Here is a 56342-nt window from a genome sequence, read left to right as displayed (position 1 = left end):
GGTAGTCGGTTTCGTTCATTTTAACTATTTTGTTCCTAAACGACTTTTAACGCTTGTTATGGAGCAAATAACGAACTCCATGTCCTATAACCAGTCTCTTGCAGCCTTTTTAGGAGAAATAACGCATCGTATGTCCGCTCAATCGAACGGAACCGGGGTCATATTACATTGACATGCATTCCCTAAAATTTTCAAGGAAAGGAGGAATCCTCCGTTTTATTGTCGAAAGAAAAAGAACAGAAAAGAAAGAGAGGCGAACGATCATGAAGAAGTGCTTGTTTTTTGTTTTGCCCCTTGCTCTTTCCCTGGTGCTCTCAGCCTGTGGGAATGACGATACGGCGTCGAAGACCGAACCGGAACCACCGCAAGTAGAGCAACCGCAGCAACCGGAACAGACAGAGCCTGCTGCCGAACCGGAGGAGCAGAAGGAGACCTTTAAATACACAACCCCTTTAACTGGGATGGGTACGAATGATGAACTCCCTAAGCGTGTTATCATGGTTATGGTTAATAATGACCCGAAGGCACGACCGCAATCCGGTCTAGATAAAGCTGACATTGTTTATGAAGTACTGGCTGAAGGCTCAATCACTCGTTTTGTTGGGATTTATCACAGTGATAAGCCTAAGGTCATCGGTCCTGTTCGCAGTATAAGGTCTTATTATATTGATATCGGAAGTGGATTCGATGCGATCATGGTTCATGCCGGAGGAAGCCCGGCGGCATTGGCGACCCTAGGAACTAAGGGGATGGCTAGTTTTAATGAGATCGGAAGAGCAGGTCCTTACTTTTGGCGTGAAAGCTTTAGGAAGGCCCCACATAATCTGTACACCGATCTAGACAAGATCTGGGATGGTTCACAGAAGCTAGGGTTTCGTATGGAAGCAGAGGTCCCGCAGTTAACTTTCAAGGATCCGGAGGAAGAAGCTAAGGGGACGGAAGCGAAGAATGTGGAGATCAGCTATACTAGCCAGTATGTAGTCGGCTACGAGTATGATAGCGAACAGAAGCTTTACAAGAGAATTACATCTGGTCAGGCTCATAAGGATCTAACAACAGATGAACAGTTAACTGCTGTGAACGTAATGGTTCTTGCTACGCCACATAAGATTCTTGACCAGGCAGGGAGACGAGATGTAAACGTCTTTGGTCCAGGGAAGGGATACTTATTCCAGCAAGGGAAGGCTCAAGAGATCACTTGGGAGCGTAAGGGCGGTCTGATCCGGGCCTATATCGATGGTAAGGAGGTCCAGATGTACCCAGGAAATACATGGGTTAACATTATTCCTTCTGTACCGTCTTTAAGTGAGGCTGTGAAGTTTCAATAGACCGAGTGTTTAGGCTCGGTTTTTTTTATTAATTTTTGTGGATTATTCTAGTAAAAAAGTTTATTATTCAATTAGCATTCTAGTAAATAGCCGAATTCCTCTAGCTGAAAGCGATTACTTATTGCAAAAAACTACATTATGAAATAATATAATATTATAGGGGCTTTAACTCGTAAAAATTTTAAAGTGGCAAATCACTGCAGTATTCCATAAGCATGAGAGGTGAATTATTAATGCAGTTAGATAAACTTAAAGGCAAGGAATTAGATCAGCTTTTCCATGCTATACTGTCGTTAAAGAATATTGAAGAGTGCTATACCTTCTTTGATGATCTATGTACTATTAATGAAATGAAATCTATGGCTCAAAGACTAGAAGTGGCCCGCATGCTTTCAGAGGGATTTACTTATAACCAGATAGAAGATGAAACCGGTGCCAGTACGGCAACAATCTCCAGAGTGAAGCGTTGTTTGAATTACGGTAATGACGGCTATCAGCTTGCTCTAGATAGAGTTCAACAAATTGGAAAATAAGGAATATAATAAGAAGAGGGCATTCCGCTTATGGAGGCCCTTTTTCTTTTGTTCCTGCCTCTAGAATTCGGTATAATAAACCCAGTTAATGAGGAGGGTACCGCAATGATCAATATGAAAGAGTGGCGGCACGTGTTCAAGCTAGATCCAGAAAAAGAAATATCTGATGAAAATCTAGAAAAAATATGTGAATCGGGTACGGATGCGATTATTGTTGGCGGAACGCAAGGCGTTTCATATGACAATACAATCGATCTGTTAGCAAGGGTAAGGCGTTACCTTATTCCTTGTATTTTGGAAGTATCCAATGTGGAAGCGGTCGTTCCAGGGTTTGATTATTATCTTCTTCCCTTGGTTCTTAATGCGGATAAGAAAGAGTGGATCTTTGGGAAGCATATAGAAGGCCTGATGGAGTATGGAGCATTAGTGAAATGGTCAGAAGTGGCTGTTGAGGGGTATATTATATTAAATCCACAGGCGGAAGCTGCTCGACTGACAGGAGCCATTACAGACCTTGATAAAGATGAAATTAAGGCATATGCCCGTTTAGCCGATCAAATGTTAAAATTGCCTGTCTTATATCTAGAGTACAGTGGAGCATATGGAGACCCTGAAGTAGTAAAAGAAGTAAAATCTGTTACTCATGACGCACAGTTATTTTATGGTGGGGGAATAAGGACATTAGAACAGGCTAAAGAAATGGCAGACTGGGCAGACACTGTCGTGATAGGTAACATCCTATATGAAGATATAAAACTGGCGTTACAAACTGTTGCATCAGTGAAAGACGTGATAAAATAGAAACGAGTGTTCTTGTTTTAAGTGATAGAGGAAGGATTGAAGAACAGATGAGTATATTTTCGGGAGAGCAGGATGTTTTGAAGGGCCTCAATCCTGAGCAACGCAAAGCGGTAGAGACAACCGAAGGGCCTCTACTCATTGTTGCTGGTGCAGGAAGTGGTAAAACAAGAGTGTTAACCCAGAGAATTGGATATTTATTAAGACAGAAGCGTGTGGCGCCTTGGAGCATCTTGGCGATCACCTTTACGAATAAAGCGGCCCGCGAGATGAGAGAGAGAATAACTGGCATAGCCGGACCAGTTGCAGAGGATATCTGGATTTCTACATTCCACTCCATGTGTGTGCGAATTTTACGCAGAGATATTGATCGGTTAGGCTATAACCGCAACTTTACGATTCTAGACTCGGGTGATCAGTTATCTGTGATAAAGCAATGTCAAAAGGAGCTGAACATTGACCCGAAGAAGTTCGATCCTCGAGCGATTCTTTCCGCCATTAGTTCAGCGAAGAATGAGCTGAAAGGCCCTAAAGAATACGGTAACCTGATTGGAGATCTGTTCCAAGATGTTGCTCATAGGGTCTATGAGCTCTACCAAAAGAAGCTAAAGAGCAATTCAGCTCTGGATTTCGATGATTTGATTATGATTACGATTAGATTGTTTAAGGAAGTACCTGATGTGTTAGGATTCTATCAAAAGAAGTTTCAATACATTCACGTTGATGAATACCAGGATACAAATCGTGCTCAGTACATGCTTGTCAGAATGTTAGCGGACAAGCATCATAATATTTGTGTGGTGGGTGACGGCGATCAATCCATCTATGGTTGGAGAGGAGCCGACATCACCAATATCTTGAACTTTGAAGAAGATTATCCAAATGCAACAGTCGTTAAGCTGGAGCAGAATTATCGCTCTACGAAACGGATATTACAAGCGGCCAATATGGTGATTAGGAATAATGCCAGCAGGAAGGCCAAGAACCTCTGGACGGATAACGACGAGGGGCAAAAGATTCATGTCTTTAATGCGGATGCGGAGCATTCAGAGGCTTTCTTTATTGTGGATCGGATTAAGCATGCACTATCAAACGGAAAGCGATATAGGGACTTTGCTGTCCTCTATCGTACGAATGCTCAGTCTCGTGTGATCGAGGAAGTTTTCCTGAAGTCAAATATACCATACGGAATCGTCGGAGGAACGAAGTTCTACGATCGCAAAGAGGTAAAGGATGTACTAGCGTATTTGCGTCTGATCAGCAATCCGGACGATGACATCAGTTTACAGCGTATTATTAATGTTCCGAAGCGGGGTATCGGACAAACTTCCATAGATAAGATTGCCGCCTATGCTGCACAGCATGGAATATCCATGTATAAGGCGATTTTGGACAGTGACCAGATGGGACTATCAGGCAAGGCCGCGAAAACCATCGTAGACTTTGCCCAGATGATTCAAGACTTAGAGCAAATGAATGAGTACTTAAGTGTTACGGAGTTAACGGAAGAAGTCCTTAAGCGTACAGAGTACAGAGAAATGTATCAATTAGAGGGAACTCTAGAAGCAAAGGCGCGTTTAGAGAATATTGATGAATTCCTATCTGTGACCCTTGATTTTGAAAATAAAAATGAAGATAAAAGTTTAACTTCCTTCTTGACCGAGTTAGCCCTTGTTGCTGATATTGACTCGATGGATGACGAGGATACGGATAATAAAGTGATCCTGATGACCCTGCATAGCGCGAAGGGATTAGAATTCCCTGTGGTGTTCTTAGTGGGCTTGGAAGAAGGGGTATTCCCTCACTCTCGTGCTCTGTTCGAGGACTCGGAGATGGAAGAAGAACGAAGATTAGCCTACGTGGGAATTACGAGGGCTGAAGAGGAACTTTACCTGACACGGGCTAAGATGAGGACCTTATACGGAAGAACGACAATGAACCCGGCTTCTCGTTTCTTAAGTGAGATACCGGAGGAACTGCTAGAGGGAGAAGAACGCAAGCAAGCTGTGAAAGCAGCGGCGCCACGGACCTTCCAAAGGCCTGCAAGTATTGGTACAGCTCATGCGGCAGCCCAACAAGGAGCCGATGTCAACGCAGATTGGAAGCTTGGTGACAAGGTAGAGCACGGGAAATGGGGACAGGGAACCGTAGTCAGCATGAAAGGTCAAGGGGATGGATTAGAGCTAGATATTGCTTTCTCCGCTCCGACGGGAATTAAGAAGCTACTAGCTAAATTTGCCCCAATCAAGAAGTTAACGTAGGTATTCAAGGCAATAACCGGAAGTTTTTCCTCTATTCTTCTTAAGTAGCCCAACATGGCCAAAATAGCGGAACGAATTCCGCTTATTGGCCTCTTAAACCCAAGAATCAGCTGCTTTTGGACAATTAACAGGAAATTCTCTGCTTATTTGGGTCCAAAATGGACGATCGAGCTGCTTAACGGAAAAAATTCCGGTTAAAGGTTCAGGCGATCCGCCAGGCGGCCTAGTGACCTGAAAAATAACCGGACTTTTCTTCTCTATTCGGTTATGTGACTGAAAACAAGAAATTTTTCTCGGGTTTTTTCTCGTTTTGTTAACTTCATACCACCTGCAAAAAAAGGAGAACGATATGGATTTAATGGCCGCTCAAACAAGGGTTGAAGAATTGCGGGAAGTTATAAATAATCATAACTACTTTTACTATGTAAAAGATAATCCTCAAATTACGGACCAGGAATATGACCAATTAATGAGAGAGCTCATGGACTTGGAATCGAAGTTTCCAGCTTTGAAGACAGCCGATTCCCCAAGTGTAAGGGTTGGAGGGGAGCCGCTTCCTTTCTTTGAAAAGGTAGAGCACCGTATTCCGATGCTCAGTCTTGGAAACAGCTTCGGTGCGGATGATCTAAGGGATTTTGACCGCCGGGTAAGACAAAATGTAACGACGGATGAGGTCCGCTATGTGTGCGAACTAAAGATTGACGGATTAGCGGTGTCTTTACGTTATGAGAACGGAGTGTTCATTCAAGGAGCCACACGTGGGGATGGGTCTATCGGAGAAGATATCACTCAGAATCTTAAGACGATCCGATCGCTTCCTTTGCGCCTTTCTGAGCGAAGAACGATAGAGGTGCGTGGCGAAGCGTTTATGCCGCGTAAGGCTTTCGATAAACTGAATAAAGCAAGAGCAGAGCGAGAGGAGCAGCTGTTTGCCAATCCGCGTAATGTAGCAGCGGGATCCCTTCGTCAATTAGACCCAAAGCTGGCAGCAGAAAGGGAGTTGGATCTTTTCCTTTATGGAATCGGCATGCTTGAAGGTGAGCAAGTGGATTCTCATAGCGAAGGTTTGGACTACTTAGAAGCCCTAGGATTTAAAGTAAACCAAGAACGCCGAGTGTTTTCATCTATTGAGGATGTGATCGAGTTTGTAGAAGGTTGGACGGAGAAGCGAAGTCAGCTTCCTTATGATATTGACGGGATGGTCATCAAGGTAGATAGTTATGCACAGCAACGGGAATTAGGCTTCACTGCAAAGAGTCCGCGTTGGGCTACGGCCTACAAGTTTCCGGCAGAGGAAGTCGTGACGATTCTAGAAGATATTGAAGTAAGTGTGGGACGAACAGGAGCGGTCACTCCTACAGCCATCCTCAAGCCCGTAAGTCTTGCAGGGACTACGGTTAAACGAGCGTCTCTTCATAATGAAGATATCATTCGAGAAAAAGGGCTTATGATCGGCGATCACGTAATTGTGAAGAAAGCGGGAGATATTATCCCAGAAGTAGTCGGGGTCTTAGCCGAAAGAAGAACAGGTGAGGAACGTCCCTATTCCATGCCTACCCATTGTCCGGAGTGCGAGAGTGAGTTAGTACGACTAGAAGAGGAAGTAGCCCTTCGCTGTGTCAATCCTTCTTGTTCAGCTCATATCCGTGAAGGGTTAATCCACTATGTATCACGTAACGCTATGAATATTGACGGATTGGGTGAAAAGGTGATTACGCAGCTTTTTAACCATGAGCTTATTCGAGATGTGGCGGATCTCTACTTCCTTGAAAGAGAGTCGCTTCTTGCCTTGGAGCGGATGGGAGAGAAGTCAGTTGATAACCTTCTTGCTGGAATTGAATTAAGTAAGCAAAACTCGATGGAAAAGCTAGTATTCGGGTTGGGGATTCGTCTTGTGGGAGCGAAAGCTGCGAAAACTCTTAGCCAAACCTTCCTTACTTTAGATCGCTTAATGGAGACTACGGAGGAAGAGCTTATTGCCATTGATGAGATTGGACCTAAAATGGCTCATAGCGTAGCGGCGTATTTTGCTATTCCGCAGGTGAGGGAAACGATTGATCGTTTAAGACAAGCCGGTGTCAATTTTGAGTATAAGGGACCTCGTTTAGAGGAAATAAGCAGTGACTCTCCTTTTGCAGGGAAGACAGTGGTGTTAACAGGAACGCTAGAGCAGATGAGCCGAAAAGAAGCGCAGGCTGCTGTGGAAGAGAGAGGCGGAAAAGTATCCGGAAGTGTTAGTGCGAAGACGGATTACGTCGTAGCTGGTGAGGCGGCAGGATCTAAGCTGAAGAAGGCTCAGGACTTAAATATTGCGATTTTAACAGAAGAAGAGTTTATGAAGTTGTTGTAAACAGGATAAGTGGCGTAATGATTCCGCCTATTGAGACTAATAGGGCTAAACCGAGTGAAATAAGGAGAAGTTTTTTCTTCTGTTTGTCCAGGTTTAGCCCTAATTCAAGATATCAGTACAAAAGTACCACTTTTGATGAAAAAATAGTACAAAAGCACTAATCATGTGTTATCATGATTAGAAGTAGTTCAGTATCTTAAGCAACAAGGGGGAGAAGATATGGAACGCAAAACGCTGGAAAAAGAATGGATGGAGCTTGTAGTAGAAGCTATGAATGCAAATGTAAGCAAGGAAGAGTTTAGAGCATTTTTAGAGCGTAAGAAGATGCAAAAGGAGGAAGATCAAAGGGCAGCTTGTCTAGATAAAATGTAAAACGTGGGAAGAAAGCTTCTTCTTAAGGTCTTGTTGTTTATGAGAGAGCCTCGAAGAAGCTTTTTCTAGGTCTACCAGTCAACCCTACCCATGATCTTTATTCCTTCCCTGATTTCCTCGAACGTTGGATGAGAAAAGCCAAGGCAAGCCGCAGGTGGGCTGGCACCATAGAAGTAAGGCGAGGCATCCGTCCAGGTCACCCCATTTTCCGAACAGCTTTGTTTAAACGAAAGATACTCCTCAAGCTTTCCCTTCCACCAACCATAAACATGCAGTCCTCCATCAGAAGGTACCCATTCAAAGAGATCACCTAGCTGTTCCTCAAGTAGGACAGACATAACTTCATATTTTCGACTGTAAATTCTTTTCATTCTTCGAAGATGGCGCTCGTATTGGCCGCTGTTCATAAAGGCAGCTACGGTTCTCTGTTCCACAATAGAGGAAGGGTGAGGATCGAACAGCTGTCTTGCCTTCATAAAAGGAACAATTAGGGAGGAAGGCAGTACAGCATATCCGATTCTAAGATCCGGAAGCAATGTCTTTGAAAATGTACCAATGTAAAGAACTCGATCCTCACGATCCAAGACCTTAAGGGGCTCAATGGGCCTTCCCTCGCGTCTGAACTCACTATCGTAATCATCTTCTACGATAAGAGCATTCTGCTTGTTTGCCCATGCAAGGAGTTCTAGCCTTCTTTCTAAAGTCGAAACAACTCCTGTTGGAAATTGCCGACTCGGAGTCACGAACACGAGATGGCTCTTCCAGTCCTGTGGGACAATACCTTGATCATCTACATCTGCTGGGAGAGGAATTCCTCCTGTTGCCATGATGGCATGATGGATACCGGTATAACTCGGATTTTCGATCACCACTTGGTCCCCTGGGTTAATTAATAATTGAGCGATAAGGGCAATGGCTTGCATGGAGCCGCCCACGATGACAATATTTTCGGGATTCGTGTTGATTCCCCGTGCGCGTCGGAGATAATACGCAATAGCTTCTCGAAGTGGATAATGACCGGCGGACTGGAATGCTTCCTTGCGGGATTGGCTAGTTAACTCTCTGACCATCGAATACATCACCCGGTTCCACTCTTCTGAAGGAAAGGCGGAGAGATCAGGATAACCAATGGAAAAGTCTATTGTTGCGTGTTTCTCGATTCTTTGTCTAAGGGGGATGGCTTCTAATCGCTTCGCCCACTCGGAGATGGCCACAACGCGCAATGGCTGATGATGGTTGGAGTGATTCACGAATGGATAACAGACATAGGTGCCACTTCCTACGGTACCTGATATATACCCTTCTGCAGCGAGCATATCGTAGACTTGACCCACGACTCCACGCGAAAAAGAATAAACCTTCCCGAACTCTCGACTAGACGGAAGCTTCGTTCCTTTAACAAGAGTCCCAGAATGAATAGCATCCTTTAAAGCATGATAAAGGGCTAGATATTTATACTTATACTTCTTTTCATAATCGCTAAGAGGGAATAGGAAGTCCATCTATTAAACTCCTTCACCATAATTGGTCTATAAAAACAAGGATAAAATGGACCTTTTTATCTGTCAATAATTCTTCTAACATGATGAAAGTAGAAGTCTTTTTGGATAGAGGGAGAGTGTTAGATATGAAAGTTGAACCTATTACCTTAGAAGGAAGGCGAGTCAAGCTAGTACCCATTAGTCCTATCCATATCGAGGGATTAATAAAGGCTGGCCAAGCACCAGAGATTTGGCCTTACATGCCTTATCCTGTGAACTCGAGGGAGAGTGCAGAGATTTTCATTCGGGAAGCGATAGCGGAACAAGAGGCAGGTCAATCCGTCGTTTTCACAATTATAGATAAGGAGTCGGATCAAATCGCAGGCAGTACTCGTTATCTAGAAATTGTATCTGCCAACCGAGGGCTCGAGATTGGGTGGACATGGATCAATCCTTCTTTCTGGAGGACTAGAGTGAATTCGGAGTGTAAGTATCTTCTTCTACGTCATGCCTTTGAGGAGTGTGGTGCGATTCGAGTTCAGTTAAAGGCCGATTCTCGGAATGAGCGTTCTTGTACAGCGATAGCCCGTTTGGGAGCTCAGTATGAAGGAAAGCTGCGCAATCATCGTATTCTGCGTGATGGGTACTTTCGAGATACAGTCTACTTTAGCATTCTTGACCGTGAATGGTCGGGAGTGAAAGATAAATTAGAGAGGGTGTTAAAGGAGGTTTAGGCCCTTTACACATTTCTCTCCTTCATTGGGCAATCTATGAGTAACTGATTGAAGGAGGGAATGACCCGTGTTAATTGATTATCGTCCTGAACCGTTTACGGATTTTACGGATGAAAGAAATCGTAAAGAATTTGAGCAAGCTTTGCAAAAGGTGGAGGGTGAGCTTGGTCAACATTATGACTTAATTATTGGTGGAGAAAGAATAAAAACAGAGACTAAAATGACATCCATCAACCCGGCGAACAAAAGCCAAGTTATAGGAACCGCTTCCAAAGCTGACCGTGATTTAGCGGAGAAGGCCATTCAGACGGCTGCCCACACCTTCGAAAGCTGGAAAGCCGTTCCCCCTGATCATCGAGCGAGATACTTGTTTAAAGCGGCTGCGATTATGAGGAGACGTAAGCATGAGTTCTCAGCATGGCTGGTAAAAGAAGCGGGTAAAACCTGGCCGGAAGCAGATGGAGATACGGCGGAAGCAATCGATTTTATGGAGTACTACGCTAGGCAAATGGTGAAGCTTGGCGAGCGTCACCCGCTTACCAGACTGCCGGGTGAAGATAACGAGTTGTACTATATCCCACTTGGTGTCGGGGTTGTAATTCCGCCTTGGAACTTCCCTCTGGCGATTATGGTGGGGATGACCACAGCAGCCATCGTCGCAGGGAATACAGTCGTTCTTAAGCCTGCAAGCACCACCCCTGTTATCGCTGCGAAATTCTTTGAAATCTTAGAGGATGCAGGATTACCGGAGGGCGTTGTGAACTATACTCCTGGAAGCGGAGCAGAGGTAGGGGACTATTTGGTGGATCATCCTCTTACTCGTTTTATTAGCTTTACGGGGTCGAGAGAAGTAGGACTTCGAATAAATGAGCGGGCGGCGAAGTTTGCTCCTGGCCAGAAGTGGATCAAGCGATTGGTTGCTGAGATGGGCGGTAAGGATACCATTGTTGTGGATCGGGATGCTGATCTTGAGCTAGCTGCTCACGGGATTACGGTTTCCGCCTTCGGGTTCTCTGGCCAGAAGTGTTCCGCTTGCTCTCGAGCGGTAATCCATGAAGAGGTTTATGATGAAGTCTTGTCTAGAGTGGTTGAGCTCACGAAGGGCCTTAAGATGGGAGATCCAGCGGAAATGCATAACTTCATGGGACCTGTTGTAGACGAGGGGGCCTATAATAAAATTCTGGAGTATATTGAGATTGGCAAGCAAGAAGGGCGTTTAATGACCGGAGGGGCAAAAGGGGATGAAACTGGATATTTTATTCAGCCCACAGTCTTTGCAGATGTAGACCCGAAGGCGCGAATTATGCAAGAGGAGATCTTCGGGCCGGTTGTTGCTTTTACTAAAGCTCGGGATTTTGATCATGCCTTGGAGATCGCAAACAATACTGAATATGGTCTCACAGGTTCCGTTTATTCTCGGAATCGTGCTCATCTTGAAAAAGCGCGGACAGAATTCCACGTTGGAAACTTGTACTTTAACCGCAAGTGTACAGGTGCAATTGTAGGGGTACATCCCTTCGGAGGCTTTAATATGTCAGGAACGGATTCTAAAGCGGGAGGACCAGACTATCTATTATTGTTCACGCAAGCGAAGTTGACTTCAGAGCTTCTTTAAAATCAAAGAAGAATCGCTTTTGTCTCCAAAAAGAGGCACGGCGATTCTTTTTTCATTTTTAGGTCAAACTAACGTAACATAGCAAATTTAAAAGGGCGGTAAGATATGGTTTATTTTCTTGTAGTAGGCCTGTTTGCTTTTTTCGTTGTTTACCTGTTAATTCCGGTAACCAAGCGGATAGCGATCCAACTAGGGGTTGTGGACCAGCCGAACGCACGTAAGATTCACCGCGCACCCATTCCTTTATCAGGTGGACTTGCTATTTACATAGGTGCGATGCTCACTTTATTTCTCTTCTTTGAGACGACATCGCTTCATTTTGTCTTGGCTTGGGGTGGCTTCATCCTTCTTTCACTTGGGCTAGTAGACGACTGGTTTAAATCCCAAGGAAAAGATTTTCCAGCGTGGCCGAAGTTAATTGGACAGGTGGGAAGTGCGGTCTTTGCTTACCTATTAGGAATTCGGTTCTTCGGTTTAGGTGAATTTTGGACAGGTGGGGGATTATACGTCTTCCCCGCATGGCTGTCCCTGCTTGCTACTGTATTTTGGATTGTTGGATTTATTAACATGATTAACTTTCTCGATGGTATGGACGGGTTGGCTGGGGGAATTACGGCGATTTCCTCGATGACTTTATTTACGATTTCGATTTTGCGTGGCCAACAGGATGTCGCGATTCTTGCGGTTATCATTATTGGAGCAAGCTTGGCATTCTTAAAGCATAATTTTCATCCGGCGTCAGTTTTTCTAGGAGATGCTGGTTCGATGTTCCTTGGCTATACCATTGGGGTGACTTCATTGTACGGAGCCATGAAAAGTGCGACCGTAGCGACATTTATTATCATTATATTAGCTTTAGGGGTTCCCGTGTTTGACACGATTCAGGTAATTTTAACGCGAATTCGAGCTGGATCACCCATTTACAAAGCCGATCGCCGACATGTCCATCACCGGCTACTAAGCAATGGATTAACTCAAAGACAAGCCGTCATGGTGATTTATGCCATGGGTATCGGTTTCTCCATTCTTTCTTTGTTATTATTTCTGTATATCGGGTAGACGTTCTGAAACTTTCCATAATCTGGCGCGTAAAAGGTATATAACCTATGGGGGAGGAATAAAATCATGTTAATGACGACGACAAGCACGTTGCAAAATAAGGAAATTGTGGAATACATCTCGGTAGTATCTAGTGAAGTTATACTTGGGGCAAATGTGGTTCGTGACTTCTTGGCAGGCATAACGGACATTATCGGGGGCCGCAGTGGGGCTTACGAGAGTAAGCTTTCAGAGGGAAGAGATATGGCTCTAAAAGAATTGGAAGCAAGAGCGACCAAGATGGGTGCTAATGCCGTAATCGGGGTTGATTTGGATTTCGAAACCCTTCGCGACGGCATGATGATGGTCATCGCTACAGGAACAGCCGTGAAAGTGAAATAATGATCTTGGCAGGCACCGTAAACGTAATTGCGGTGCCTTTTTATATTTGGTATGATCTAAATTATGGTTAGATTTCATGGAGGTGGAGCGGATGAGCGAGATATCTCGTGAGCAAGTCGAGCATGTCGCCAAGCTGGCGCGCTTAAACTTGACGGAGGATGAGGCGGTTAAATATACATCGCAGATGAATTCCATCCTCAACTTTTTTGAAAAGCTAGACGAACTAGATACGGACAATGTTCAACCGACAAGTCATGTTTTGGACGTATACAATGTCATGCGTGAAGACGAAGAACGTCCGTCTATTGATCGGGAAGTTGCTTTGCGGAATGCGCCGGATCATGAAGAGGGTCAGTTTAAGGTCCCTGCAGTAATGGAATAGCTAGGGGGTGGGAGAGTTATGTCTATTTTTGATAAGAAAATGATGGAATTACATAATGCCATTAGCCAGAAGGAGCTATCCGTGACGGAGCTTGTTGAGGCTTCCTTCGAGAGAATTGGGAAAACAGAAAAGAGTGTTCAGGCTTTTCTTACGCTAGATGAGGAAGGCGCGCGGAATAAGGCCAAAAAATTAGATGAACAAGTGGCTAAAGGAGAGGAAATGGGTCTCCTATTTGGCTTGCCAGCAGCCATTAAGGATAATATTGTAACAGATCGAGTAAGAACGACGGCAGGAAGTAAAATTCTGTCCAACTATGATCCGATTTATAATGCTTCCGTTATGGATCGCCTTGGAGCGGCAGAAGCTATTATGATTGGTAAAACCAATATGGATGAATTCGGAATGGGGAGCTCGACAGAGAATTCGGGTTTTCAGAAGACATTTAATCCATGGAATCCGGAGTATGTTCCGGGAGGATCAAGTGGGGGATCAGCAGCGGCTGTAGCTGCAGGACAAGCTTACTTTGCCTTGGGATCCGATACAGGAGGCTCCATTCGACAACCTGCAGCTTTCTGCGGTGTGGTTGGCTTGAAGCCGACTTATGGACTTGTATCAAGGTTCGGTCTGGTTTCTTATGCTTCTTCTCTCGATACGATTGGCCCAATTACGAAAAATGTAGAAGATGCTGCGTACGTTCTTTCTACGATCGCAGCTCATGACCCTTATGATTCCACGTCTGCTGAAGTGGAAGTTCCAGACTATGTATCGGCTCTAACGGGAGATGTTAAAGGTTTGCGTGTCGGTATTCCGAAAGAATTGATTGGCGAAGGCATTGATGCTGACGTTAAAGCGAAAGTATTAGAAGCGATAAAAGTATTAGAAGGAATGGGAGCCATTGTCGAAGAAGTGTCGTTGCCGCATACCGAATATGCTGTGCCAACCTATTATATCTTAGCGCCGTCTGAGGCATCTTCTAATCTAGCGCGATATGATGGCGTTAGATATGGTGTGAGAAGCGATAACACTACGAACCTTATTGAGATGTATAAAGAGACGAGAAGTCACGGCTTTGGAATAGAAGTGAAGCATCGAATTATGCTCGGGACTTATGCGTTAAGTTCTGGATATTATGATGCTTATTATAAGAAGGCTCAAAAGGTGAGAACGTTAATCAAAAACGATTTCGATCAATTGTTCGCGAAGTATGACGTCATTATTGGACCTACGGCTCCGACGACAGCTTTTAAAATCGGAGAGAAGACCACGGATCCATTAACGATGTATCTCAATGATATTTGCACCATCCCGGTTAGCTTGGCTGGAATACCGGCCATTAGTGTTCCTTGCGGTTTCGCGGGTAATGGCATGCCTGTAGGATTGCAGATTATGGGTAAACACTTTGATGAATCGACGATACTTCGTGTGGCTCACGCTTATGAGCAGCAAACAGAACATCATAAGGCTCGTCCTAGCCTATAACCAGTAAAGGGGGGAAACGGAAGATGAAATACGAAACCGTCATCGGACTGGAAGTTCATGCCGAACTCTCCACCGAATCGAAGATATTTTGCGGTTGTCCTACGGAATTCGGGGCACCGCCGAATACGCATACTTGCCCAATCTGTTTAGGACATCCGGGAGTGCTTCCCGTCCTCAACAAGACGGCCTTAGAATATGCGATTAAGGCTTCTCTAGCTTTAAACTGCACAATCAATCAAGAGTCTAAGTTTGATAGAAAGAACTATTTTTATCCTGATTCGCCGAAGGCTTACCAGATCTCTCAATATGACCAGCCTGTAGGAGAAAATGGTTGGTTGGATATTGAAGTGAATGGGGAAATCAAGCGGATTGGGATCACTCGTCTTCATCTTGAAGAGGACGCAGGGAAGCTCGTCCACTCCGACTACGGAGATGCCTCCTTAGTGGACTTTAACCGTGTAGGGGTTCCTTTAGTAGAGATCGTCTCCGAACCGGATATCCGTACGCCAGAAGAAGCTCGTGCTTACTTAGAAAAGCTAAAGTCCATTCTCCAATACTGTGAGGTATCCGACGTGAAAATGGAGCAGGGTTCTCTTCGTTGTGATGCGAATATTAGCTTGCGTCCATATGGTCAAGAGAAGCTTGGTACGAAGGCCGAGTTAAAGAACATGAACTCTTTCCGTAACGTGCAACGTGGATTGGAGTACGAGCAACAGCGTCAAGCCGAGATTCTTGACCAAGGGGGAACGGTTGTACAAGAAACTCTCCGTTGGGATGATGCGAATGCTCGTACGATCACGATGCGCGGGAAGGAAGAAGCCCATGATTACAGGTACTTCCCAGATCCAGACTTAATTAAGATGAACATTAGTTCAGAGTGGATTGAAGAAATTAAATCCACCATTCCTGAGTTGCCCGACGCAAGAATGGCTCGTTATGTTCAAGCATACGGATTGCCTGCAACGGATGCGAGTGTCTTAACGGCATCAAAGGAGATCTCCAACTTCTTCCAAGCTGCAGTGGATACGGGAGCAGATGCCAAGCTTGTATCCAATTACATCATGGGTGACTTGATGGGATACTTGAACGCTGCTCAGTTGGAACTCAAGGATGTTAAAATTACAGCGGTTGGTCTTGGTGAGATGGTCAACTTAATCCAGAAGGGCACCATCAGCTCGAAGATTGCTAAAACCGTTTTTAAAGAGATGATCGAGACGGGTAAGCAGCCTGCACAAGTCGTGGAAGAGCAAGGCCTTGTACAAATTAGTGACGAAGGCGCTATTGCTGGCATTATTGCTGAGGTTGTAGCCAACAATCCCCAGTCCGTTGAAGACTTCAAGGCAGGGAAAACTCAAGCGATTGGTTTCCTTGTTGGACAAGTTATGAAGGCGACGAAGGGGAAAGCGAATCCAGGAATGGTAAATAAGATGTTGCAGGATGAGTTGAATAAATAAGGATAAAGAGGTTTTCGTGAAGCTCAAGCTCCACGAAGACCTTTTTTCTTGCAACGAATCTTTGGGAGATTTTCTTACACAATTTTTTAATGAAATGGAAAAGTTGCTATTGTATTTATCTTTTCAGACAATTATAATTAATCATATAGTACCGATATTCGGAATTATAGTTCCGAATATCGGAACGAAGGAGTTTGGTTATGAACCAAAATCAAAATAAAACAGTTGTAAAATCGATGCAAATTTTAAATTTGTTTATTGATCACGAGAGGCTCAGCTTACAAGAAATTGTATTGAAAACGAATTTGCCTAAGACATCCGCTCATCGCATGGTACTTTCCTTGGAGGAGATGGGTTTTTTATCTAAGGATGAGCAGGGAAAATACGGTCTTGGACTCCTCTTCTTACAATTCGGTCATCTTGTAGCTGAGCGATTGGATATAAGGAAAGTGGCCCTCCCCGTAATGCAACGTCTGAAGGAGGAGTTAGGGGAAGCGGTTAACTTGGTTGTCCGTGATGGGGATGAAGCCATTTACATTGAGAAAGTGGATACATCAGAACGGGTTCGAGTTTATACGCAGATTGGACGGCGAGCCCCACTTTATGGCGGGGCTTGTCCGAGAATTCTTTTGGCTCATCTCCCAGAGGAGAAACAGAATCGTTATGTCGATAAGGTAGAGATTGTGCCCTATGCGATGAATACGATTGTAGACAAGGAAGAGCTTCGAAGAGTGCTAAAGGAATGCCGGGATCGGGGCTATTCAGTGAGCCATTCTGAACTTGAGAACTATTCTTCCGCAGCAGGTGCACCGATTTTTAATCATATGGGAGAATTGGTTGCAGGTCTTAGTGTCGTGGGTCCAGAGGTCAGATTTCAGGATCACGAACATCTTCAGAAGTGTATTGAAAAGGTTAAAGAAGCAGCACGCGAAATTTCAACTGCCCTAGGTTATAAGGCAGGCAATGATAAGGGGGGAGTAAATTGAATTATCAGGTGTATCCTCTCGGAGAAACCGCCCTTGTGGTAGCACTGGGTGATTCCATTAATCTCGAAACTCATAATAAAGTGAAGGCGTTAGCCAAATTTTTAGACGAGCAGCCGTTTACGGGATTAGTAGAGTATGTGCCCGCCTTTACTACAGTAACCGTTTTCTATGATCCCCTTCAGTTTGCAGATGATGAGCAAGTCTCTGCTTATAAACGGGTTTCAGACATTATGGACAGCATCATGAATCAACTGAAGGAGGAGGAGAGGGGGAACTTCCGTGTGATGGAAATCCCTGTATGCTATGGTGGAAGGTTTGGTCCAGATTTGGAATTCGTAGCCGAACACAACGGACTCACTCCCGAAGAGGTAGTGGAAATTCATACATCAGGAGAGTATCTGGTGTATATGATCGGGTTTGCTCCAGGGTTTCCTTATATCGGCGGGATGTCTGAGAGGATTGCTGCTCCTAGGAGGCCTTCTCCTAGATTAGCGATTCCTGCGGGCTCTGTAGGAATTGCAGGGAAACAAACGGGGGTCTATCCCATCGAAACTCCAGGCGGCTGGCAACTAATTGGACAGACTCCTCTCCAGCTCTTCCGGCCTTTAGATTCCTCGCCGAGTTTATTGCAAGCAGGTGATCAAGTTCGTTTTGTCTCCGTTACTGAGGATGAATTCCTAGAGTTAAAGGGGGACTTGATATGAGTATCTTCATGATTCGTCCAGGACTACTAAGCTCGTTGCAAGACTTAGGAAGATATGGTTACCAGAAGCATGGCGTGATTGTTAGCGGTGTGATGGATCCTCTCGCACATCGCTTGGCCAATATTTTGGTTGGAAACGAAGAGAATGCGGCCACAATGGAGATCACCATGATGGGGCCTGTAATTGAATTTCAGAGGGATACGCTATTCTCTCTATGCGGTGGAGATCTAACGCCGACCATAGAAGGGGTAAAAGTCCCGATGTGGAGACCTGTTTGGGTAAAGCAAGGAACCCAGTTAAAGTTTGGGAACAGTGCAACCGGCTGTCGAGCCTACTTAGCTGTCGCAGGTGGGTTTGATGTGCCCGATGTCATGGGCAGTAAATCAACGTATCTTAGGGGAGGAATAGGCGGCTATAGGGGAAGAGCGCTACAGGCGGGAGACGAGCTTCCCGTTGGAGCTGTATCAGAACTCTCGAACCGGCTGTTCAAGCGCTTGTCGCAGATCCATACCGATCAACCTTTTCAAACCGTTACATGGGCCGTTTCTTCGGAGCTTTTGCCTTTCTACACCGATCGTCCGACGATAAGGGTTATTCGCGGCAATGAATATCGATGGTTTACGGAGAAGAGTCGTGAACAGTTTTTCCAGCAGGCCTTCAGTGTATCTCCTCAATCTGACCGGATGGGATACCGGATCAAGGGACCTCAATTGGAATTGATGGAGCCGCGAGAATTGATTTCCGAGGCCGTTGCCTTTGGAACAGTTCAGGTTCCACCAGAAGGCCAGCCTATTGTGCTGCTTGCCGATAGGCAAACAACCGGAGGTTACCCGAAGATCGCCCAGATCATTTCAGTAGATTTGCCGCTTATGGCTCAGGTTAAGCCCGGGGATCATGTACATTTCTATGAAGTCTCACATCAAGAGGCAGAAGAATTGTATCTATCACGGGAACGAGAAATTAGACAGTTGAAGTGGGGTATTTCGATTCAAGCTTAAAGGAGGGTGAAGAAGATGTATGTAGTAGATGTGAACTGTGATATGGGAGAGAGCTTCGGAAACTATAAGCTTGGGACAGATGAAGAGATTTTTCCCTACATTACTTCCGCTAATATTGCTTGCGGGTTTCATGCCGGAGATCCATCCGTCATGAGAAGAACGGTTGAATCTGCCTTGCGTCATGGAGTTGGAATCGGGGCTCATCCTGGGTTGCAAGATTTAATGGGATTTGGTCGCAGGGAGATGCAGCTTTCGCCGCAGGAAGCTTACGATCTAGTTGTCTATCAGATTGGAGCTCTTTATGGATTCGTTAAAGCAGTTGGGGGAAAAATGCAGCATGTGAAGCCGCATGGTGCGCTTTACAATATGGCAGCTAAGAGTAAAGACCTGTCGGAAGCGATTGCAGAGGCCGTTTATAAGGTGAATCCAGAGTTGATCTTATTTGGACTAGCGGGCAGCGAACTCGTAAAAGCAGGTAAGAATATCGGGCTTCAAACGGCTGAAGAAGTGTTTGCTGATCGCACTTATCAAAATGATGGTTCTTTGACTTCCCGTCGTCTACCGGATGCTTTAATTACCGATGATCAACAAGCCGTGGCCCAGGTGATCCGTATGGTGAAGGAGAAGAAGGTTCTTTCTCAGCAAGGAGTGGATGTGCCAATTCAAGCAGATACGATTTGCATTCATGGGGATGGTCTACATGCTTTAGCCTTTGCACGTTTAATTCGACAACAACTAGAAGCTTCAGGAATTACGGTGCAGGCGGTTAGACAATAAAATAAACAATTCATTTAAGGAGGAGCCCAACATGCTAGAAAAGAAAGTACAAGCAAATAAGTCTGCACTGCCGCTCGAACAGAAGTCGAACTGGAGCCTATTATTAGGGGCTGCTTTCCTTATGGCTACCTCGGCTATCGGTCCGGGCTTCTTAACTCAAACTACTGTATTTACCCAACAATTAGCGGCTAGTTTTGGTTTTGTTATTTTAGTATCCATTATCTTAGATATTGGCGCCCAGATGAACATCTGGAGAATTCTCGTTGTCTCGGAAAGACGTGCCCAAGATGTGGCCAACATGGTCTACCCTGGACTAGGCTATGTACTAGCCTTCCTCATTGTTTTAGGTGGACTAGCCTTTAATATTGGGAATATCGCGGGAGCCGGGCTTGGAGCAAATGTTATCTTCGGTGTAACGCCGGAGATGGGAGCTCTCTTTAGTGCTGTAATTGCTGTTGGAATCTTCTTAGTACGAGAAGCTGGGAAGTTAATGGATCGCTTTGCACAAATTATGGGTTTTGTGATGATTGGTTTAATGGTTTATGTCTTATTTACCGCCAATCCTCCAGTAGGTGAGGCTGTTGTAAAATCCTTTGTCCCAGATACGATTGATATTCTAGCTATTGTTACCTTGGTAGGGGGAACGGTAGGAGGATATATTACCTTTGCTGGGGGGCATCGTCTTATTGACGCCGGGGTTAAAGGTGTGGGGGCTTTACCGCAAGTGACCAGGGGTTCGATCTCTGCAATTGGTATTGCTTCGATTATGAGAATCTTCTTGTTCCTAGCGGCCCTTGGTGTTGTCGCTCAGGGATTGGCCATCGACCCTGCAAATCCTCCTGCCTCTGTATTTAAACTAGCTGCAGGAGATTTGGGCTATAAGCTATTTGGAATTATAATGTGGGCTGCAGCGATTACATCGGTAATTGGGGCTGCTTATACCTCGGTATCCTTTATTCGTACATTAAGTTCAAGTATTGAGAAGCACCATAAATGGGTGATTATTGGATTCATTGTTCTTTCTACTCTTGTCTTCGTTTCGATTGGACGTCCGGTCAAGATCCTAGTTCTTGTGGGAGCCCTGAATGGGTTAATTCTACCTCTGTCTCTTGGTGTCATGCTGGTAGCGGCTTATAAGAAGAACATCGTTGGAGATTATAAGCATCCAATGTGGATGACGGCGTTCGGCGCGGTGGTTGTCGTGACGATGGGAGCGATGGGTGGTTATACCCTCTTTACCCAACTGCCTAAATTGTTTCAGTAAGCTTCAAGAGCAAGCCGCAGGACCTTTTTCCTGCGGTTATTCTTTTAGATAAGGAGGAAGATGACGATGGAAATAGCAAAATTAACACCAGCAGAAGCGCGAAAGTGGATACGAGAGGGAAGGTGGACCAAACCAACTGCTGGAATGGCCAATGGATATGCGCAAGCAAATTTGGCCATTTTACCTAAGGAATTTGCTTTTGAGTTCTTGTTGTTTTGTCAGAGGAATCCTAAGCCATGCCCGGTGTTAGATGTCACAGAGGCAGGTTCTCCAATTCCGCGACTCGTCGCCCCAGAGGCGGATATCCGTACAGACATTCCGAGGTATCGTGTGTATAAAAAGGGAGAGCTAACCGATGAGCTAACGGATATACGTTCCTTATGGAATGAAGATATGGTCGCCTTCTTGTTAGGATGCAGCTTCTCTTTTGAGAAGGCTTTGTTGGATAATGCAATTCCTATTCGCCATATCGAGGAGCAATGCAACGTTCCGATGTATAAAACGAATATTCCTTGTGTGAAAGCGGGCCGATTTGAGGGGCCTATGGTGGTCAGCATGCGTCCTATGCCGGCAGCGGATGTCGTAAGAGCTGTGCAAGTCACTTCACGGTTTCCAGCTGTCCACGGAGCGCCTGTCCATATCGGAGACCCTGAGCAAATCGGGATAAAAGATATCTCTAACCCAGACTTCGGTGATCGTGTTACCATCAAGCCAGGGGAAGTTCCTGTATTCTGGGCGTGTGGGGTTACTCCTCAAGCGGTGGCCATGCAGGTGAAACCAGAGTGGATGATTACCCATGCACCAGGTCATATGTTTATTACCGATAAACGGGATGAGGAGTTTGGAGTGATATAAAAATGAAAAATGCACTAGCAGCCATTCAATGGTCCCTGATCATGCTGGCTGGATGTGTAGTGGCCCCAATTACGATTGGGGAAGCGTTCGGTTTTTCGCAAGAAGAGATTATTCAGTTTGTCCAGCAGACCTTATTGGTCATGGGAGTCGTGGCTATCCTGCAATCGCTTTTTGGACATAAACTCCCCGTTATTGAAGCACCTGCAGCGGTATGGTGGGGCATTTTCTTGGCATTAGCGGTATCTGTCAGCTCCCCTGGAGAACGGGGGGCTCTACTTGTCAGCCTTCAAATGGGGATCATGATGAGTGGGGTACTCTTCCTTCTATTAAGTGTCACCGGAATGATTCGTTATATAAGGAGACTATTCACCCCTCTGGTAACGGGAACGTACTTTGTATTGTTGGTTGCTCAGATGAGTGGGCCTTTTATAAAAGGAATCTTGGGTATTGGGTATTTAACCTCTACGTTGCAAGGGAAAACAGCCCTCGCAGGTGTTCTGACTACGATTTGTGCGGTGATGATGGCGAGAAGTCCCATTCGCTGGGTAAGGATTTACTCGGTTCTATGGGCTATATGTGGTGGATGGGCTCTTTTTGTTCTGCTAGATTTAAATCAACCTATGACGGATGGGCACAGTGAGTGGTTTGTTTTTCCGCAAGTTTTTCCTTGGGGCATCCCACAATTTAACACGAGTGTTCTCTTCATTGTGGCGATCACAACCCTGCTGTTATTAACGAATCTAGTGGCAAGTATTGAAGCCGTCGAGAAAGTAGTGAAATCTCCTCGCAAGACAGTAGAATGGCGATCGGGCTTCGTATTGGGAATCAGTCAGTTATTATCAGGTGTCTTTGGCACCATCAGCTTTATTCCCGTTTCATATACAGCAGGATTCATCTTAACGACCAAAACGAAAGAAAGACTACCCTTCATTATGGGGAGTGCTCTCATTCTTGGAATTAGTTTCTTTCCAGCTATTTCGATGTTTTTTGCTATGATCCCATCACCCGTTGGATATGCAGCAGTATTTATCTCCTTTGCGCAGATGCTAGGACTTGGGCTAAAGGAATATACCGTATCCCCCTTGGATGAAGAGCGCATCTTAATTATCGGAATTTCCTTAATGGTGGGGCTCGGCTGCATGGCGTTACCTTTAACTTCGTTGACAGGTATTGCACCTATCTTTACGACCTTCTTATCTAATGGCCTAGCTATGGGAGTCGTGACTTGTATGCTGCTCGAGCAAGGGATGAGATTGAATAAGGTAGGTAGACATAGAAAGGGGGCACTATGAGTGCTTCCTTTTTCATTTTTCGTCTCAACAAGTGAATTTTTTATGAAATTGACTCTTTATGAATGTTTCATGAAAGCATGTGATCCGAGTAATTGGGAGATAGAAAGAGAAAATGAGAGATAATCAAAGGTTAGTATTCCTTTCACTACAAAAACGACATTGTTCTATATATGTATAAAACCTTATGATGAAGATGTACAAACAAACGATAATATGATCTGATAACCAGATGATATTTCCGATATATATTAGCCCTGAGAAGGAGGATGCAATCATGTTGGATGTTAAAGAACTCAAACAACAAGAAATACGTTTTGCCGCCTGGAAAGAGTTTCGTTCGGGAGTATGGGTGAATGAGGTGAATGTGAGGGACTTTATCCTTTCCAACTGGACTCCTTATGAGGGCGATGAGAACTTCTTAGCTGGACCAACGGAAAGTACGAAACGTCTTCATTTGATTACGGAGGAGCTATACAAACTCGAAAGGGAAAAGGGTGGAGTACTAGATATTGATATCCAATGCCCTTCTACTATTGTATCGCATGGCCCAGGATACTTAGAAAAAACAATGGAAAAGATTGTAGGATTACAAACCGATGCGCCTCGACGCAGAGCGATTATGCCAAACGGAGGGATCCGAATGGTTGAGGATGCGTGTAAGGCTTATGGCTACGAGTTAGATCCTGTTGTAAGTGAGATTTTCACAAAGTATCGTAAAACCCATAATCAAGGAGTGTTTGATGCGTATACTCCTGATATGAAGATGGCTAGAAAAGCAGGAATTATAACCGGACTTCCTGACGCTTATGGACGCGGTCGAATCATTGGAGATTACCGCCGAGTCGCCTTGTATGGGGTAGACTTCCTAATAGAGGACAAGAAGCGAGAAATCTCACTTACGGATGAAAGTGAAATGAATGAAGCGACAATTCGCGAAAGAGAAGAGTTAGCTGAACAAATTCGCTCCCTGCAAGAATTAAAGGAAATGGCTCTATCTTATGGATTTGATATTTCCGGACCGGCAACCAATGCGCAAGAGGCTGTACAATGGCTGTACTTTGCTTACCTAGCTGCTATTAAGGAACAGAATGGGGCGGCTATGAGTATCGGTCGAATCAGTACCTTTTTAGATATTTACTTTGAGAAGGACCTTCAAAACGGCGTAATGACAGAGCAAGAGGCTCAGGAATTGATGGATCACTTTGTGATGAAGCTTCGCCTGGTAAACTTCCTTCGAACTCCTGACTACAATGACTTGTTCAGTGGGGACCCGACGTGGGTGACAGAGGCAATTGGAGGAAAGTCTACAGATGGTCGAGCGTTGGTAACAAAGAACTCATTCCGTGTCCTGCATACGTTATATAATCTAGGACCTTCACCTGAACCCAATTTAACTGTATTATGGTCTCCATCCCTGCCTGTAAAGTTCAAGGAGTATTGTGCCAAAGTATCCATTGATACGAGTTCGATCCAATATGAAAACGATGATGTCATGCGCCCTATTTTTGGCGATGATTACGGAATTGCTTGCTGCGTTTCCGCGATGAAGCTTGGGAAGCAGATGCAGTTCTTCGGTGCTCGAGCTAACTTGGCCAAAGCTCTTCTTTATGCGATCAATGGGGGTGTAGATGAGCAGCTTCATATTCAAGTAGGCCCTTTGATGGAAAAGTGGCAAGGGGAATACCTAGAATACGAAGAGGTCATGGACCGATTTGATCGTGTAATGGATTGGTTAGCACGTTTATATGTAAATACGTTGAATGTCATTCACTATATGCATGATAAGTACTGCTACGAGCGTTTAGAGATGGCCCTTCATGATCGTCATATCTTGCGTACGATGGCTTGCGGAATTGCCGGTTTATCCGTCGTAGCTGACTCCTTGAGTGCGATCAAATATGCTAAGGTGAAACCAGTCTTCAATGCAGAAGGGGTAGCTGTTGATTTTGAAATTGAAGGGGAGTACCCTCAGTTCGGAAACAACGATCCGTTGGTAGATGAGATTGCTGTCCAACTCGTCAAGAAGTTCATGGATAAGATTCGCAAACAACCGACTTATCGAGAGGCTATGCCAACGCAGTCCGTACTTACGATTACTTCGAACGTCGTTTACGGGAAGAAGACAGGGAATACCCCAGATGGACGTAAAGAGGGAGAACCGTTTGCACCTGGCGCGAACCCGATGCATGGCCGAGATCAGAAAGGGGCGTTGGCTTCCTTTAACTCCTTGGCTAAGTTGCCTTATGAAGACAGCTTAGACGGCATTTCCTACACGTTTTCGATCGTTCCAAAGGCATTAGGGAGAGAAGAAAATGAGAGAGTAAGAAACCTTTCGGCGATTCTAGATGGATACACGATGCAAGGAGGCCACCATGTAAACGTGAATGTGTTCAATCGGGAGCAGCTGTTAGATGCGATGGAGCATCCGGAGAATTACCCTCAGTTAACCATCCGGGTTTCTGGATACGCAGTGAAATTCATTAAGTTGACCCGTGAACAACAATGGGATGTTATTAAACGAACCTTCCATGAAAGAATATAATAAGTAAAGGAATGTGGGCTGTCTCAAGAAAAAAGTGAGGCAGCCTTTATTCCTTTTAGAAAAACTTTTTTATCTGCTGTAAATACGATATCATGGATAAAGATGGATATACTTAAGGGTGATGATAAGAATGAAGCGTGCACGGTTAATTTATAATCCTTCATCAGGAAGGGAAGAAATAAAGGAAAAATTGCCAGAGATCCTAGACTTTTTTGAACAAGCAGGATATGAAACTTCATGTCACGTCACAAAAAAAGCAGGGGATGCCACAGTGGCCGCGACCCAGGCCATCGAGCGCAACTTTGACTTAATTATTGCAGCGGGCGGGGATGGAACCCTTTATGAAGTGGTTAACGGAATGGCGGAAAGAGAAGGGAGACCTCCATTAGGGATCATCCCAGCTGGAACGACGAATGATTTTGCACGAGCGATTGGGTTGCCTATGAAAAATACTCTTAAAGCTTGTGAGATAATTGTAAAAGGAACCCCCACACCGATTGATATTGGAAAGATTAACGATCGTTATTTTATCAATATCGCTGGCGGAGGGGCCTTAACAGATTTAACGTACGAGGTTCCAAGTAAATTAAAGACCGTTATGGGGCAGCTTGCCTATTACGTTAAGGGGATTGAGAAACTTCCCTTCATACGTCCTAGTCATGTTCGCATTGAAACGGATACGAAAATTATCGATGAAGAGATTATGCTGTTCCTCATTGCTAACAGCAACTCCGTAGGGGGGATGGAGAAGCTTGCCCCCTACGCGGATTTAAGTGATGGGAAATTTGATTGCTTAATATTACGTAAAACAACCCTTCCGGAATTCTTACGTATTGCTACACATGTTCTTAAGGGTGAACATATTAAAGATCCAGATATCATCTATTTTCAAACGAAGAATCTGAAGGCTACTTCTCAAACGAGAGTGCTCTTGAATTTAGATGGGGAGTTAGGCGGGGAACTGCCTATGGAGTTTACAGCATTACATAAGCATATAAGTGTAATAATGCCAGAGAAATAGGTGAAAGAATGAGTAAACATGCAACCGTTCCTGTAACAAAAAATGAAGAAATCGAACTTGAAATAACGGGACTTACCCATGAAGGGGATGGAGTGGGAAAGGTAGAGGGCTTTACCCTATTTATCCCGCAGGCTCTTCCCGGAGAGAAAGTTTTAGCTAAAGTGCTAAAGGTGAAAAAGAATTTTGGCTTCGGGAAATTGGTTGAGGTCCTTGAGCCAAGTTCTCATCGGGAGGCCCCACCTTGTCCCGTTTATCATCAATGCGGGGGCTGTTCCCTTCAGCATTTGGCCTATGACGAACAGCTTCGCCAAAAAACAGTGATCGTGCAAGATAATCTAAAAAGATTAGGAAAAATTGAGCATGCCAAAGTGCACGAGACCCTCGGCATGAAGGATCCTTGGCGCTATCGTAATAAGGCTCAAGTGCCAATGGGAGAAGAGGAGGGTGGACTAATAGGCGGATTCTACGCTCAGCGGTCCCATCGAATCATTAATATGGAGAGCTGTCTTATTCAGCACGAGAAGAGTGATGAAATCGTCAATCAGGTGAAAAAGATAGCCTCGTCATTGGGAATTCGTGCTTATAACGAAGAGACGGGAGAAGGCTTGCTTCGTCATGTAGTTGTAAAGGTAGGATTTAAAACGGGTGAACTGATGCTCGTCCTCATTACGAAGAGCCGCAAGATTCCTAATAAAGAAGAGTTAGTTAATCAACTAACGAAACAAATAACTGGATTAAAAAGTCTCGTCCTTAATATTAACGCGAAACAGACAAACGTCATCTTTGGTGAAGAGACCGAAGTGCTGTGGGGAGAACCCTACATCTATGACTATATAGGAAACGTGAGATTTGCAATTTCGGCCCGCTCCTTTTATCAAGTCAATCCAGTCCAAACGGAGATCTTGTACGGAAAAGCATTAGAATACGCCGATCTAACAGGCAACGAAACCGTTATTGATGCCTATTGCGGCATCGGTACCATTTCCCTGTTTCTTGCGCAAAAAGCCAAAAAGGTCTACGGGGTTGAAATTGTACCTGAAGCCATTGCAGACGCGAAGCGAAACGCTCGTCTCAATGCGATGGAGAACGTTGAATTTGCCGTAGGTGAAGCGGAAAAAATCATTCCATGGTGGTACACCCAAGGAATACGAGCGGACGTTGTAGTTGTAGATCCACCGCGAAAAGGCTGCGATGAAACCTTATTAGAAACCTTGATTCAAATGAAGCCAGAACGTATTGTCTATGTATCCTGCAACCCAAGCACATTAGCTCGAGACTTGCAAATCTTGGAGCAGGGTGGCTACCATACCCAGGAGGTTCAGCCGGTGGATATGTTCCCGCATACATTTCACGTGGAGAGTGTGGCTTGGCTAAAGTTGAAGGAGAGTTGATTGACGCCTGCATCCATAGCTTCGGCGTCAACCAACCAATCTTGGAGGATAAAAATGAGTTACCCTGTTAGCAGGGGCTTCTAGGCCTTAGTAGAACCCTACACGGCTAACAATGACAAGAAGGATGTAGATTACGAGGATAAACGCTAATCCTCCGCCAACACCATATCCAGCTGCTACGCTCATTTGTGTTCCTCCTTTCCTTTTCAAGATACTGATAGTGTATGAAGAAATGTAGACATGGGAAGGGCGAATACCCTAGGTCATTCGCGGAAAATTAATTTATCCTTCGTGTATATTACCTCTAATCACGGGTTAAAATAATGATCCACCCGAGAGAGACTTCAATGCCACTAAGGGCTGACCCAAAAGGACATGTGAAAACTGTCCTTAGGGGTTCGGCCCTTTTTACATTGATTTGGCCTGGATGAGAAAAACTAGATAGCAAAAGGAGGAATACTTTATGGAACAGGTTTATCGTACTGGGGATAAAGCGCCAGAAGACGGAATGTATATCTGTGAAAAAAATGGGATGGAAAAGTCATTCCATGAAGGAGAGACGTTCGATACTTGTCCGGTTTCATGGGAGAATACCACTTGGAGAAAGAAACCGACATCATGAAAGACAGGAACTGCCTCTATTGAAGGCAGTTCCTAATCTATTATAAACTCGATAGCACAGATTCTCTTGCTGCAATATATTCTGGTCTTGGCTTCTGACCAGAGAAGGGTTGAACCAATCGGTTTTCCACGCTATTGAAGACAAAGAACACATTGCTTCGCGGAAGCGGGCTAATATTGCTATTTGAGCCGTGCATAATATTGCAGTCGAACAGGATGATGGAGCCGGCAGGGCCTGTAGGAGCAACAATTCCCCCTTGCTTGGCGAGCAGGGTAAGACTGTCCTGATCCGGAACGCCATACTCTTGCTTGCGTAAAGATTTTTCATAGTGATCTTCAGGTGTTTCACCTACGCAAGATACAAATCGCTTATGAGATCGAGGAATAAGCATAAGCGGACCATTAAATGGAGTATTCTCCGTTAGGGTAATGGAGCAACTGATCGCTCTCATGCGTGGCATACCGTCTTCAACATGCCATGTTTCAAAATCAGAATGCCAATAAAACTCTTTTCCTGTGAATCCAGATTTCAAATTAATTCGAGATTGATGAATGTACACGTCACTTCCTAGCAACTGCTGCATCATCTCGACAAGACGCTTGTCATTGGACAGGCGCTCAAAGAAGAGATCTTGGTTATGAACCGCAAAAACAGAACGAACTTCTTGGCTTTGGGGTTCCCGAATGACTTCTTTTGCCGTAGAATCTTTACTTTGATCCATTACACGCGAAAGCTCATCCCGCATCATCTCTACTTCAGCATCAGTAAAGAAGCTTTCTAAGAATAGAAACCCATTCTCTTCATAAGATTTTAATTGGTCTACGCGGAGAGGGCCGGACTTGGATAGGGGAGAATAGACCACCGGATCTTTTCTCTCCGTAATCGTCGGTTTACTACTGATTCTTGACGGGTAGATATCGATCATGCTATCACTCCTATTGAATAAATCTTTGCATTAAACCATTTCTTCTGAAGGGAGAGGGTAGGCGCCTTCTTCATCATGGGTTTCTCTTCCCGTACACGGGGGATTAAAGACGCAAACCATTCGCATATCGGTTTTGGCTCGTAAGCGATGTTTTTCATGGCCATCTAGGGCATACATGGTACCAGCTTGAATGGGATATAACTTCCCGTTCGTTAGATCTTCAATCTCTCCTTCTCCTTCGATGCAATAGACGGCTTCTTGATGGTATTTATACCAAAAAGTGGATTCCGTACCTGCCCGAATAATCGTATCATGAAGGGAGAAGCCCATTCCGTCTTTCTTAAGGAGGAAACGTCTACTTTCCCAGTTCTTATCATCCACATGGTCATTTGAACCTTTGATTTCTTCTAGAGATCTTACTATCATGATTAACTCTCCTTTTTAATGGTTATTTATCAGAGCTCATGTTCTTTTAACTTATACCTGATGTCCAGACTGCAAGTAAGCTTTGACACTTTCTTCAATAATCGCAAATCCTTTGATTAAGGCATCCGGGTCTATCGTTAATGGAGGCATAATCTTGAACACTTCACTATTTGGACCAGATGTCTCCATTATTAATCCTCGTTTAAAGGCTTCTGAACATATCTTTTCAGCTGCACCATCCACACCGCACGCTACCCCACGCATAAGACCGCGTCCACGAACCTCCCCTTGGATCACAGGGTAATGTTCAACTAATTGCAGAAGAAATTGCTCGACGCGCTTTCCTTTTTCTTCAATGTCTAAACGAAACGCATCGGTTTCCCAGAAGGAAAGGGCTTCCGTTGCCGTAATGAAGGCTAAGTTATGTCCACGAAAGGTACCGTTATGTTCACCAGGGCTCCAGATATCGTACTCAGGTTTAATAAGGGTGAGAGCCATTGGAATACCATAACCACTAATGGATTTTGACAAACAAACAATATCGGGTGTAATTCCTGCAGGCTCAAAGCTGAAGAATGGACCTGTACGTCCGCATCCTACTTGAACATCATCAATAATCAGCAAGATATCCCATCGTCGACACACTTCTTCAATTCGCTTAAGCCATTCATAATTGGCTACGTTCAGACCGCCTTCCCCCTGCAAAGTTTCGAGGATAATAGCTGCAGGAAGAGCAACACCACTGCCGTTATCTTCAAGGAAACGCTCCAAGTAATCTACCGTATCCATGCCTTCACCGAGATAATTATCAAAGGGCATCGATACACTGTTATGTAGCGGGATGCCAGCTCCGTCACGTTTAAAGGCGTTACCAGTTATTGAAAGGGATCCTAAGGTCATTCCATGAAAAGCATTTGTAAAACTAATGACCAGGTCGCGTCCCGTCACTTTACGAGCCAACTTCAAGGCGGCTTCTACTGTGTTTGTTCCTGTAGGGCCAGGAAACATCACCTTGTACTCTAATTTTCTAGGCTTTAGGATAACGTCGTGGAACCTCTCGAGGAAAGTCCTTTTGGCCCCTGTGGCCATATCCAGACTATGGGAGATGCCATCTTCAGCAATATAAGCCAGAAGCTTTTCTTTCATCTTAGGGTGATTATGACCATAATTTAAGGCCCCAGCCCCAGCGAAGAAATCAAGATATTCTTTGCCTTCTATGTCCCAGAGGGTGTGACCCTTTGCTTTGACAAACGTAGTTGGGAAGCTTCGAATATAGCTTCGAACTTCAGACTCATGCTCTTCAAAGACTCTTAGTTGGGCATCTATTTCCTTTATAGCTTGCATACACTCACTGCCTTTCTGAATATTCTTTTAATTTAACGTACAATTGGACCGATCCTATAGATCTGTTCGGCTTCATGTCCGGGTTCCGGGAACATATCAACAGAGAAGCACTCCTGAACACAGCAAGAGCAATTTAATTGTTGGGCAAGGCTTTGAAATAAAGACTGTGATGCAAGATTAGATGGGGAAACCGTAGCTTCTAGATAGTGAATATTTTCACATTCATCCCGTTCTAGTAACTCTTGCAGGAGCTTTTTCCCTAAGCCCTTCCCACGCATGGACTCTTGTACAGCCACTTGCCATACAAAGATGACATCTGGTTTATTAGGTGGACGGAAAGCGGACACGAAGCCGACAATTTGTTGATCCTCTTCTGCAATAACGCAAGTATCAGGAAACCATTCGCAAAGCATGAGATAGCAGTAAGCTGAATTTAAATCTAGCACTCTAGTTCCTTTTATTAATTTCCATATCTCTGCTGCATCTTCCTTTCGCGGTTTGCGGAAGTGAAAGAAAGTTGTCGTCAAATGAGAGCTCATTCTTGCCTCCTTTTGCCAATTTGTTTACATGTTCTATCTTAACGCGAATGACAAAAGGGTGTCAAAGAGGGTGACAGAGGATTACTCTAGATGATTGAGGCTCAGCTAGACTAGGCTAAGATCACCTATTATCTTATTCCATAATGCTCCCAAATCCTCCCAATGACTCTCATATACTCAAGATTTGCAAAATTATAAGAAAATTATTGAAATAAATACTAAATATTATTATAATCAATTAAATATAACCACATAGTTTTACTCGGAATAATAAGGTGGAGGGGATTAAGGTGAGTGTAAGAAAGGAACAAGTCTACTTAATTACAGGTGCTGGAACGGGATTAGGCAAGGAACTTGCTCTTCAGTTGGCGCAAGAAGGAGTGAAGCTTGTCGTTTGTGGGAGAAGAAGATCTAAATTAGAGGAACTAGAAAAACAATTAGAAGCTTATCGTAACAATATCTTAGCTATCTCCGCTGATGTATCGGATGAAGAAGAAGTTAAGTCATTGGTTCTTGAGGCAATTGACCGATTTGGAAGAATTGATGTGCTAATTAATAATGCAGCGGTCTTTGCTAATAGCTCAGTAGCAGACAGCAGCTTAGAAGAATGGAAATACCAGATTGAAAACAATGTAACAGGTACTTATCTGATGAGTCGTGAAGTCATTGCTCAGATGAGAAGGCAAAGAGGAGGAAGGATTGTAAATCTAACCTCTGGACTAGCAAAGACAGGGGCTGCCGGATTTGCGGCTTATAGTGCGAGTAAGGCAGCCATAGAAGCCTTGACGTATTCTATCGATGAAGAAGAAAGACGCCATGGCATTCAAGCCTATGTAATTAATCCTGGCAGTATGAAAACAAACTTGCAGTCTTCTGGAAGTGATCCTGCCCTAGTCGCGAAGAAACTCTTGCACTACTTAGAGACTTCCGACCAACCAACAGGAAAGGTGTTACAATTAGAGGATTTAAGACTAGAACTTCATATTTAAGCAAAAGGGGCTGACCGTTAATCGTCAGCCCCTTCTCTTTACTCCTGCACTTCTATAATGATATTCCCAAACATCTGGCCGTTTATATAGGCATCTATCCGCCAAAGCCCTGCAAGGGGGAGGGAAAGAATCGACGAAGTATGGTTATCTGCTCCATGAAGAGGTTTAACCGGTACCATGAACGATCGGTCTATAAGGGTGAGCGTCCTACCTGTTTCCTGATGCACCGCGACAGCGGTTAATTTACCGGCAAGTTCTGCGCTTGATCCCCAGAAATACCAAATGTATTCGTCTCTTTCTTCAGCAAAGAAAGGTTTATCCTCGATGGCCAAATGCTCTGGTACTCCTCTTAAGGATTTGCCATCAGATAGAAAGGTTGGACTTAGGGTCCAGTCCGTTTGAGGTGGTTCTGCACCGCATCCAGTAAGGATGACCAAAATGGTCAACCATTGAAGCCATTTCACAGATGTATTCCTCCTAAAATCAAGCTTTCTCCTTCTTTTCGAGATCAAATGATTCTGCGATCTTTTGGGCGAAGTGTCCCATGGTTCCCATCGTATAAGAACGCAATACCTCAGGAGCAATAGAAGACAGCGCGCGGGCTTCGTATTCCTTAGGGAAGCCTAGACGGCGGACCTCTGTTTCTAATTCTTTTGCTGCTTTAATTGCGTAGTATGTAGCTAGCTTGTTCAGCTTCTCTACAGAAGATTCCTGATCAAAAAGGACTTTGCCAATTTGGTTGAAAAACGAAATGACGGCTTGTTCTTGATCTGTATAGTTATCCTTTGGTTCAGCAATGAATAATCCATCCCCGTGAAGACGAAGATCCTCAGAGTGACCCATAAACTTCACACCCATCCATTGAAGGTGAGGGAATTGTTCTTGAAGTTCCTGTGTTGACATGGCCGTAGCAAGATTAAGAAGAAGGGTATTGCGCAAGGAAATTCCTTCGGACTCTAGTTCGTTGATAAAAGGAGCCATTTGCTGGGCAGGCAATGTGAGAATAAGAAAACCTAGCGAAGATAGTTCCTTTTTATTTATAAAGCTTGTATTCGGAAACTCTTGCTGAAAGTCGTTTGCTTTAGTTTCATTCGGATGATAAAAAAATATCCTATCGTTCGTAGTCCGCAGCTGGTGGACAATGGCCTTTCCTAATTTCCCAATACCAACGATTCCCCAACGGTCATTACTCATAGATCTTGTCCTCCTTCTGATTTATACCTTTCTTTTCATAATAACCAGAAAACTTGGGATACGCCAATCTTTTTTCTTGTAACCAAAATCAGTGAATATGTATAAGTCCCAACATGAACTAACAAAATAAGGAATGCGACGCAAAAATAGGAGGAGCTTATGGTCTTTTATATCTCTGTCATCATTGTAGCATTGTTTGTCCTATGGGGGGCGATTAATCCCGATAACTTGGCGAGTTTTGCCAACGAGGCGCTTGGTTTTACGATTCAAAAGTTCGGATGGCTCTACCTTCTCGCAGCATTTGCTTTTCTTGTATTTTCTCTCTTTCTCGCTTTTAGCAAATACGGACATATTCGACTAGGGTCCGATGATGATGACCCTGAATATTCGAATCGTTCTTGGTTTGCTATGCTTTTCAGTGCAGGAATGGGGATTGGTCTGGTTTTCTGGGGAGTAGCAGAACCCATCTACCATTATATTACACCACCTATGGGCGAAGCTCAGACGGCTGATGCTGCTCGTATGGCTTTGCGCTTCGCCTTTTTCCATTGGGGCCTTCATCCATGGGGAATTTATACGGTGATTGCTTTAGCACTCGCTTATTTTCAATATCGAAAAGGATATAGGGGACTTATTAGCTGGACCTTTTATCCTCTTTTAGGGGAGAGGGTAAAGGGTCCCATTGGTCGAGCCATTGATATCCTGGCGATTATAGCCACGTCATTTGGGGTGGCTACTTCATTAGGCTTGGGAACACTGCAAATCAATGGGGGATTAGGCTATTTATTTGGAATTCCGGCGAATGCCTATGTGCAGGTTACCATTATTGGAGTGGTGACTATTCTTTATATGCTTTCAGCAACAACGGGCCTAGACAAAGGAATTCGAATTCTCAGTAACGCGAATTTGCTTGTTGCCCTAGGTCTTTTACTAACTACTCTTCTTCTTGGACCCACCTTCTTTCTCTTTGATATCTTTACAACCATCCTAGGAAGCTATTTGCAAAATCTCATCCAGATGAGCTTGCGTCTGGCTCCCTTTACGCAAAATCCTTGGGTAGGAGATTGGACTCTCTTTTATTGGGCCTGGTGGATTGCATGGGCTCCGTTTGTAGGGATGTTTATTGCGCGCGTCTCAAGAGGACGAACGATTAAAGAGTTTGTTCTAGGCGTATTGCTTATCCCTAGTTTATTTAGTTTCTTTTGGTTCTCTGTTTTTGGAGGTACCGCTTTACATTTTGAGATCTTTGAAAAGTTGAATATCGCAGAAGCGGTTCAGAACGATGTAACAACAGCTTTATTTACGACTTTAGGACATCTACCTTTCGGGACGTTCTTATCTCTGCTGGCGACTTTATTAATTATTACTTTCTTCATTACCTCAGCTGATTCTGCGACGTTTGTTCTAGGCATGTTATCCTCAGAGGGTCAACTGAATCCGACGAACCGAGTAAAGATTACTTGGGGCTTCCTGCAATCTTCCATAGCCATCGTTTTATTGTTAAGTGGAGGTCTGCAAGCTCTTCAGACGGCATCGATTGTCGCTGCTTTTCCATTTGCTATCATCATGGGACTTATGTGTGTGTCCATCCTAAGGGCATTGGAAGAAGAAGCGAAGGAGGAAAGAAGAAAAGAAAAGAAAAGAAGGAAGAAACTAGACAAATTAATTGAAAATGAGTAGAGGATGGCATAGAGCCATCCTCTTATTCGTTCTAGAAAGGAATCCATTTAAGTTTGCTGGCATGTTCATAACGAGCCTCTACATCATTCCAATTGACGACGTTCCACCAAGCCTGAATATAATCTTTCCGCTTATTCTGGTACTTTAAGTAGTAGGCATGCTCCCAAACGTCAAGGACAAGCAAAGGAATTACGTCTTGCTGGGACAAATTTTGATGTTTTTCAGCTTGGAGGATTTCAAGCCGGTGGGAGCGCGGGGACCACACCAACAAGGCCCAACCCACTCCTTCTACTTTTTCTGCTGCGGCTGAGAAGTGTTGCTGAAAAGCGCGGAAGCTTCCGAAAGATTGCTCAATCTGACGCAATAATTCACCTTTAGGAGAGCCTCCTCCACCTGGTCTCATATTGTTCCAAAATATGGTGTGTAAGTAATGGCCTGCCCCATGAAAAGCAGCTTCCCGCTCCCAGTGCTTAATTAAAGCAAAATCTCCGGCTTTTCTTGCTTTTTGCATTTCCTTCTCTGCTTTATTGAGTCCATCCACATAGCTTTGATGGTGTACATCATGGTGGAGTCTCATTGTTTTTTCATCTATGTGTGGCTCAAGAGCATTATAGGGATAAGGGAGGGGAGGCAATGTATGTCTCCCGATCGGTACCGGGCCGCTAGGTCGTTCCTTTAGGGTTTCCTCCTCGGAACGAGTGCTCACTGTTTGAATCTCATGTATGGCAAACTGCTGATTAGCATATTGCAGAAATTGTTCCCTTAGATAATGAGCATGTTTATACAACTGCTTTAAGGAGAGCTGACTTCGGGCAATCGGTGCCTGTTCAAGCTGTTCGAATTCATAGAGAAGCTGGGAAAAGCGCTTATTCCATTTGTTTAAAGTCGCAGACTGTTCGGGGGTAACATGGTCCCCAGACTGAAGAGTAGCGATAAAATCTTTATGCTCATGAATCCAATGAATCATCTGATCCATCCACTTTTTCCATTCTGGTGAAAGCTCATGTTCACTCAATGAAAATTCCTCCTTGTGCAATCGTTTTGGGCTGTTAGGATACCTTATGTCGAAAGCCCACTTGGAGTACTTCTCTAGGCTAAATTTTATAGTTTGAAATGGTTTGATTTGCATGTTTTGGGACTGATATTGTCCTTATATTGAAATTTTAGTCCCGCTGTCATATAATAAAATTGAAAAATTTTCTCCATCCCCTTTTAACTAGTAGCATCGGAATTTTCTAGGCATGTGGCGTTAGCGTTACATGCCCTCTTTTTTGATTAAAATAGGGAGTGGGGCTGGTTAAGGATGGAAAAGATATAGAGAGTTGCCATATAATGAGTGAGAAGTAAGTCATACTTTTAATTTTCTGTTATGATCATTGAGGTTAGTTCGTGAATGAACTAGGGGAGGAATAAAAGTGAGTATTCGTTTTAACTATAGTAAGGCCTTGCCATTCATGAAAAAAGAAGAAGTAGAGAATCTGTCCAGCCAGGTTCAGCTCGCTCATCAGATGCTCCATGAGAAAACAGGGGCCGGAAGGGAATACACAGGTTGGGTAGAGCTGCCTATAAATTATGATAAAGAGGAATTTACTCGCATCCAAGCTGCAGCAGAGCGTATTCAACGTGACTCACAGGCTCTGGTCGTCATCGGTATCGGTGGATCCTACCTAGGAGCAAGAGCAGCTATCGAGATGCTTACTCATACTTTTTACAATCAGGTAGCAAGTACAACACCACAAATCTACTTCGTGGGACAGAATATCAGTTCCACCTACTTGGCTCATTTGTTTGAAGTTCTTGAAGGAAAGGATATCTCGGTAAACGTTATTTCGAAATCAGGAACGACGACAGAACCAGCTGTTGCTTTCCGTTTTTTCCGAGATTATATGGAGAAGAAGTACGGGAAAGAGGGAGCAAGAAAACGGATTTACGCTACAACCGACAGAGAAAAAGGAGCATTGAAGAAGCTGGCCACTGAGGAGGGATACGAGACCTTCGTTATTCCCGATGATATAGGCGGAAGATATTCGGTGTTAACGGCAGTCGGACTTCTTCCTATTGCGGTAAGCGGAGCTAATATTGAAACCATCATGCAAGGGGCTGCCGATGCCTACCATACATACAATAACCCAGATCTTATGAGCAATGAATGTTACCAGTATGCAGCCGCAAGGAATGTCCTATACCGTAAGGGGAAGACGACAGAGATCCTAGTCAACTACGAGCCATCGCTTCACTTTATTGCAGAATGGTGGAAGCAACTCTTTGGGGAAAGTGAAGGAAAAGATCAGAAGGGTATCTTCCCTGCTTCCCTCGATTTTTCAACCGACCTGCATTCCATGGGGCAATATGTACAGGATGGTCTACGGAATATTTTTGAAACTGTCTTTCACGTTGAGGAGCCCAAGGTCCAGTTAACGATTCAAGAGGATCCGGAGAATGTGGATGGACTGAACTTTCTCTCTGGCAAGACGATGGATGAGGTGAATAAAAAGGCTTTTGAAGGGACCTTACTTGCACATATCGATGGAGGGGTTCCAAACTTCGTCATTTCCTTAGATCGATTGAATGAATACACCTTTGGACAGCTTGTCTACTTCTTTGAGAAGGCGTGTGGAATTAGCGGGTACCTCTTAGGGGTTAACCCATTTGATCAGCCAGGAGTAGAAGCTTATAAGAAGAATATGTTTGCTCTTCTAGGCAAACCAGGCTATGAATTAGAAAAACAACAACTAGAGAGCAGATTATAGACCTCTTTATCATGAAGAACAGCCCCATCCATTTTATGGGTGGGGCTGTTCTTTGTTTCTTCTATTAGGTTAGACAGGAGGGAGCATTCCTAGATAGCAAGAGATTTGTTGAGAGATATTCGGGTAATTGGCGCAAGATCTTCGAGGTTCGGGAGCTGGTGGGTAATATGGAGGATAAGGGGTAGGCGGATAAGGCGATGGAGGATAAGGGGTTGGCGGGTAAGGTGGTGGAGGTGTTGGTTGATAGGGAGGGATTGGGCCTTGATAGGGTCCGATCCCGATGAGATCAGAATAATGGTACTGCATATATTGGGGCTGTGTAGTGCCGGGACGGTAAACCCATAGATCGACCATTCCGGTTCGTCGATTATAATTGCTGACATAGGCTGTAACTTGACCTATGGTGGGGATTGATGTGGTAATCCATTGTCCAATGTAAGGGGTAATAGCACTCGGTGGAACAAACTGTACGGACGCTTGTTGTCTGTTATTCATCATTCACACTCCTTTTATACATAGTCTATCCGCAAATGCCCTAGGTGGATATAGGGCAAACACCTAAATTAAGGTATGGAAAAAGATAAATGAGGGGAAATTCTACATATACCCATACTTGTTGCGAGGAGGACAAAATGAAAGCTGTTACCTATCAAGGGATAAAGGATGTACAAGTGAAAGATGTACCAGATGCAAGGATTGAGAAGGAAGATGATATTCTCGTCCGCGTTACGAGTACAGCCATATGTGGTTCGGATCTTCATTTGGTTCACGGAATGATACAAAATTTGCAGGAGGATTATATCATTGGCCATGAACCGATGGGAATTGTGGAGGAAGTGGGACCAGGGGTTACGAAGGTTAAAAAAGGAGATCGTGTAGTTGTTCCGTTTAATATTTCTTGTGGGCAGTGTTTTTATTGCCAGAATCACTTAGAGAGTCAATGCGATAATTCCAATGAGAATGGGCAGGCTGGCGCGTATTTCGGCTATACGGGAACATTTGGGGGTTACCCTGGTGGACAAGCGGAACTGCTTCGTGTACCGTTTGCCAACTTTACCCCTTTTGTTGTGCCTGAAGACTGTGAGATGGAGGATGATAAACTTCTGTTTCTCTCTGATGTGATCCCGACAGCCTATTGGGGAGTGGATAATGCAGGGGTGAAGCCAGGGGATACGGTCATTGTTCTTGGTTGTGGACCTGTAGGTTTAATGACGCAGAAGTTCGCTTGGATGAAGGGAGCTAAGCGAGTCATTGCGGTGGATTACATCCAGTACCGATTAGAGCATGCGAAGCGGACGAACAACGTTGAAATCTATGATTTCACGAAGGATCATAATGCTGGAAGTGTGTTAAAGGAAATGACGCAGGGGGGAGCAGATGTCGTCATTGACTGTGTAGGCATGGATGGAAAAATGACTGCATTGGAATTGGTAGAGACGGCTTTAAAGCTGCAAGGCGGAGCGATGGGAGCCATCGTTATTGCTAGTCAATGTGTGAGAAAAGGTGGAACGATCCAATTGGTTGGCGTCTATGGTCTGCGTTATAACGCCTTCCCGCTTGGCGATTTATTCGCTCGCAATATTACATTAAAGATGGGACAAGCTCCGGTGATTCATTATCTCCCTGAGCTTTATGAGAAGATTAAAAGGAATGAATTCAATCCGACAGATATCATTACCCATCGTATGCCTTTATCTGAAGCGGAGCATGGGTATGGGATATTCGATCAAAAACTAGATGATTGTATTAAAGTCATTCTAAAACCATAAGTAGTAAAAATAAAAGCCTCTTCTTTTCATATTCCAAGGAACATAAAGATAAATAGTGAGGAATAACATGGAGGAGGTCTCATGAGTCTTATTAACCGGAGTAAGCAGGTTATATTGGAGCATCAGCATACTAGCGGAGCTTTTGTAGCTTCCCCGGCCTTCGACCATTATCGTTATAGTTGGTTGAGAGATGGAACGTTTATCGCTTATAGTCTGGATTGTGTAGGTGAAACGGAAGCGGCTGAACGTTTTTTCAGTTGGGCGGCTGGAACAATCGAAGCACACCGCCACAAGGCTTCGGACATTATCGAGCGAACTCGTCGAGGAGAAGAAATTCCTCAACATCTGCTTCTACATACGCGTTATACCGTGGATGGTCAAGAAGTTCAAGGGGAATGGGGAACGTATCAATTGGATGGGTATGGAACCTGGCTCTGGGGAATGAGTGAGCACTTAAAGAACAGCGGGAATGAAGATTTTGCTCGGAAGGTAAAACCAACATTGACTCTCATTGCAGAGTACCTGCTTCCCTTATGGAGAATGCCAAACTTTGATTGTTGGGAGGAATATGGTGACCTTGTTCATCCCTCTACGGTAGCGGCTATTTATGGAGGTCTAAAGAGCATAAGGCCCTGGGTAGACGAACCCTTAAGACAATCTATAGAAAGCGAATTATCCGTGATCAAGCATTATCTTCTGAGCATGGGAACCCAGGATGGACGATTTATAAAAAGCATAGGAAGCCAAGACGTGGATGCTAGTTTATTATGGCTTCATGTACCATTCTCCGTCGTGGAAGGAGGACATCCTGTCATGGTAGCTACGGTGAAAGAGATCGAAGAAACGCTTCTTCATCAGAACGGGGTACATCGATATGCGCATGACGTGTATTATGGCGGGGGGCAATGGGTTTTCTTGTCAGCCTGGCTAGGATGGCACTATGCAGAAACTGGGAACTTGAACCGATCGGTGGAATTATTAAAATGGGTGGAAGGGCAGTTTAATAATGAAGGTCATCTACCCGAACAAGTTCATCACCATATGCTTGCCCCTGAACATTTTTCCAGGTGGGTCGAACAATGGGGGGCACCTGCTTGTCCTTTGCTCTGGTCCCATGCGCTTCATTTAATTCTTGCAAGTAAAGTTGAATTTCCACAGAAAAAAGATTAGTGTATGAATAGGTAGGAAATACCTCCATAATGATAATGGAGGTATTTTTCTTTCCTTTTGTTCTTAAGGCAGGGGAGGCAGCGATATGTTTGATCCAACCATTTATGAAAATTTGAAGGTTGTGGTGGAAGGTGCTGTATACGATTTAGACGAAGTAGGGGTAATCCTGGTCACGGATCGAATCGATCGAATCGATCTATCTACCATGTCGAGATATTATGCCATTCAATTTCGCGAGAAGGATGAAGCAGCCGGTGATACGGTTGCTGAGATTCGGCTCTACGCGGGAATGGAAGATTTAGCAGCCGAGATATTAGAACGAGAGGAACGGTTTGCCGGGTGTCGCGTAGAAGTCTCTTTCAAGAAAAGGGTGGTAGATCTAGAGAGGGAATGTGCTCACATCGAGAAGCTGCTTCAAGAGGTCTGGCAGAATCGTCCTATGATAAAGCAGGTGATCTCGTTTGCCTATGGACAAGCTGGCCGAAGTTATGAGAATCAGATCACTGTTGCATTCGGCCGGAAAATTAATGAAGAACAAATTGAAGATATGACGATGCTGATTGATCATGTCTTACATTCTGTACAGCAACTGAACCAAGTTCATATCCAATAAGGAGCAAATAGATGAATGGAATAGCAGAATTAAAACCATTTTTACAAGATGCATGGAAGAAAGCAGGATTCAGTGACCTTACGGCCATCCAAGAACGGACGATTCCTCTCATTCGGGAGGGAAAGGATATCATTGCTGAGTCTCCTACAGGAACAGGTAAGACGCTTGCCTACTTGCTGCCTATTCTAGAGAAGATCAACCCGGATCTAAAAAACCTTCAAGCTGTGGTGCTAGCTCCATCCAGAGAGCTGGTTATGCAAATCCATGAAGTAATTCAGAAATTTACACAGACTGTAGATATCAGCAGTATCTCTCTTATCGGTGGAGCGGATATGAAGAGGCAGATTGAGAAGTTGAAGAAACATCCTCAGATCGCCGTAGGAACACCCGGGAGGATTAAAGAACTGATCCAAGCGAAAAAGCTGAAAATGCACGAAGTGAAGACGATTGTGGTCGATGAAGTAGACCAAATGTTTCAATCCAACCAGATGGACCCTGTTCAAGATGTCGTGAAAACTACCTTAAGAGATCGACAATTGTTATTCTTCTCCGCTACGGTGTCCGAGAAGGCGGAAAAAACGGCTTTAACCATGATGAGGGAACCTGAAGTCATTCGAGTGAATCGAAGCGAGCTGCCGGCTTCCGCTGTCGAGCATATTTATTTTGTTTGCGAACGTCGAGATAAGGTTGACGTCCTGCGTCGAATATTAAAAATGGGGGAAGTAAAAGCGATTGCCTTTGTTAAGGATGCAGCGCAATTAGAGGAATTAGCATCCAAGCTAAACCATAAAGGAGTCTCTGTAGGTGTCCTTCAAGGAGAAGCCTACAAGACGGAGCGCGAGACGGTGATGAAAAACTTTAGGGCAGGGAAATTTTCTTTGCTTCTTACGACCGATCTTGCAGCAAGAGGATTAGACATACAGGCCGTCACCCATGTGATCCATATGGACCTTCCTGAGGATGTTCAACAATACATTCATCGGTCTGGTCGAACGGGAAGGATGGGGGCAGCAGGAACCGTCATCTCCATCATTACGGTGAATCAAGAAGGAGCTCTTAAGAAGTTTAGCCAGGAGCTCGGTCAATCCATTGAGAAGAAGGAACTGTTTATGGGAGAGATTGTAGAGAAGAGGCCGAAGTTGGACAAGCCTCGCCCGCGCACTCAAGGAGGAAAAACAGCTCGCCCAAGCAGAAAATAAGAAAGAAAGAAAAGATAAAGAACCCATGCAGGCCGTAAAAGGGATGTGCTGGGTTCTTTTTGGGTACACGCAATTAACTATGTAGGATATGCTCTATCTGTTTAATACGCACCCGTACGAGCATTTCTCTCAGGAATAAGGTGATTAGTTCATCATCCTCGACCGTTTTGAATTGATTCTCATGAATGTTCTTCAATTCGGATTCCAAAGCAGGAATGCTGTTGACGTGCAGGATTTCCTCCATTGTCATTGAATAACGATCCCCTTCTTCTTTTTAATGAATATGAGTCCTTAAAGGATTAATTCTTCGCAGAAGGGGATTATCCTTTTGGTAAATAATTGCGGCGGCTGTGAGGAGCATATTAGATAGTCATAAAACGTCAAGTTGGACATACCTTAATAGAAAAGGGGGGGATGTCCAATGAAGCATGTGTTCATTATTAAGCGATCCAAAATTATATTTGCGCTTGTCATTCTTTGCGGACTCATTGGCGGCTATTATTTGTTTGGGAATTATGGAAACATAATGGAGACAGCAGGTTCTGCGGGCTCTAAAAAAGAGTTTACAATTATTACGACAGAATACAAGGCGAAAATGGAAGATGGAAAAATTATTGAGGTTTATCGGTGGGACCCAGGAATTCTTTTCGTGGAGAAGGGCGACCAAGTGACGCTTAAGTTCTATGGAGTGCAAGGAGCCTTCCATCCTTTTGAAATAAAAGGCTTAGGAATAAAAGGTGAAGTGAAAAAAGGCCGAGAGACAGAGGTTTCCTTCGTAGCAGATAAGGAGGGGACGTTCGAAATTATTTGTCATACGCACTCCAATCATACTCAGAATGGACCGATGGTAGGATATTTAATTGTTGATTAAAAAAGAACGAACCTAAGCTTTCATACAAGAAGGCAAAAGGTTCGTTTTTGCTTTATAGAGTGACCTCTTCTGTTGCTGAAGAATTTTTTAGTTGAGCCTCGCTGTCACTTTGTTCTAGTCGGGGTAAAACGAGATATTGGAAATAGAAATACCCTAGAGCTAGAATCGCTCCCGACAAGACAAAGGGAAGATAGTAATTCTTGACAAGCAAGATGTACCCTGTAATGAGGGACATGACGGATGAAGCCATACTTCGACCCAGAGATCTCATTCCAGCATAGATACTACGGTCTTCGTCCGGAGTAGCTTGCATCATCTGACCTTCAAGGACATTCTGAAGGGCGGTAAACACTCCACTGCGAAACAGAAAAACCATCACAAATAACGAAAGAGGAAGGGCCAATCCTAAGATAAAGGAAGGGACTACTGTTGTCAGGAAGATGATCATGGTGGTCTTACGTAAGCCCCACTTCTCTAAGAAGAAAGGAGAAAATAGAGAGCTGAAGAATAATACCAAACCATTGAGTGTTAGGAGCAGGGCCACTTGGTCATCTTGTAAGGTAAGACGATATTTTAAAATAATGTTAAAAAAAGGGACGAGCAAGGCGAAAGAAGCCCCTAGAAAAATTGAAAAACCAGTAAAAATGAAAACATTTGTACTAGGAACCCACTTCGTCTTTTTTCGTTCTCCTGGTGCCGGAGTCTTGCGTATCTCTTTAGGCAGGAAAAGGCGAGTAGCAAATACGAGAAAGATAATGCCACCTGTAAGGAGGATCGGAACTTGATACGTCGTAACGCCTGTTCCTAGATACTTTGGCAGGATTCCCCCTATATAAGTCCCAAGGCCCACAAAAAGGGTAAATACAGCAAAAACCATACTATAGGAAAGGGTCTCTTGTTGTTTCGTTTCACAATACATGAATAATAACGAAAATTCGGATGCTACAAGCATCGCTAAGCCAAAGGAGTACACTCCATATGCCATGTAGAAATGAAGGAGTTCAGATCCCAGGGCAACTCCGGAGCTTCCCGCACCAATGAGTAGAACTCCTGTAAGCAAAGTACGTTTTCTTCCCCATTGATCTATGAAGTAACTAATGGATATAGATCCTATCCCCATGACCACGGTTCCAACGGCTGTAATCTTACCAATTTGGCTCTCATCCACATGAAGAGCTAGCAAATGTAAATTAAAAAGCAAACTAAAAATACCTTGCCCAATTCCTAGAAAGGATTCGCTGATGAGAAACAAGCGAACAGCGTAGGGCAAGGTCCAGATCTGCTTAAAGTACTGAATCAAGGGGGACAACCTCCGTTATCATCGGTTATTCAATTTTTGTTATATCTTTTCTTGAGCATAAAACCAATGCCAGGTGTCATGATTGCCCCAAATAAACAAAGCAAGATTCCAAGCAAACTAGCTTCAGCAATAAAAATTCCGATTCCTGAAAGAAAGGCAGCGGATATAAATGCTAATAATAGAGAAATCTTTTGCCAACTTGTCACGTTTTTTCACCTCAATTCGCATTATATCACAAACTATGGAGAATAAAATCACCAGTAACCTGATGGGTTACTGGTGATTTTTTAAACTTTGCTCTACCTTCTTGCCAATTTCATAAGCGAGAGCCTCAAGTGAGGTGTAATCAGATTCGTCGAAAGCAATGGCTGTTTTGCTTGTTACGGTAATCCTTCCTAGAACCTCTTCACATGAGCTTGTAATAGGGACCTGTAAGATGGCTTTACGAGCGATGGATTCAGGCATTTGATCACCAGAGGAAGCTTTAAGATCATATTCATTCAAGCTATCTAGTAGGTATATGCCGACCCAATCGAAGTGAGCCACTTGGTTTTGTAATCTATGTACAAGGTGATCATATGTGGTCTGGTCCACTTCCGTAACCTGATGGACAGCCGCTATTAACTCTAGCGTAACGATATCCGCGGCCATGGACATGGGTTAATTCCTCCATTCCGTACATTTTACTAGTTATGATTTTATCAGAAAAAAGCTGAAAATGATCGTAGTAAGTTAAGGAAACAACACCAATTCACAGGTTTTCTCGTACAATAAAATAAGTTTGCACTAGGAATAATAGGATATAGTGGAATAATGCAGTCTAGGAGGAATCCAAAGTGGAAACGGTGTTAAAGAATTTTTTTCTGGCTTTATCTAAGAATCAAATGCTCAATCAGATGGCGAAAAAGTGGGGACTTAGGTTTGGCGCGCATCGGGTTGTTGCCGGTGAGACCATCGATGAGGCCATTGTGAAAGTTCGTGAATTAAATGAAAAAGGTCTAACCTGTACCTTGGACCACTTAGGAGAGTTTGTCTTCCATGAGCAGGAAGCTAACGAGGCTGCCGATTATTGTATTAAAACGCTGGAGGCCATTGCAGCGGCTGGTGTAGATTGTAATTTATCCTTAAAAATGACCCAGCTCGGACTTGATATTAGCCGTGACTTATGTGTTTCCCATATGCGAAGGATCTTGGATACCGCCTCGAAGTATGGTAACTTTGTTAGGATAGATATGGAAGATTATGCCCATAACGAAATCACCTTAGAAATTCTTCGTGAGCTGAGAAAAGAATACGATAATGTTGGAACGGTAATCCAAGCTTATCTTTATAAGAGTGAAGAAGATGTAAGACGTCTTGGAGTAGAGCGTATTAATCTTCGTTTAGTTAAAGGGGCGTACAAGGAGCCTGAAGATGTTGCTTTTCCATTGAAGAAGGATGTAGATGATAACTTCAAGAAACTTATTTCGTTACACTTAGAGAGCGGATCTTATACTGCTGTTGCTACACATGATGACGCCATCATTGAGCATACAAAAGAATTAGAGAAGAAACTAAGTCTCTCCCGTGATCAATTTGAATTCCAGATGTTATACGGTATAAGGACGGCTACCCAGTTAGAACTCAGCAGGCAAGGTTATAGAATGAGAGTCTATGTACCTTACGGGAATGATTGGTATGGCTACTTTATGAGGCGTCTAGCGGAACGACCTGCTAATGTCGCTTTTGTATTAAAAGGGTTGCTCAGAAAATAAACGGATGATTCCAACGGTGATGCTGTTGGATTTTTTTTGGCAGGCGGCTTGCGGCCAACGAGGTTTTTCTAGGAAGGGAATGAGTGAAATGAAAACGAAGCCGTTGAATCAAAAGGACGTAATGCAAGTAGGACAGGTGATTATGGTAACCATTAAGCGGTTGGGCATTAATGGAGAAGGGGTTGGCTATTACAAGAAAAAGATTGTATTCATTGATGGTGCCCTGCCGGGTGAAGTCGCTGTAGCTGAAGTGAAAAAGGTGGAAAAGAACTTAGCTTATGCAGAGTTAGTCAGAGTAAAAGAGAAATCACCGCATCGTATTAAACCAATGTGTCCCGTCTATCACGAATGCGGTGGTTGTCAGCTTCAGCATATGAACTATGAAGGCCAGCTTCAATCGAAAAAAGAACTTGTAGTCGAGGCTTTTAGCCGCTATATGAAAACAGACAAGCCACTTGTCATTCACGAAACTTTAGGAATGGATCACCCTTGGAGTTACCGAAATAAAGCACAGCTGCAAGTGGGTCTTGCCAATGGGAAAGTGATTACGGGTTTATTCGCGGCGGGGACTCACCAGTTAATTGACATATCGGATTGCCCTATTCAGCATCCTATCACGAATCAAATCGTTCAAACTACCCGTGACGTTCTTGAACAACTAGGGATTCCTATTTATAACGAGCGAAAGAGAACCGGAGTGATTCGTACTGTCGTCGCTAGAGTCGGTTTTCAAACAGAGAATGCTCAACTCACCCTCGTGACCGTAAGCGATGAGATCCCAAAGGTAAAGGAATTAATTCTGGAGCTTCGCCATCGTATGCCGTTTGTCCAGAGTATCATGCAAAACATTAATGACAAGAAAACTTCTCTCATCTTTGGAGATAGGACGAAAGTGCTCTGGGGAGAAGCAACGATTGATGAGAAGTTAGGAGAAGTGCAATTTTCTCTTTCTCCTCGTGCTTTCTTTCAGCTTAATCCTGAACAAACGATAAAATTGTATAGCTCCGTCAGAAAAGCCGCAGGACTGACAGGGAAGGAATTAGTCGTAGATGCTTATTGTGGAGTAGGGACGATCGGGCTCTGGCTTGCTCCTGACGCTGGTGAGGTGCGAGGGATTGAGGTCATTCAAGAGGCTGTAGAAGATGCCCGCCATAATGCGAAGCAAAGTGGAATTTCGAACGCTAGCTTCTATGTAGGAAAAGCGGAACAGCTCTTACCACAATGGGTTAAGCAAGGGTTGAAACCGAATGTTGTGGTTGTCGATCCCCCTCGTACAGGCTGTGATGAACAGCTTCTTAGAGCTCTATTAAGTGTTAAGCCCAAAAGAATCGTCTATGTATCCTGTAATCCTTCGACCCTTGCGAAAGATTGCAGCCTCTTGGCCCAAGGTTATGATATCAAGTGGGTTCAACCCGTCGATATGTTCCCACAGACAGCGCATGTGGAGAGTGTAACGTTGTTAGAGAAGAGGTAATGGTAAATACTATTACATAAGGAGGAGATCCGCTTGACAAAGGATAAAGAAACAAGAAACATGGGATGGAACTTTGACAACAGTTACTCTCGTCTGCCGCAATCCTTTTTTTCTAGTCACAACCCTATCCCGGTCCGTTCACCAAAGATGGTCATACTGAATCATCCGCTGGCAGCTGCCCTCGGTTTGAAGGAAGAGCCACTGGAAAGCGATGAAGGTGTAGAAGTGTTAGCTGGAAATCGCATTCCTGGAGGGGCTTTCCCACTTGCTCAAGCTTATGCAGGACATCAATTCGGTCATTTTACCATGCTAGGGGATGGTCGGGCTGTATTAATTGGTGAACAGATTACACCTTCTGGCGAACGTTTTGATATTCAGCTTAAGGGTCCAGGTAGAACCCCCTATTCCCGTGGGGGAGATGGTCGAGCAGCTCTTGGACCGATGTTGCGTGAATACATTATTAGTGAGGCCATGCATGCACTTGGCATTCCAACCACCCGTAGTCTAGCGGTAGTGACAACCGGTGAAATTGTATACCGGGAAACGGAGCTGCCAGGTGCTATCCTGACTCGAGTGGCTGCCAGTCATCTGCGTGTCGGAACCTTTCAATATGTTGCTAACTGGGGAACTGTTGAAGATGTCCGGACACTTGCGGATTATGCACTTAAGAGACATTTCCCAGAAGTTGAACACGATGAGAATCGATTTCTTTCACTGTTAAAGCAAGTAATTAAGCGTCAGGCTTCTCTTATTACAAAATGGCAACTGGTTGGCTTTATTCACGGCGTGATGAACACCGACAACATGACCGTTAGCGGAGAAACCATTGACTATGGTCCTTGCGCCTTCATGGACAGCTATGATCCGGCAACAGTTTTCAGTTCCATTGACCGTCAAGGCCGCTATGCCTATGGGAACCAGCCGCCTATTGGCGTATGGAACCTCGCAAGATTTGCCGAAACTCTGTTGCCATTGCTCCATGAGAATCAAGACCAGGCCATCGAGCTCGCTCAGGATGCGCTATCTCAATTTACCGATCTTTATAAACGCAACTGGCTGGCTGGGATGAGAGGGAAGCTCGGGATCTTTAACGAAGAGGAGGGGGATGAATCTCTTTTCGAAGATCTGCTCAGTGTGATGCAGAAGAATCGTGCTGACTTTACGAATACCTTCCGTGCCTTAACCCTTGGTAAGCCTGAAGATACCGTTCTTTCTGATGACCAAGCGTTTGCACAGTGGCTCAAGAGATGGCAGGAGAGACGAGGAAGGCAGCAGGAACCGGAAGCCTCCTCATATGAGCTGATGCGTAGTTCCAATCCATCGGTTATCCCTCGCAACCATCGGGTTGAAGAGGCATTAGAGGCTGCAGTGAAGCGAGAAGACTACAGTGTAGTGGAGCGGCTTCTCGAGGTTCTTGCAAAACCATATGCGTACGACCCGGAAAAGGCCGATTACTGCCAACTTCCAGAAGCATCTGCTCGTCCCTATCGAACCTTTTGCGGTACGTAAAATTAGAAATAGATAGACGTTAAACAGAAAACCACCCTTAGAGGAGTGGTTTTTTTTACGGAAAATGAATATTCAACATAATTTGGTCCAAAATGGCAAAACCTAACCCTATTGAGAAGAGTGGCGGATTTATTTTCTTCATAACTAGGGGGATGGGATTGTATCAATGTACTGGAAAAGTAAAGCCCTCTATGAGGCATTATGGGATGAGTTTCATCTTTCTAAGGATGCTGTGTTTCAAACCTCTAAGAACATGCACCATGAAATTCAGTTGGTTTATTTTAAGTCTTTGACAGATGAGACTAAAATTCAAGCGATTATTTTCAAGCCTTTTTATGAATTGGACGGAGATGATGGGTTTTCGCGGTATATTCGCTCATTACCTAACACGTCAGCGTTTAGGGAAACAGACGACCTAAGGAAAAAGATCATAGAAGGAAACCTCGTGTTATTCTGCGGTCAGCAAATCTATATTCTTGACGTGAAAAAGGCAGTCAATAACACCGTTAGGGAATCAACAATAGAAACCGTCATCCAAGGACCTCAATTTGGCTTTAGTGAGAATGTCGAAGTCAATTTGAATCTGATTCGGCATCGTTATCGTCAATCTACCCTAATGGTAGAAACACAAGTCCTTGAGATAGATATTCCAGAAACGGTGTATATCCTCTATGATTCCCAATACGTTAATCGTGATCGTTTACAAGAAATCAAGAACCGGCTGAGCCAGATCAAAGGAAAAAGCTTGCAAGCGGTAGGGGAGTTGGAGCAGAGATTAAACAAACAGAAGATCACTTTATTTCCCACAAGTATGATTACCGAGCGACCAGACCGGGTAGCCTTGAACTTAGCTCAAGGTAAAGTTGTACTAATGATCAATGGAACTCCGTTCGTTCTTTTGGCTCCAGCTGTTTTTTATGATTTCATGTCATCTATGGAGGATATCTACCAATCCTGGGGTGTAAGTCGTTTTATCATTGCTCTTCGCTATTTAGGGCTGTCGATTAGCTTGGTTTTACCGTCCTTGTACGTCGGGGTCACGTCTTTTAATCCTGAGCTGTTTCAGGTTCAATTAGCTTTATCTATCGCAGGAAGTCGAGTAGGGGTTCCTTATCCGTCCTACCTTGAGGTTTTATTTATGCTTATTATGATGGAATTGCTTACGGAAGCCTCTATTCGCTTACCTAAGACCATTGGATCAACAGCCACGACGGTAGGCGGTTTGATTTTAGGTCAGGCTGCAACAGAAGCAGGTCTTGTTTCGAATATCATGATCATTCTCGTTGCGGCGGTTGCCATTTCCAACTTTGTGATTCCCATTAATGCCATGGGGTTTTCGTTACGGGTTAGTAAATACTTTGTTTTGCTGCTCACTACTTGGTATGGATTAGTTGGACTAATGGCAGGAATGCTCTTGCTTTTCGGGTATTTGTGCAAACTTGACAGCTTTGGACAACCCTACCTCCGTCTCTTTTTAGGAAGTAACGATAAGGATCTTTTAAATGAAAAGGAAAATGCTTCATGAAGACGAGATATATATATTACATTATTTTGTTAAATATGATTTCAAATGTCGTGGCCTTTGTTCCTCTCATCCTTATTGGAGAACGTTTTGACGGAGCCATTATGGCGATACTTCTTGGCAGTATTTTAAGTACCAGTATCGCCATGCTTTTTTTTAAGTCTGTTGAGGTTTTTCCTAAACAAGGAGTACCGGAGATCCTTCAACAGCATGTTCCTTTCTGGTTAAGAACCTTTTTTCTCATCTTTCTTATTCCAGCTTGGTTTTTTGCCGGATTTGTGACTATTGCCTCATATAGTGATATTGTTATTCGTTTTATGAATCCGGAGATGCCGGAATGGGAGATGACCTTTTTATTTGTACTTATTGTCATTTTTTTGGCCAATTCAACAACGAAGCAAGTGTTGTATATTCTTGAGATCATCTTGGTGATAAATGTCCCGTTAATCGTATTAATCTTTATCAAGGGGTTGACGAGTCCTTATATGGATTGGTTTGCTGTTCGACAGATCTTGACCTATGCTTGGAGCTGGCCATCCTGGGAAGCCTTGTCTGCAGCAACTTATATTTTTACTGGGTATGCCAATATGATTATTTTTCATCGTGTATTTACTCAAAGCATCCCCTTGAAATGGTTCCCTGTTGTCGGGGGGATTGGTTTATTAAACTTAGCTACTACATTTTTCATGCCTATTGGCTATCACGGGACGATAGGCGTTGGATCTTATATTTATCCATGGGTAACGACAGCTGACTCCATTCGAATGGAACTAGGTCCTGTAGAACGAATGGTGTTTATCTTTCTTTTGCTCTATTTGAGTATTTCACTTTTAAGTACCTTGATTCATTGGCACGTAGGTTTAAAACTAGTGGAGAGCCTCATTTCTCCATCTCAAGAGGAGAAAAAGAAGAAGCGGTTCCAATGGATGGTGCTGGCTTGTTTTGGTGCATTCACGGTTATCTGGGATGTTTTTCTTAATGAAGTAGACCTCCTTCGCATTTCAATATGGTGGTTAAGTCTTCGGTTGCCGAGTGAAATTATCATCGTCCTCTTACTGTACTGGATATCAAGGAAGGTGAAGCGACATGCGAATACTGCTTCTTCTAATGGTCGCTAGTCTGTTATTACCAGGGTGTGGTTTTAAAGATATTGATAAACGATATTTTGTGGTCAATATTGGAATTGATAAACCAGAAAGCGAGCAGGAAAAATACAAAGTTATTCTCAAATTAGCCATTCCTACAGGAGAAATCAAAAGTGGAGAAAGCGAGTTTATTTTGGTTGAGCAAGAAGCTAAAACCATTGCCGAAGCTGTTCGCCTTATCAAATCGACAGTGGATAAGGAACTAGATTTTAGTCATGCGAAAGCGATTATTATAGGAAAAGAAATGTTAGAGAGAGATATGGAAGAACTGACCGATTGGATGATGCGGCGTCGAGACATTCAAAAGATTGCGTACATGGCGACAGGAGTACCTGATGCAAAAACCATCTTGGAGATTAAACCTAAGTCAGAGCGTTTGCCTTCTAACGCTTTGTTCCTCACCTTCGGTGGAGAAGGTTCGGAATCTATCTATACGGTTACGGTTTATTTATTTGATTTTAGAAGAAGATTGTTCGAGAGAGGGGTGGATGCCATTCTCCCTGTGATTGAAGCAAATAAAGATTTATTAAAAATTAATAAAACGGTTGTATTTGATGGAGGAGGAGTAAAAAAATTATTTTTAACTCCTGCGGAAACCAAGGTCATCCATCCGATGATTACAACGGCTCATATTCGAAGAACCAATGTGATTGTTGAACAGGGGGATTGGAAGTTTGTCGCAAATGTAGAACACATAGAAGCAGATTACCAAGTGGAAGAAAAGGAAAAAGGGGAGGTCATCATCAAGGTTACCTATAGCATGGAGGGGATTATAGAGGAATCAAACAGGAGTATTAAGGATAATCAACTGCGTGATGTTGAAAGATTGATTGAAAAAGAAATGAAGAAACAAATTAAAGAGGTTCTAACTAAGCTACAAAAGGAAAAATTTGACCCGGTTGGATTCGGTCTTGCTTATATGGCACAGAGCTTTGACAACGAGCATGAGTGGGATCAATGGAGAGGGCATCTTTATCAGAATGCTGACTTTGACATACAGGTAAAAACGAAAGTCTTAGGATCTGGAGTAATCCACTAAAGAGGGCTCAATCAAAGTGTATATTTAGACCTGAATTTGGGCCATACTGATAATCCTAACTCGAAAAGTTTCTCCTCCATAATTGCCTGCAGCTAAAATGCTGTGGGCCTTTTTTTTACCTGTTTTTCTTTGGTTCCATTATTAGACATCTGATGGGAAGTTGTTTAAACTAGAACGTAAGAATGAAGGAAATAAAAAAGGTGGGTAGAAAGAAATGAAAATAAAAGCAGCGGACCTTCCGGGTATTGGAAAGAAGCTTTCGTTTATTACGGCTGAACAGAGTATGATTGTCCTTATTGTTCATCATACAGGAAAGCGTGAATTATACTTTTTTGAAGATGCAGACAATGATGAGGCTGATTTCTCTATTAATTTGACAGGGGAAGAAACGAGGGAGTTTGGAGCCCAGCTCTTAGGCGCCATGTTCCAACCGGTGGATATGGATAAGATGAAGATGTTTAAGAATCAAATCATTATTGAGTGGGTAGACGTAAGTCCAGCCTCTCCACTGGTCCAAAAGACAATTGCCGAGTCACAAATCCGAACGAAAACAGGCGCCTCCATCATTGGGATTGTCAAGGGAGAGGATGTGATTCCTGTTCCAGATATTCATGTTGTTATCCATGCTGGGGATACATTAATGACTGTTGGTAAAAGAGACCAAATGAGCGCTCTTGAAGCGCTGTGTCGAGGGGAGGAAACGACTTAATGCATGAGGGTTTTCCGACTCTCTTGGGAGCGGGATTAATCTTACTATCCCTTTTCTTATTCGGCTTTATAGGGACGAAGGTGAGACTCCCAGGTGTCATACTCTATATCTTATTAGGGATTGGTCTAGGACAGTTTATGACAGACAATGAACTCATTCACATAGGCAGTGAAATGGGGATTGTTCTTTTATTTTTTCTGTTGGGTATGGAATTCCCTGTCGATAAATTGGGAGGCATTGCTAAGCGAATATGGCCAGCTGGATTGCTGGATGTATTCTTGAATTTAGGGGTGTCGATGGGGATATGTTATCTCTTTGGGGTGGATCTTTTAACTTCGTTTTTAATTGGTGGGGTAGTCTATGCGACAAGCTCGTCCATTACGGCGAAGCTTCTAGAAAGTTCTAAGCGTATGGCTAATATCGAATCTGAATTTATTCTGGCCTTATTAATTTTTGAAGATCTTATTGCTCCTATTTTTGTGGCCGTTTTAATGGGCATGAATAAAGGGGACGAACTCGAAGTTATTCAGCTTGTTTTACTCATAGGTAAGATTGTCTTGTTGTCTCTAGGAGCTATCTTACTTGGGAAACTCCTCTTTAAGAGATTAAGCTCGTTTTTTGATCGGATCTTCAGTGAAGATGTATTTATTCTACTTATGGTAGGAATCGCGCTAAGTTACGGAGGACTAGCCTTATTCTTAGGTCTGTCTGAGGTGTTAGGAGCCTTCTTGGCTGGAATGATGTTGGCTGAGGTGAGAAGGACAGAGGAGATCGAGCATAAGATGTTGCCTTTAAGAGACTTGCTTCTACCGCTTTTCTTCCTTTACTTTGGTACGACCATTAAGTTTGAGGGAGAGATCCCGCTGGTAGGTCTTCTAATTAGTTTATTGGTATGGTCTATCGCAGCGAAAATCCTGGTTGGAATACTAGGTGGTATGTGGTATGGATTATCCAAACGAGTTTCTCTTCGTGCAGGATTATCGCTGACGTCTAGAGGGGAATTCTCTGTCGTTATTGCAAGTATTGCCGTAGGATCTATAAAGATCTTTTCAGGATTATTTATATTGTTAAGTGCGTTGCTTGGGATTTTCCTATTTCAGTTTGCTCCACGTATTACGAATCTTATTTATGGAGATCCCAAGAAGGGAAAACAAAAAATTAAAGTACCGGGTTAAAAAGCAAAAGGCATCCGACTGGATGCCTTTATACTTTAAATTGTCCAACTAACTTTTGCAGATCTTGGGCGATAGCCGTCATGGAACTTGCAGAGGATACGATTTGATTCATCAAGGTTCGGGACTCTTCAGCGGAATGATGCACCTTTCCTGTTTCGTCCGTTGCTGATTCTGCTACGTTTACAATGGTTTGGATGGAGTAAAGAACATCCTCCGTTCCTGCAACCATCTGCTCGGTGGCGGCTGAAACTTCTGTAATTTGTTTGGTCACGACTCCAATGGCTTCATGAATCTGTTGAAAGGAGTTGCTAGCTTCCTTGGCTGCAGCAAGCCCAAGCTGAACTTCGGATGTCCCTTTCACCATATATTCCGCAACCTTTGTTGTCTCGGTCTGAATTTCCTTGATCATCTCAGAGATCTGTTGGGCCGCAAGGGCGGATTCCGTGGCGAGCTTACGAACTTCGTTGGCAACAACCGCAAATCCTCGACCTTGTTCACCAGCCCTAGCGGCTTCTATTGCCGCATTCAGAGAAAGAAGGTTGGTCTGACTAGCGATCCCCGTAATAA

55 protein-coding genes (1 of these 55 running past the window's edge) are annotated in these 56342 nt (G+C 43.9%); 40 read left to right on the top strand and 15 right to left on the bottom strand.

Annotation, left to right across the window (positions count from 1 at the left end; translation table 11 throughout):
• Nucleotides 1–263: 263 nt before the first annotated feature.
• The 6 genes from EIZ39_RS19710 to EIZ39_RS19685 all read left to right on the top strand — a co-directional run bounded on the left by EIZ39_RS19710 (nucleotide 264) and on the right by EIZ39_RS19685 (nucleotide 7642).
• Nucleotides 264–1328, top strand: a complete 1065-nt coding sequence (locus EIZ39_RS19710) for a DUF3048 domain-containing protein (RefSeq protein WP_164985184.1) — start codon at nucleotides 264–266, stop codon at nucleotides 1326–1328.
• 233 nt (nucleotides 1329–1561) lie between these two features.
• The gene (locus EIZ39_RS19705; RefSeq protein WP_129202000.1) at nucleotides 1562–1861 is read left to right on the top strand and encodes a YerC/YecD family TrpR-related protein; all 300 of its coding nucleotides are present in this window, start codon (nucleotides 1562–1564) and stop codon (nucleotides 1859–1861) included.
• 105 nt (nucleotides 1862–1966) lie between these two features.
• Nucleotides 1967–2662 (top strand): heptaprenylglyceryl phosphate synthase, encoded by a 696-nt coding sequence (pcrB, locus tag EIZ39_RS19700; RefSeq protein ID WP_129201998.1) that lies wholly within the window; start codon nucleotides 1967–1969, stop codon nucleotides 2660–2662.
• Nucleotides 2663–2709: 47 nt separating this feature from the next.
• Nucleotides 2710–4920 (top strand): DNA helicase PcrA, encoded by a 2211-nt coding sequence (pcrA, locus tag EIZ39_RS19695; RefSeq protein ID WP_129201996.1) that lies wholly within the window; start codon nucleotides 2710–2712, stop codon nucleotides 4918–4920.
• A gap of 349 nt (nucleotides 4921–5269) precedes the next feature.
• Entirely contained in the window at nucleotides 5270–7270 is a 2001-nt protein-coding gene (ligA, locus tag EIZ39_RS19690) for an NAD-dependent DNA ligase LigA (RefSeq protein ID WP_129201993.1), read from the top strand.
• Nucleotides 7271–7489: 219 nt separating this feature from the next.
• Nucleotides 7490–7642, top strand: coding sequence for an anti-repressor SinI family protein (locus EIZ39_RS19685; RefSeq protein ID WP_129201991.1), 153 nt, complete (start codon nucleotides 7490–7492; stop codon nucleotides 7640–7642).
• 71 nt (nucleotides 7643–7713) lie between these two features.
• On the opposite strand, the gene pdxR is transcribed toward EIZ39_RS19685, so the two are convergent.
• Complete coding sequence (pdxR, locus tag EIZ39_RS19680; protein WP_129201989.1) at nucleotides 7714–9144, bottom strand: MocR-like pyridoxine biosynthesis transcription factor PdxR; 1431 nt, start codon at nucleotides 9142–9144, stop codon at nucleotides 7714–7716.
• A 125-nt stretch (nucleotides 9145–9269) separates the two neighbouring features.
• Between pdxR and EIZ39_RS19675 the strand changes: the two genes are divergently transcribed.
• The 17 genes from EIZ39_RS19675 to rlmD (EIZ39_RS19595) all read left to right on the top strand — a co-directional run bounded on the left by EIZ39_RS19675 (nucleotide 9270) and on the right by rlmD (EIZ39_RS19595) (nucleotide 28057).
• On the top strand, nucleotides 9270–9857 hold the full coding sequence (locus tag EIZ39_RS19675; protein ID WP_129201987.1) for a GNAT family N-acetyltransferase: 588 nt from the start codon (nucleotides 9270–9272) through the stop codon (nucleotides 9855–9857).
• Nucleotides 9858–9924: 67 nt separating this feature from the next.
• Nucleotides 9925–11472: an L-glutamate gamma-semialdehyde dehydrogenase gene (pruA, locus tag EIZ39_RS19670; protein WP_129201985.1), complete on the top strand. Its 1548-nt coding sequence runs from the start codon at nucleotides 9925–9927 to the stop codon at nucleotides 11470–11472.
• Between the two features lie 105 nt (nucleotides 11473–11577).
• Complete coding sequence (locus EIZ39_RS19665) at nucleotides 11578–12531, top strand: MraY family glycosyltransferase (protein ID WP_129201983.1); 954 nt, start codon at nucleotides 11578–11580, stop codon at nucleotides 12529–12531.
• A 66-nt stretch (nucleotides 12532–12597) separates the two neighbouring features.
• A complete protein-coding gene (locus tag EIZ39_RS19660; RefSeq protein ID WP_129201982.1) occupies nucleotides 12598–12912 on the top strand; it encodes a YbjQ family protein in 315 nt (104 codons plus the stop codon).
• A 91-nt stretch (nucleotides 12913–13003) separates the two neighbouring features.
• A complete protein-coding gene (gatC, locus tag EIZ39_RS19655; protein WP_129201979.1) occupies nucleotides 13004–13294 on the top strand; it encodes an Asp-tRNA(Asn)/Glu-tRNA(Gln) amidotransferase subunit GatC in 291 nt (96 codons plus the stop codon).
• 18 nt (nucleotides 13295–13312) lie between these two features.
• The gene (gene gatA, locus EIZ39_RS19650; protein WP_129201977.1) at nucleotides 13313–14773 is read left to right on the top strand and encodes an Asp-tRNA(Asn)/Glu-tRNA(Gln) amidotransferase subunit GatA; all 1461 of its coding nucleotides are present in this window, start codon (nucleotides 13313–13315) and stop codon (nucleotides 14771–14773) included.
• Between the two features lie 23 nt (nucleotides 14774–14796).
• A complete protein-coding gene (gene gatB, locus EIZ39_RS19645) occupies nucleotides 14797–16227 on the top strand; it encodes an Asp-tRNA(Asn)/Glu-tRNA(Gln) amidotransferase subunit GatB (RefSeq protein ID WP_129201975.1) in 1431 nt (476 codons plus the stop codon).
• 200 nt (nucleotides 16228–16427) lie between these two features.
• Nucleotides 16428–17213, top strand: coding sequence for an IclR family transcriptional regulator (locus EIZ39_RS19640; RefSeq protein WP_129201973.1), 786 nt, complete (start codon nucleotides 16428–16430; stop codon nucleotides 17211–17213).
• Nucleotides 17210–17917 carry a 5-oxoprolinase subunit PxpB gene (pxpB, locus tag EIZ39_RS19635; protein WP_129201971.1) on the top strand — a complete coding sequence of 236 codons (708 nt, stop codon included), beginning with the start codon at nucleotides 17210–17212 and terminating at the stop codon, nucleotides 17915–17917. Before EIZ39_RS19640 ends, pxpB begins: the two co-directional genes overlap by 4 nt.
• Nucleotides 17914–18915, top strand: coding sequence for a 5-oxoprolinase subunit C family protein (locus EIZ39_RS19630; RefSeq protein ID WP_129201969.1), 1002 nt, complete (start codon nucleotides 17914–17916; stop codon nucleotides 18913–18915). The genes pxpB and EIZ39_RS19630 overlap by 4 nt, the downstream gene beginning before the upstream one ends.
• 15 nt (nucleotides 18916–18930) lie before the next feature.
• Nucleotides 18931–19692, top strand: a complete 762-nt coding sequence (locus tag EIZ39_RS19625) for a LamB/YcsF family protein (protein WP_129201967.1) — start codon at nucleotides 18931–18933, stop codon at nucleotides 19690–19692.
• A 31-nt stretch (nucleotides 19693–19723) separates the two neighbouring features.
• The gene (locus tag EIZ39_RS19620; RefSeq protein WP_129201965.1) at nucleotides 19724–20956 is read left to right on the top strand and encodes an NRAMP family divalent metal transporter; all 1233 of its coding nucleotides are present in this window, start codon (nucleotides 19724–19726) and stop codon (nucleotides 20954–20956) included.
• A gap of 66 nt (nucleotides 20957–21022) precedes the next feature.
• Nucleotides 21023–21811 carry a putative hydro-lyase gene (locus EIZ39_RS19615; RefSeq protein WP_205668593.1) on the top strand — a complete coding sequence of 263 codons (789 nt, stop codon included), beginning with the start codon at nucleotides 21023–21025 and terminating at the stop codon, nucleotides 21809–21811.
• A 2-nt stretch (nucleotides 21812–21813) separates the two neighbouring features.
• Nucleotides 21814–23103: a purine/pyrimidine permease gene (locus tag EIZ39_RS19610; RefSeq protein ID WP_129201961.1), complete on the top strand. Its 1290-nt coding sequence runs from the start codon at nucleotides 21814–21816 to the stop codon at nucleotides 23101–23103.
• 274 nt (nucleotides 23104–23377) lie between these two features.
• Nucleotides 23378–25645, top strand: coding sequence for a formate C-acetyltransferase (gene pflB / locus EIZ39_RS19605; RefSeq protein WP_129201959.1), 2268 nt, complete (start codon nucleotides 23378–23380; stop codon nucleotides 25643–25645).
• Nucleotides 25646–25775: 130 nt separating this feature from the next.
• Nucleotides 25776–26666, top strand: coding sequence for a diacylglycerol kinase (locus tag EIZ39_RS19600; RefSeq protein ID WP_129201957.1), 891 nt, complete (start codon nucleotides 25776–25778; stop codon nucleotides 26664–26666).
• Between the two features lie 8 nt (nucleotides 26667–26674).
• A complete protein-coding gene (gene rlmD, locus EIZ39_RS19595; protein WP_129201956.1) occupies nucleotides 26675–28057 on the top strand; it encodes a 23S rRNA (uracil(1939)-C(5))-methyltransferase RlmD in 1383 nt (460 codons plus the stop codon).
• 87 nt (nucleotides 28058–28144) lie between these two features.
• Here the strand turns inward: rlmD (EIZ39_RS19595) and EIZ39_RS19590 are convergent, their stop codons facing one another.
• Nucleotides 28145–28243: a sporulation protein YjcZ gene (locus EIZ39_RS19590; protein ID WP_129201954.1), complete on the bottom strand. Its 99-nt coding sequence runs from the start codon at nucleotides 28241–28243 to the stop codon at nucleotides 28145–28147.
• Between the two features lie 277 nt (nucleotides 28244–28520).
• Between EIZ39_RS19590 and EIZ39_RS26770 the strand changes: the two genes are divergently transcribed.
• Nucleotides 28521–28679 carry a hypothetical protein gene (locus EIZ39_RS26770; protein ID WP_164985183.1) on the top strand — a complete coding sequence of 53 codons (159 nt, stop codon included), beginning with the start codon at nucleotides 28521–28523 and terminating at the stop codon, nucleotides 28677–28679.
• Nucleotides 28680–28719: 40 nt separating this feature from the next.
• On the opposite strand, the gene thpD is transcribed toward EIZ39_RS26770, so the two are convergent.
• From thpD to ectA, 4 genes are read right to left on the bottom strand one after another with little or no spacing between them, the layout of a single operon-like run.
• Complete coding sequence (gene thpD / locus EIZ39_RS19585; protein ID WP_129201952.1) at nucleotides 28720–29604, bottom strand: ectoine hydroxylase; 885 nt, start codon at nucleotides 29602–29604, stop codon at nucleotides 28720–28722.
• A 30-nt stretch (nucleotides 29605–29634) separates the two neighbouring features.
• Nucleotides 29635–30030, bottom strand: a complete 396-nt coding sequence (locus tag EIZ39_RS19580) for an ectoine synthase (protein ID WP_129201950.1) — start codon at nucleotides 30028–30030, stop codon at nucleotides 29635–29637.
• A gap of 51 nt (nucleotides 30031–30081) precedes the next feature.
• A complete protein-coding gene (gene ectB / locus EIZ39_RS19575) occupies nucleotides 30082–31374 on the bottom strand; it encodes a diaminobutyrate--2-oxoglutarate transaminase (RefSeq protein ID WP_129201948.1) in 1293 nt (430 codons plus the stop codon).
• 32 nt (nucleotides 31375–31406) lie between these two features.
• Nucleotides 31407–31913 carry a diaminobutyrate acetyltransferase gene (gene ectA / locus EIZ39_RS19570; protein ID WP_129201946.1) on the bottom strand — a complete coding sequence of 169 codons (507 nt, stop codon included), beginning with the start codon at nucleotides 31911–31913 and terminating at the stop codon, nucleotides 31407–31409.
• A 290-nt stretch (nucleotides 31914–32203) separates the two neighbouring features.
• Between ectA and EIZ39_RS19565 the strand changes: the two genes are divergently transcribed.
• The gene (locus EIZ39_RS19565; RefSeq protein ID WP_129201944.1) at nucleotides 32204–32902 is read left to right on the top strand and encodes an SDR family NAD(P)-dependent oxidoreductase; all 699 of its coding nucleotides are present in this window, start codon (nucleotides 32204–32206) and stop codon (nucleotides 32900–32902) included.
• Nucleotides 32903–32940: 38 nt separating this feature from the next.
• Here EIZ39_RS19565 and EIZ39_RS26765 read toward each other — a convergent pair whose 3' ends face one another.
• On the bottom strand, nucleotides 32941–33366 hold the full coding sequence (locus EIZ39_RS26765; RefSeq protein ID WP_164985182.1) for a DUF4871 domain-containing protein: 426 nt from the start codon (nucleotides 33364–33366) through the stop codon (nucleotides 32941–32943).
• A gap of 19 nt (nucleotides 33367–33385) precedes the next feature.
• Nucleotides 33386–34096, bottom strand: coding sequence for an NAD(P)-binding domain-containing protein (locus EIZ39_RS19555; RefSeq protein WP_129201940.1), 711 nt, complete (start codon nucleotides 34094–34096; stop codon nucleotides 33386–33388).
• Between the two features lie 159 nt (nucleotides 34097–34255).
• Here EIZ39_RS19555 and EIZ39_RS19550 point away from each other — a divergent pair, with 159 nt between their 5' ends.
• Nucleotides 34256–35776 (top strand): glycine betaine uptake BCCT transporter, encoded by a 1521-nt coding sequence (locus EIZ39_RS19550; RefSeq protein WP_129201938.1) that lies wholly within the window; start codon nucleotides 34256–34258, stop codon nucleotides 35774–35776.
• 31 nt (nucleotides 35777–35807) lie between these two features.
• On the opposite strand, the gene EIZ39_RS19545 is transcribed toward EIZ39_RS19550, so the two are convergent.
• A complete protein-coding gene (locus tag EIZ39_RS19545; protein ID WP_240675878.1) occupies nucleotides 35808–36791 on the bottom strand; it encodes a superoxide dismutase in 984 nt (327 codons plus the stop codon).
• 400 nt (nucleotides 36792–37191) lie between these two features.
• Here EIZ39_RS19545 and EIZ39_RS19540 point away from each other — a divergent pair, with 400 nt between their 5' ends.
• The gene (locus EIZ39_RS19540; protein ID WP_205668592.1) at nucleotides 37192–38526 is read left to right on the top strand and encodes a glucose-6-phosphate isomerase; all 1335 of its coding nucleotides are present in this window, start codon (nucleotides 37192–37194) and stop codon (nucleotides 38524–38526) included.
• A gap of 69 nt (nucleotides 38527–38595) precedes the next feature.
• Here the strand turns inward: EIZ39_RS19540 and EIZ39_RS19535 are convergent, their stop codons facing one another.
• Entirely contained in the window at nucleotides 38596–39024 is a 429-nt protein-coding gene (locus EIZ39_RS19535; protein WP_129201932.1) for a hypothetical protein, read from the bottom strand.
• A 134-nt stretch (nucleotides 39025–39158) separates the two neighbouring features.
• On the opposite strand from EIZ39_RS19535, the gene EIZ39_RS19530 reads away from it, so the two are divergent.
• The 4 genes from EIZ39_RS19530 to EIZ39_RS19515 all read left to right on the top strand — a co-directional run bounded on the left by EIZ39_RS19530 (nucleotide 39159) and on the right by EIZ39_RS19515 (nucleotide 43277).
• Entirely contained in the window at nucleotides 39159–40295 is a 1137-nt protein-coding gene (locus tag EIZ39_RS19530; RefSeq protein ID WP_129201930.1) for a zinc-dependent alcohol dehydrogenase, read from the top strand.
• 81 nt (nucleotides 40296–40376) lie between these two features.
• Nucleotides 40377–41465, top strand: a complete 1089-nt coding sequence (locus tag EIZ39_RS19525) for a glycoside hydrolase family 15 protein (protein ID WP_129201928.1) — start codon at nucleotides 40377–40379, stop codon at nucleotides 41463–41465.
• Between the two features lie 85 nt (nucleotides 41466–41550).
• The gene (locus EIZ39_RS19520) at nucleotides 41551–42078 is read left to right on the top strand and encodes a hypothetical protein (RefSeq protein ID WP_129201927.1); all 528 of its coding nucleotides are present in this window, start codon (nucleotides 41551–41553) and stop codon (nucleotides 42076–42078) included.
• Nucleotides 42079–42089: 11 nt separating this feature from the next.
• Nucleotides 42090–43277 (top strand): DEAD/DEAH box helicase, encoded by a 1188-nt coding sequence (locus tag EIZ39_RS19515; RefSeq protein WP_129201926.1) that lies wholly within the window; start codon nucleotides 42090–42092, stop codon nucleotides 43275–43277.
• Between the two features lie 73 nt (nucleotides 43278–43350).
• Here EIZ39_RS19515 and EIZ39_RS26760 read toward each other — a convergent pair whose 3' ends face one another.
• A complete protein-coding gene (locus tag EIZ39_RS26760; protein ID WP_164985181.1) occupies nucleotides 43351–43527 on the bottom strand; it encodes a hypothetical protein in 177 nt (58 codons plus the stop codon).
• 171 nt (nucleotides 43528–43698) lie between these two features.
• On the opposite strand from EIZ39_RS26760, the gene EIZ39_RS19510 reads away from it, so the two are divergent.
• Complete coding sequence (locus tag EIZ39_RS19510) at nucleotides 43699–44148, top strand: cupredoxin domain-containing protein (RefSeq protein ID WP_129201925.1); 450 nt, start codon at nucleotides 43699–43701, stop codon at nucleotides 44146–44148.
• A gap of 52 nt (nucleotides 44149–44200) precedes the next feature.
• On the opposite strand, the gene EIZ39_RS19505 is transcribed toward EIZ39_RS19510, so the two are convergent.
• The 3 genes from EIZ39_RS19505 to EIZ39_RS19500 all read right to left on the bottom strand — a co-directional run bounded on the left by EIZ39_RS19505 (nucleotide 44201) and on the right by EIZ39_RS19500 (nucleotide 46105).
• On the bottom strand, nucleotides 44201–45448 hold the full coding sequence (locus EIZ39_RS19505; RefSeq protein WP_164985180.1) for an MFS transporter: 1248 nt from the start codon (nucleotides 45446–45448) through the stop codon (nucleotides 44201–44203).
• A gap of 29 nt (nucleotides 45449–45477) precedes the next feature.
• A complete protein-coding gene (locus EIZ39_RS26755) occupies nucleotides 45478–45654 on the bottom strand; it encodes a DUF5325 family protein (protein WP_164985179.1) in 177 nt (58 codons plus the stop codon).
• A 67-nt stretch (nucleotides 45655–45721) separates the two neighbouring features.
• Entirely contained in the window at nucleotides 45722–46105 is a 384-nt protein-coding gene (locus EIZ39_RS19500; protein WP_129201921.1) for a hypothetical protein, read from the bottom strand.
• A 179-nt stretch (nucleotides 46106–46284) separates the two neighbouring features.
• Here EIZ39_RS19500 and EIZ39_RS19495 point away from each other — a divergent pair, with 179 nt between their 5' ends.
• The 8 genes from EIZ39_RS19495 to EIZ39_RS19460 all read left to right on the top strand — a co-directional run bounded on the left by EIZ39_RS19495 (nucleotide 46285) and on the right by EIZ39_RS19460 (nucleotide 55775).
• Nucleotides 46285–47202 (top strand): proline dehydrogenase family protein, encoded by a 918-nt coding sequence (locus tag EIZ39_RS19495; protein ID WP_129201919.1) that lies wholly within the window; start codon nucleotides 46285–46287, stop codon nucleotides 47200–47202.
• An 88-nt stretch (nucleotides 47203–47290) separates the two neighbouring features.
• Nucleotides 47291–48676, top strand: coding sequence for a 23S rRNA (uracil(1939)-C(5))-methyltransferase RlmD (gene rlmD / locus EIZ39_RS19490; protein ID WP_483296061.1), 1386 nt, complete (start codon nucleotides 47291–47293; stop codon nucleotides 48674–48676).
• A gap of 60 nt (nucleotides 48677–48736) precedes the next feature.
• On the top strand, nucleotides 48737–50185 hold the full coding sequence (locus EIZ39_RS19485) for a protein adenylyltransferase SelO (RefSeq protein WP_483296060.1): 1449 nt from the start codon (nucleotides 48737–48739) through the stop codon (nucleotides 50183–50185).
• A gap of 166 nt (nucleotides 50186–50351) precedes the next feature.
• Nucleotides 50352–51710: a spore germination protein gene (locus EIZ39_RS19480; RefSeq protein ID WP_129201913.1), complete on the top strand. Its 1359-nt coding sequence runs from the start codon at nucleotides 50352–50354 to the stop codon at nucleotides 51708–51710.
• On the top strand, nucleotides 51707–52825 hold the full coding sequence (locus EIZ39_RS19475; RefSeq protein WP_129201911.1) for a GerAB/ArcD/ProY family transporter: 1119 nt from the start codon (nucleotides 51707–51709) through the stop codon (nucleotides 52823–52825). Before EIZ39_RS19480 ends, EIZ39_RS19475 begins: the two co-directional genes overlap by 4 nt.
• A complete protein-coding gene (locus tag EIZ39_RS19470) occupies nucleotides 52794–53891 on the top strand; it encodes a Ger(x)C family spore germination protein (RefSeq protein ID WP_129201909.1) in 1098 nt (365 codons plus the stop codon). The genes EIZ39_RS19475 and EIZ39_RS19470 overlap by 32 nt, the downstream gene beginning before the upstream one ends.
• Before the next feature lie 214 nt (nucleotides 53892–54105).
• On the top strand, nucleotides 54106–54600 hold the full coding sequence (locus EIZ39_RS19465; RefSeq protein ID WP_129201907.1) for a cation:proton antiporter regulatory subunit: 495 nt from the start codon (nucleotides 54106–54108) through the stop codon (nucleotides 54598–54600).
• Entirely contained in the window at nucleotides 54600–55775 is a 1176-nt protein-coding gene (locus tag EIZ39_RS19460) for a cation:proton antiporter (protein WP_129201905.1), read from the top strand. The genes EIZ39_RS19465 and EIZ39_RS19460 overlap by 1 nt, the downstream gene beginning before the upstream one ends.
• A gap of 28 nt (nucleotides 55776–55803) precedes the next feature.
• Here the strand turns inward: EIZ39_RS19460 and EIZ39_RS19455 are convergent, their stop codons facing one another.
• Nucleotides 55804–56342, bottom strand: the 3' end of a protein-coding gene (locus EIZ39_RS19455; protein WP_164985178.1) for a methyl-accepting chemotaxis protein. The gene runs 1171 nt beyond the window's last position; 539 of the gene's 1710 nt are visible here — the last part of the coding sequence; its start codon lies off the right edge, out of view — the gene reads right to left on this strand; its stop codon occupies nucleotides 55804–55806.

The organism is Ammoniphilus sp. CFH 90114, assembly GCF_004123195.1.
In the GTDB taxonomy this organism is placed as follows: Bacteria; Bacillota; Bacilli; order Aneurinibacillales; family RAOX-1; genus YIM-78166.
This window is presented reverse-complemented; position numbering and strand designations above follow the sequence as displayed.

What these genes read in the sequence shown, in the direction of transcription:
- EIZ39_RS19640 (WP_129201973.1), top strand. Translation starts at nt 16,428, where the DNA reads ATGAACCAAAATCAAAATAAAACAGTTGTAAAATCGATGCAAATTTTA.
- EIZ39_RS19555 (WP_129201940.1), bottom strand. Translation starts at nt 34,096, where the DNA reads ATGAGTAATGACCGTTGGGGAATCGTTGGTATTGGGAAATTAGGAAAG.
- thpD (WP_129201952.1), bottom strand. Translation starts at nt 29,604, where the DNA reads ATGATCGATATCTACCCGTCAAGAATCAGTAGTAAACCGACGATTACG.
- EIZ39_RS19475 (WP_129201911.1), top strand. Translation starts at nt 51,707, where the DNA reads ATGAAGACGAGATATATATATTACATTATTTTGTTAAATATGATTTCA.
- EIZ39_RS19710 (WP_164985184.1), top strand. Translation starts at nt 264, where the DNA reads ATGAAGAAGTGCTTGTTTTTTGTTTTGCCCCTTGCTCTTTCCCTGGTG.
- EIZ39_RS19530 (WP_129201930.1), top strand. Translation starts at nt 39,159, where the DNA reads ATGAAAGCTGTTACCTATCAAGGGATAAAGGATGTACAAGTGAAAGAT.
- EIZ39_RS19615 (WP_205668593.1), top strand. Translation starts at nt 21,023, where the DNA reads ATGGAAATAGCAAAATTAACACCAGCAGAAGCGCGAAAGTGGATACGA.
- EIZ39_RS26760 (WP_164985181.1), bottom strand. Translation starts at nt 43,527, where the DNA reads ATGACAATGGAGGAAATCCTGCACGTCAACAGCATTCCTGCTTTGGAA.
- EIZ39_RS19535 (WP_129201932.1), bottom strand. Translation starts at nt 39,024, where the DNA reads ATGATGAATAACAGACAACAAGCGTCCGTACAGTTTGTTCCACCGAGT.
- EIZ39_RS19705 (WP_129202000.1), top strand. Translation starts at nt 1,562, where the DNA reads ATGCAGTTAGATAAACTTAAAGGCAAGGAATTAGATCAGCTTTTCCAT.
- EIZ39_RS19675 (WP_129201987.1), top strand. Translation starts at nt 9,270, where the DNA reads ATGAAAGTTGAACCTATTACCTTAGAAGGAAGGCGAGTCAAGCTAGTA.
- EIZ39_RS19485 (WP_483296060.1), top strand. Translation starts at nt 48,737, where the DNA reads ATGGGATGGAACTTTGACAACAGTTACTCTCGTCTGCCGCAATCCTTT.
- EIZ39_RS19590 (WP_129201954.1), bottom strand. Translation starts at nt 28,243, where the DNA reads ATGAGCGTAGCAGCTGGATATGGTGTTGGCGGAGGATTAGCGTTTATC.
- EIZ39_RS19625 (WP_129201967.1), top strand. Translation starts at nt 18,931, where the DNA reads ATGTATGTAGTAGATGTGAACTGTGATATGGGAGAGAGCTTCGGAAAC.
- EIZ39_RS19660 (WP_129201982.1), top strand. Translation starts at nt 12,598, where the DNA reads ATGTTAATGACGACGACAAGCACGTTGCAAAATAAGGAAATTGTGGAA.
- EIZ39_RS19500 (WP_129201921.1), bottom strand. Translation starts at nt 46,105, where the DNA reads ATGTCCATGGCCGCGGATATCGTTACGCTAGAGTTAATAGCGGCTGTC.
- EIZ39_RS19470 (WP_129201909.1), top strand. Translation starts at nt 52,794, where the DNA reads ATGCGAATACTGCTTCTTCTAATGGTCGCTAGTCTGTTATTACCAGGG.
- gatC (WP_129201979.1), top strand. Translation starts at nt 13,004, where the DNA reads ATGAGCGAGATATCTCGTGAGCAAGTCGAGCATGTCGCCAAGCTGGCG.
- EIZ39_RS19480 (WP_129201913.1), top strand. Translation starts at nt 50,352, where the DNA reads ATGTACTGGAAAAGTAAAGCCCTCTATGAGGCATTATGGGATGAGTTT.
- EIZ39_RS19550 (WP_129201938.1), top strand. Translation starts at nt 34,256, where the DNA reads ATGGTCTTTTATATCTCTGTCATCATTGTAGCATTGTTTGTCCTATGG.
- EIZ39_RS19630 (WP_129201969.1), top strand. Translation starts at nt 17,914, where the DNA reads ATGAGTATCTTCATGATTCGTCCAGGACTACTAAGCTCGTTGCAAGAC.
- EIZ39_RS19580 (WP_129201950.1), bottom strand. Translation starts at nt 30,030, where the DNA reads ATGATAGTAAGATCTCTAGAAGAAATCAAAGGTTCAAATGACCATGTG.
- EIZ39_RS19620 (WP_129201965.1), top strand. Translation starts at nt 19,724, where the DNA reads ATGCTAGAAAAGAAAGTACAAGCAAATAAGTCTGCACTGCCGCTCGAA.
- pcrA (WP_129201996.1), top strand. Translation starts at nt 2,710, where the DNA reads ATGAGTATATTTTCGGGAGAGCAGGATGTTTTGAAGGGCCTCAATCCT.
- EIZ39_RS19685 (WP_129201991.1), top strand. Translation starts at nt 7,490, where the DNA reads ATGGAACGCAAAACGCTGGAAAAAGAATGGATGGAGCTTGTAGTAGAA.
- ectA (WP_129201946.1), bottom strand. Translation starts at nt 31,913, where the DNA reads ATGAGCTCTCATTTGACGACAACTTTCTTTCACTTCCGCAAACCGCGA.
- rlmD (WP_483296061.1), top strand. Translation starts at nt 47,291, where the DNA reads ATGAAAACGAAGCCGTTGAATCAAAAGGACGTAATGCAAGTAGGACAG.
- EIZ39_RS19525 (WP_129201928.1), top strand. Translation starts at nt 40,377, where the DNA reads ATGAGTCTTATTAACCGGAGTAAGCAGGTTATATTGGAGCATCAGCAT.
- EIZ39_RS19460 (WP_129201905.1), top strand. Translation starts at nt 54,600, where the DNA reads ATGCATGAGGGTTTTCCGACTCTCTTGGGAGCGGGATTAATCTTACTA.
- EIZ39_RS19515 (WP_129201926.1), top strand. Translation starts at nt 42,090, where the DNA reads ATGAATGGAATAGCAGAATTAAAACCATTTTTACAAGATGCATGGAAG.
- EIZ39_RS19600 (WP_129201957.1), top strand. Translation starts at nt 25,776, where the DNA reads ATGAAGCGTGCACGGTTAATTTATAATCCTTCATCAGGAAGGGAAGAA.
- rlmD (WP_129201956.1), top strand. Translation starts at nt 26,675, where the DNA reads ATGAGTAAACATGCAACCGTTCCTGTAACAAAAAATGAAGAAATCGAA.
- EIZ39_RS19510 (WP_129201925.1), top strand. Translation starts at nt 43,699, where the DNA reads ATGAAGCATGTGTTCATTATTAAGCGATCCAAAATTATATTTGCGCTT.
- gatB (WP_129201975.1), top strand. Translation starts at nt 14,797, where the DNA reads ATGAAATACGAAACCGTCATCGGACTGGAAGTTCATGCCGAACTCTCC.
- ectB (WP_129201948.1), bottom strand. Translation starts at nt 31,374, where the DNA reads ATGCAAGCTATAAAGGAAATAGATGCCCAACTAAGAGTCTTTGAAGAG.
- pdxR (WP_129201989.1), bottom strand. Translation starts at nt 9,144, where the DNA reads ATGGACTTCCTATTCCCTCTTAGCGATTATGAAAAGAAGTATAAGTAT.
- EIZ39_RS19610 (WP_129201961.1), top strand. Translation starts at nt 21,814, where the DNA reads ATGAAAAATGCACTAGCAGCCATTCAATGGTCCCTGATCATGCTGGCT.
- gatA (WP_129201977.1), top strand. Translation starts at nt 13,313, where the DNA reads ATGTCTATTTTTGATAAGAAAATGATGGAATTACATAATGCCATTAGC.
- EIZ39_RS19520 (WP_129201927.1), top strand. Translation starts at nt 41,551, where the DNA reads ATGTTTGATCCAACCATTTATGAAAATTTGAAGGTTGTGGTGGAAGGT.
- EIZ39_RS19665 (WP_129201983.1), top strand. Translation starts at nt 11,578, where the DNA reads ATGGTTTATTTTCTTGTAGTAGGCCTGTTTGCTTTTTTCGTTGTTTAC.
- pcrB (WP_129201998.1), top strand. Translation starts at nt 1,967, where the DNA reads ATGATCAATATGAAAGAGTGGCGGCACGTGTTCAAGCTAGATCCAGAA.
- pflB (WP_129201959.1), top strand. Translation starts at nt 23,378, where the DNA reads ATGTTGGATGTTAAAGAACTCAAACAACAAGAAATACGTTTTGCCGCC.
- EIZ39_RS26770 (WP_164985183.1), top strand. Translation starts at nt 28,521, where the DNA reads ATGGAACAGGTTTATCGTACTGGGGATAAAGCGCCAGAAGACGGAATG.
- ligA (WP_129201993.1), top strand. Translation starts at nt 5,270, where the DNA reads ATGGATTTAATGGCCGCTCAAACAAGGGTTGAAGAATTGCGGGAAGTT.
- EIZ39_RS19465 (WP_129201907.1), top strand. Translation starts at nt 54,106, where the DNA reads ATGAAAATAAAAGCAGCGGACCTTCCGGGTATTGGAAAGAAGCTTTCG.